General features: G+C 67.8%; 56 protein-coding genes (2 of these 56 only partly in view). 20 read left to right on the forward strand and 36 right to left on the reverse strand.

Annotated features, from left to right (window positions below; genetic code table 11):
- The 3 genes in view from A5753_RS12985 to A5753_RS12995 are tightly spaced (at most 8 nt apart) and all read left to right on the forward strand, a layout consistent with a single transcriptional unit that may run on beyond the window.
- Positions 1–167, forward strand: partial view of a thiolase family protein gene (locus A5753_RS12985; protein ID WP_067128212.1) — the 3' end only. It extends 1012 nt beyond the left edge of the window; the window shows 167 of its 1179 coding nt (coding positions 1013–1179); the start codon falls outside the window, past its left edge; the stop codon is at positions 165–167.
- 8 nt (positions 168–175) lie between these two features.
- The gene (locus A5753_RS12990; protein ID WP_067128215.1) at positions 176–1264 is read left to right on the forward strand and encodes an NmrA family NAD(P)-binding protein; all 1089 of its coding nucleotides are present in this window, start codon (positions 176–178) and stop codon (positions 1262–1264) included.
- 6 nt (positions 1265–1270) lie between these two features.
- Positions 1271–1789, forward strand: a complete 519-nt coding sequence (locus A5753_RS12995; RefSeq protein WP_067128488.1) for a DUF302 domain-containing protein — start codon at positions 1271–1273, stop codon at positions 1787–1789.
- On the opposite strand, the gene A5753_RS13000 is transcribed toward A5753_RS12995, so the two are convergent.
- The 3 genes from A5753_RS13000 to A5753_RS13010 form a co-directional block, all read right to left on the reverse strand.
- The gene (locus A5753_RS13000) at positions 1778–2317 is read right to left on the reverse strand and encodes a TetR family transcriptional regulator (RefSeq protein WP_369829314.1); all 540 of its coding nucleotides are present in this window, start codon (positions 2315–2317) and stop codon (positions 1778–1780) included. The two genes, A5753_RS12995 and A5753_RS13000, sit on opposite strands and share 12 nt — an antisense overlap.
- Positions 2318–2391: 74 nt before the next feature.
- Entirely contained in the window at positions 2392–2868 is a 477-nt protein-coding gene (locus A5753_RS13005) for a nitroreductase family deazaflavin-dependent oxidoreductase (RefSeq protein ID WP_231990070.1), read from the reverse strand.
- 26 nt (positions 2869–2894) lie between these two features.
- On the reverse strand, positions 2895–3287 hold the full coding sequence (locus A5753_RS13010; protein ID WP_067128221.1) for a PPOX class F420-dependent oxidoreductase: 393 nt from the start codon (positions 3285–3287) through the stop codon (positions 2895–2897).
- A 611-nt stretch (positions 3288–3898) separates the two neighbouring features.
- On the opposite strand from A5753_RS13010, the gene A5753_RS13015 reads away from it, so the two are divergent.
- The gene (locus A5753_RS13015; RefSeq protein ID WP_067128224.1) at positions 3899–4507 is read left to right on the forward strand and encodes a TetR/AcrR family transcriptional regulator; all 609 of its coding nucleotides are present in this window, start codon (positions 3899–3901) and stop codon (positions 4505–4507) included.
- A complete protein-coding gene (locus A5753_RS13020) occupies positions 4504–5328 on the forward strand; it encodes a hypothetical protein (protein ID WP_067128227.1) in 825 nt (274 codons plus the stop codon). Before A5753_RS13015 ends, A5753_RS13020 begins: the two co-directional genes overlap by 4 nt.
- A 74-nt stretch (positions 5329–5402) precedes the next feature.
- Here A5753_RS13020 and A5753_RS13025 read toward each other — a convergent pair whose 3' ends face one another.
- The 5 genes from A5753_RS13025 to A5753_RS13045 form a co-directional block, all read right to left on the reverse strand.
- A complete protein-coding gene (locus tag A5753_RS13025) occupies positions 5403–6686 on the reverse strand; it encodes a fatty acid desaturase (RefSeq protein WP_067128496.1) in 1284 nt (427 codons plus the stop codon).
- A gap of 94 nt (positions 6687–6780) precedes the next feature.
- A complete protein-coding gene (locus A5753_RS13030; protein ID WP_067128499.1) occupies positions 6781–7935 on the reverse strand; it encodes a ferredoxin reductase in 1155 nt (384 codons plus the stop codon).
- Positions 7936–8072: 137 nt separating this feature from the next.
- Positions 8073–8603, reverse strand: coding sequence for a hypothetical protein (locus A5753_RS13035; protein WP_067128230.1), 531 nt, complete (start codon positions 8601–8603; stop codon positions 8073–8075).
- Between the two features lie 8 nt (positions 8604–8611).
- Entirely contained in the window at positions 8612–9463 is an 852-nt protein-coding gene (ppk2, locus tag A5753_RS13040) for a polyphosphate kinase 2 (protein WP_067128233.1), read from the reverse strand.
- A gap of 41 nt (positions 9464–9504) precedes the next feature.
- Entirely contained in the window at positions 9505–10926 is a 1422-nt protein-coding gene (locus tag A5753_RS13045) for a wax ester/triacylglycerol synthase family O-acyltransferase (RefSeq protein ID WP_067128236.1), read from the reverse strand.
- A gap of 214 nt (positions 10927–11140) precedes the next feature.
- Between A5753_RS13045 and A5753_RS13050 the strand changes: the two genes are divergently transcribed.
- The gene (locus A5753_RS13050; protein WP_231990071.1) at positions 11141–11701 is read left to right on the forward strand and encodes an Rv3235 family protein; all 561 of its coding nucleotides are present in this window, start codon (positions 11141–11143) and stop codon (positions 11699–11701) included.
- 14 nt (positions 11702–11715) lie between these two features.
- Here A5753_RS13050 and A5753_RS13055 read toward each other — a convergent pair whose 3' ends face one another.
- The 18 genes from A5753_RS13055 to A5753_RS13135 form a co-directional block, all read right to left on the reverse strand.
- Positions 11716–12873, reverse strand: coding sequence for a cation:proton antiporter (locus A5753_RS13055; protein ID WP_067128239.1), 1158 nt, complete (start codon positions 12871–12873; stop codon positions 11716–11718).
- 4 nt (positions 12874–12877) lie between these two features.
- A complete protein-coding gene (locus tag A5753_RS13060; RefSeq protein WP_067128242.1) occupies positions 12878–13360 on the reverse strand; it encodes a cation:proton antiporter regulatory subunit in 483 nt (160 codons plus the stop codon).
- 66 nt (positions 13361–13426) lie between these two features.
- Positions 13427–14191: a methanethiol S-methyltransferase gene (gene mddA / locus A5753_RS13065; RefSeq protein WP_067128505.1), complete on the reverse strand. Its 765-nt coding sequence runs from the start codon at positions 14189–14191 to the stop codon at positions 13427–13429.
- Positions 14192–14239: 48 nt separating this feature from the next.
- Entirely contained in the window at positions 14240–15793 is a 1554-nt protein-coding gene (locus tag A5753_RS13070; protein WP_067128508.1) for an HD domain-containing phosphohydrolase, read from the reverse strand.
- A gap of 33 nt (positions 15794–15826) precedes the next feature.
- Entirely contained in the window at positions 15827–16573 is a 747-nt protein-coding gene (locus tag A5753_RS13075; RefSeq protein ID WP_067128511.1) for a hypothetical protein, read from the reverse strand.
- A gap of 151 nt (positions 16574–16724) precedes the next feature.
- Positions 16725–19553 carry a preprotein translocase subunit SecA gene (secA, locus tag A5753_RS13080; RefSeq protein WP_067128245.1) on the reverse strand — a complete coding sequence of 943 codons (2829 nt, stop codon included), beginning with the start codon at positions 19551–19553 and terminating at the stop codon, positions 16725–16727.
- Between the two features lie 135 nt (positions 19554–19688).
- Complete coding sequence (hpf, locus tag A5753_RS13085) at positions 19689–20354, reverse strand: ribosome hibernation-promoting factor, HPF/YfiA family (RefSeq protein ID WP_067128247.1); 666 nt, start codon at positions 20352–20354, stop codon at positions 19689–19691.
- Positions 20355–20688: 334 nt separating this feature from the next.
- Positions 20689–21321 carry a ComF family protein gene (locus A5753_RS13090; RefSeq protein ID WP_067128250.1) on the reverse strand — a complete coding sequence of 211 codons (633 nt, stop codon included), beginning with the start codon at positions 21319–21321 and terminating at the stop codon, positions 20689–20691.
- A 29-nt stretch (positions 21322–21350) separates the two neighbouring features.
- Positions 21351–23105: an MtrAB system accessory lipoprotein LpqB gene (gene lpqB / locus A5753_RS13095; RefSeq protein WP_156656084.1), complete on the reverse strand. Its 1755-nt coding sequence runs from the start codon at positions 23103–23105 to the stop codon at positions 21351–21353.
- The gene (mtrB, locus tag A5753_RS13100; RefSeq protein WP_082971296.1) at positions 23105–24787 is read right to left on the reverse strand and encodes an MtrAB system histidine kinase MtrB; all 1683 of its coding nucleotides are present in this window, start codon (positions 24785–24787) and stop codon (positions 23105–23107) included. Before mtrB ends, lpqB begins: the two co-directional genes overlap by 1 nt.
- Positions 24788–24824: 37 nt before the next feature.
- Complete coding sequence (gene mtrA / locus A5753_RS13105; RefSeq protein WP_007168097.1) at positions 24825–25511, reverse strand: two-component system response regulator MtrA; 687 nt, start codon at positions 25509–25511, stop codon at positions 24825–24827.
- Positions 25512–25591: 80 nt separating this feature from the next.
- The gene (locus A5753_RS13110) at positions 25592–26224 is read right to left on the reverse strand and encodes a dTMP kinase (RefSeq protein WP_067128261.1); all 633 of its coding nucleotides are present in this window, start codon (positions 26222–26224) and stop codon (positions 25592–25594) included.
- Positions 26225–26323: 99 nt separating this feature from the next.
- On the reverse strand, positions 26324–27811 hold the full coding sequence (gene ahcY / locus A5753_RS13115) for an adenosylhomocysteinase (RefSeq protein WP_067128264.1): 1488 nt from the start codon (positions 27809–27811) through the stop codon (positions 26324–26326).
- A gap of 100 nt (positions 27812–27911) precedes the next feature.
- Positions 27912–28508 (reverse strand): TetR family transcriptional regulator, encoded by a 597-nt coding sequence (locus A5753_RS13120; protein ID WP_082971297.1) that lies wholly within the window; start codon positions 28506–28508, stop codon positions 27912–27914.
- 148 nt (positions 28509–28656) lie between these two features.
- A complete protein-coding gene (locus A5753_RS13125; protein WP_067128271.1) occupies positions 28657–28842 on the reverse strand; it encodes a rubredoxin in 186 nt (61 codons plus the stop codon).
- The gene (locus tag A5753_RS23840; RefSeq protein WP_082971298.1) at positions 28839–29012 is read right to left on the reverse strand and encodes a rubredoxin; all 174 of its coding nucleotides are present in this window, start codon (positions 29010–29012) and stop codon (positions 28839–28841) included. Before A5753_RS23840 ends, A5753_RS13125 begins: the two co-directional genes overlap by 4 nt.
- A complete protein-coding gene (locus tag A5753_RS13130) occupies positions 29009–30247 on the reverse strand; it encodes an alkane 1-monooxygenase (protein ID WP_067128274.1) in 1239 nt (412 codons plus the stop codon). Before A5753_RS13130 ends, A5753_RS23840 begins: the two co-directional genes overlap by 4 nt.
- A gap of 102 nt (positions 30248–30349) precedes the next feature.
- Entirely contained in the window at positions 30350–31867 is a 1518-nt protein-coding gene (locus A5753_RS13135; RefSeq protein WP_067128277.1) for an APC family permease, read from the reverse strand.
- A 99-nt stretch (positions 31868–31966) separates the two neighbouring features.
- Between A5753_RS13135 and A5753_RS13140 the strand changes: the two genes are divergently transcribed.
- Complete coding sequence (locus A5753_RS13140) at positions 31967–33376, forward strand: NAD(P)/FAD-dependent oxidoreductase (protein ID WP_156656087.1); 1410 nt, start codon at positions 31967–31969, stop codon at positions 33374–33376.
- Between the two features lie 4 nt (positions 33377–33380).
- Here the strand turns inward: A5753_RS13140 and manA are convergent, their stop codons facing one another.
- The 4 genes from manA to A5753_RS13160 form a co-directional block, all read right to left on the reverse strand.
- Positions 33381–34607, reverse strand: coding sequence for a mannose-6-phosphate isomerase, class I (gene manA, locus A5753_RS13145; RefSeq protein WP_067128284.1), 1227 nt, complete (start codon positions 34605–34607; stop codon positions 33381–33383).
- An 8-nt stretch (positions 34608–34615) separates the two neighbouring features.
- Positions 34616–35716, reverse strand: coding sequence for a TobH protein (locus A5753_RS13150; protein WP_067128287.1), 1101 nt, complete (start codon positions 35714–35716; stop codon positions 34616–34618).
- Entirely contained in the window at positions 35713–37110 is a 1398-nt protein-coding gene (locus tag A5753_RS13155; RefSeq protein WP_067128289.1) for a phosphomannomutase/phosphoglucomutase, read from the reverse strand. Before A5753_RS13155 ends, A5753_RS13150 begins: the two co-directional genes overlap by 4 nt.
- Positions 37111–37182: 72 nt before the next feature.
- A complete protein-coding gene (locus A5753_RS13160) occupies positions 37183–37632 on the reverse strand; it encodes a DUF3499 domain-containing protein (protein WP_197694681.1) in 450 nt (149 codons plus the stop codon).
- Between the two features lie 188 nt (positions 37633–37820).
- Between A5753_RS13160 and A5753_RS13165 the strand changes: the two genes are divergently transcribed.
- Complete coding sequence (locus tag A5753_RS13165; RefSeq protein WP_067128295.1) at positions 37821–38243, forward strand: metallopeptidase family protein; 423 nt, start codon at positions 37821–37823, stop codon at positions 38241–38243.
- A 55-nt stretch (positions 38244–38298) separates the two neighbouring features.
- Here A5753_RS13165 and A5753_RS13170 read toward each other — a convergent pair whose 3' ends face one another.
- A complete protein-coding gene (locus A5753_RS13170; RefSeq protein WP_066868492.1) occupies positions 38299–38637 on the reverse strand; it encodes a WhiB family transcriptional regulator in 339 nt (112 codons plus the stop codon).
- 389 nt (positions 38638–39026) lie between these two features.
- Here A5753_RS13170 and cofD point away from each other — a divergent pair, with 389 nt between their 5' ends.
- From cofD to A5753_RS13185, 3 genes are all read left to right on the forward strand, one after another.
- Complete coding sequence (gene cofD / locus A5753_RS13175; protein ID WP_067128297.1) at positions 39027–40028, forward strand: 2-phospho-L-lactate transferase; 1002 nt, start codon at positions 39027–39029, stop codon at positions 40026–40028.
- Positions 40025–41377: a coenzyme F420-0:L-glutamate ligase gene (locus A5753_RS13180; protein WP_067128299.1), complete on the forward strand. Its 1353-nt coding sequence runs from the start codon at positions 40025–40027 to the stop codon at positions 41375–41377. The genes cofD and A5753_RS13180 overlap by 4 nt, the downstream gene beginning before the upstream one ends.
- 120 nt (positions 41378–41497) lie before the next feature.
- Positions 41498–42034, forward strand: coding sequence for an NUDIX hydrolase (locus tag A5753_RS13185; RefSeq protein ID WP_067128514.1), 537 nt, complete (start codon positions 41498–41500; stop codon positions 42032–42034).
- Positions 42035–42070: 36 nt separating this feature from the next.
- Here A5753_RS13185 and A5753_RS13190 read toward each other — a convergent pair whose 3' ends face one another.
- Genes A5753_RS13190 through rfbD form a run of 3 tightly spaced genes read right to left on the reverse strand, consistent with a single transcriptional unit; the run spans position 42071 to position 44937 of the window.
- Positions 42071–43147: a sugar phosphate nucleotidyltransferase gene (locus A5753_RS13190; RefSeq protein ID WP_067128302.1), complete on the reverse strand. Its 1077-nt coding sequence runs from the start codon at positions 43145–43147 to the stop codon at positions 42071–42073.
- A gap of 1 nt (position 43148) precedes the next feature.
- Positions 43149–44039 (reverse strand): glycosyltransferase family 2 protein, encoded by an 891-nt coding sequence (locus A5753_RS13195; protein WP_067128305.1) that lies wholly within the window; start codon positions 44037–44039, stop codon positions 43149–43151.
- Positions 44032–44937 carry a dTDP-4-dehydrorhamnose reductase gene (gene rfbD / locus A5753_RS13200; protein WP_067128308.1) on the reverse strand — a complete coding sequence of 302 codons (906 nt, stop codon included), beginning with the start codon at positions 44935–44937 and terminating at the stop codon, positions 44032–44034. The genes A5753_RS13195 and rfbD overlap by 8 nt, the downstream gene beginning before the upstream one ends.
- Before the next feature lie 98 nt (positions 44938–45035).
- Between rfbD and A5753_RS13205 the strand changes: the two genes are divergently transcribed.
- The 6 genes from A5753_RS13205 to A5753_RS13230 all read left to right on the forward strand — a co-directional run bounded on the left by A5753_RS13205 (position 45036) and on the right by A5753_RS13230 (position 52097).
- The gene (locus A5753_RS13205; protein ID WP_067128311.1) at positions 45036–46508 is read left to right on the forward strand and encodes an LCP family protein; all 1473 of its coding nucleotides are present in this window, start codon (positions 45036–45038) and stop codon (positions 46506–46508) included.
- A gap of 6 nt (positions 46509–46514) precedes the next feature.
- Positions 46515–47243: a TIGR03089 family protein gene (locus A5753_RS13210; protein WP_197694682.1), complete on the forward strand. Its 729-nt coding sequence runs from the start codon at positions 46515–46517 to the stop codon at positions 47241–47243.
- 101 nt (positions 47244–47344) lie between these two features.
- Positions 47345–47626, forward strand: coding sequence for a DUF1490 family protein (locus A5753_RS13215; RefSeq protein WP_067128315.1), 282 nt, complete (start codon positions 47345–47347; stop codon positions 47624–47626).
- 9 nt (positions 47627–47635) lie between these two features.
- Complete coding sequence (gene ctpC, locus A5753_RS13220) at positions 47636–49867, forward strand: manganese-exporting P-type ATPase CtpC (RefSeq protein WP_067128318.1); 2232 nt, start codon at positions 47636–47638, stop codon at positions 49865–49867.
- A gap of 109 nt (positions 49868–49976) precedes the next feature.
- Entirely contained in the window at positions 49977–50900 is a 924-nt protein-coding gene (locus tag A5753_RS13225; protein WP_067128321.1) for a class I SAM-dependent methyltransferase, read from the forward strand.
- Between the two features lie 15 nt (positions 50901–50915).
- Positions 50916–52097: a CoA transferase gene (locus A5753_RS13230; RefSeq protein ID WP_067128324.1), complete on the forward strand. Its 1182-nt coding sequence runs from the start codon at positions 50916–50918 to the stop codon at positions 52095–52097.
- A 5-nt stretch (positions 52098–52102) separates the two neighbouring features.
- Here the strand turns inward: A5753_RS13230 and A5753_RS13235 are convergent, their stop codons facing one another.
- Both A5753_RS13235 and pstS (A5753_RS13240) read right to left on the reverse strand, forming a co-directional pair.
- Positions 52103–54079 carry a serine/threonine-protein kinase PknD gene (locus A5753_RS13235; protein WP_067128326.1) on the reverse strand — a complete coding sequence of 659 codons (1977 nt, stop codon included), beginning with the start codon at positions 54077–54079 and terminating at the stop codon, positions 52103–52105.
- Between the two features lie 21 nt (positions 54080–54100).
- Positions 54101–55201 (reverse strand): phosphate ABC transporter substrate-binding protein PstS, encoded by a 1101-nt coding sequence (gene pstS, locus A5753_RS13240; RefSeq protein WP_067128329.1) that lies wholly within the window; start codon positions 55199–55201, stop codon positions 54101–54103.
- 187 nt (positions 55202–55388) lie between these two features.
- On the opposite strand from pstS (A5753_RS13240), the gene A5753_RS13245 reads away from it, so the two are divergent.
- The 3 genes in view from A5753_RS13245 to pstS (A5753_RS13255) are tightly spaced (at most 58 nt apart) and all read left to right on the forward strand, a layout consistent with a single transcriptional unit that may run on beyond the window.
- Positions 55389–56171 (forward strand): ATP-binding cassette domain-containing protein, encoded by a 783-nt coding sequence (locus A5753_RS13245; RefSeq protein WP_067128521.1) that lies wholly within the window; start codon positions 55389–55391, stop codon positions 56169–56171.
- A 30-nt stretch (positions 56172–56201) separates the two neighbouring features.
- Positions 56202–57326 (forward strand): phosphate ABC transporter substrate-binding protein PstS, encoded by a 1125-nt coding sequence (gene pstS / locus A5753_RS13250; protein ID WP_067128332.1) that lies wholly within the window; start codon positions 56202–56204, stop codon positions 57324–57326.
- Between the two features lie 58 nt (positions 57327–57384).
- Positions 57385–57671 carry the start of a phosphate ABC transporter substrate-binding protein PstS gene (gene pstS, locus A5753_RS13255; protein WP_082971300.1) on the forward strand. 829 nt of this gene lie beyond the right edge of the window, so the window shows 287 of its 1116 coding nt (coding positions 1–287); it begins with the start codon at positions 57385–57387; the stop codon falls past the right edge of the window.

Below are 57671 nucleotides of genomic sequence, written 5' to 3' on the forward strand. Positions count from 1 at the left end.
ACGTCAACGGCGGCGCGATCGCGATCGGCCACCCGTTGGGCGCCAGCGGCGCTCGGATCATGACGACGATGGTCAACGCTTTGGAACAACGCGGCGGACGGTACGCCTTGCAGACCATGTGCGAGGGCGGCGGCATGGCCAACGCCACCATCATCGAGCGGTTGTGAGCCGGCCAATGTCTCCTCACACCACCTCGAACATCTTCGTCGTCGGCGGCACCGGAGCCCAGGGCATGCCCATCATCCGCGCGCTCGTCGCCGACAAGAAATACTCGGTTCGGTTTCTCACCCGCGACGTCGGCAGCCGGCGAGCCAAGGAATTGTCCGAACTGGAAAACGTCTCCGCCGTGGAGGGGTCCTTCGCTGACGAAGCGACGCTGCGTGAGGGATTCCGCGGTTGCGATGGAGCCTTCATCAACATCGACGGGTTCAACACCGGCGAGAAGAGCGAGACCTACTGGGCAATCCGCAGTTACGAAATCGCCATCGAAGAAGGAGTCAGGTTTCTCGTATACGGAAACCTCGACTACGGGCTGAAGAAGGCGGGATACGACTCTCGGTTCCGCACCGGTCATTATGACGGCAAGGGCCGCATTGGCGAGTGGATCCTGTTCCAAAATCAGGTGAATCGCGATCGGATGGGCGCGGCGCTGTTCACCTCGGGTCCCTACATCGAGATGGTGATCTCGCCGGGTACGCCAATGACGCCCACCGTGGAGGACGGCGTCCTGACGTGGCGTGTTCCACTCGGCGACGGGGCGGTGCCGCACGTGTCGCTCGAGGACTGCGGTTACTACGTGCGCTGGCTTTTCGACCATCCCGAGCGTGCGAACGGCATGGACCTCGAGGTGGCTGTCGACGATATCGCCTACGGCGATCTTGCCGCGGCGTTCGAGAAGGTCACCGGGCATCCGGCGCGGTACGTCGACACCGACCTGGACACGTACTGGCGAAACGGTCCACTCAGCGTCATCGCCGACGCGCCCGCCGGGTACAACGCCGACCGCAAAGACAAGAGCACCATGAACGTACGCGACAACTTCACCGGTTTCTGGAATCTGTGGAAACACCGAGTAGTCAAACGGGATTATGCGCTGCTCGATGAGATCCACCCGAACCGGATCAGGAGTGCCGAGGAGTGGTTCAGGCGCCAAGATCAACTTGCGCGAGAGCTGGGTGGCGGCGGCCTTTGGGAGCGGATCCAGCCGGAGAATCGGACTCCGATACTCAAAATCGGCGAGGACCAGCGGCAAGGCAAGCTGTAGCCAATGATGACCGCCTCCGACCGACGCGAGACCCGCTTCGACGGCGTCAGAGTGCGCTACGACAGCGCCAAGAGCTACGACGAACTGCGTGCCGCATTGCTCGCCGACATCGGCGAGCAGCCGGTGCCGATCAACGACATCGCGACGGCCACCGGTGACTGGCAGTCGTATCGGGAGCGCATCGAATCTCACGTCGGGCCAAGCGGATTCATGCTGTTCGGTCTATTCGACCATGGCGCCTGGGTCATTAAGGCCGGCATCGACCGCAAGACGATACGCGTCATTCTCGGTAATCCGCTGATAGCGATCACCATGCTGCGCCACGACGTCAAGGCCGGCTTGTTCGCCCCGGTGGAGCTGCTACTCGCCGACGAGGGCGAGGGCCACAGCAGCCTGACCTACGTCAAGCCGTCGTCGCTGATGGTGGTGAATCCCAATCCCGAATTGCTCAGCGCCGCACAAAAACTCGACGAGAAGCTGGCGGCGCTGGCCCAAAAGGTGACCGGCGGCTCCTCATCTGACTAGTCGCGGGCAATCGGTTGGGTCGATTATCGCGCATAAAGCCGGGGTCACCAGCCGCAGCAGGTGCTCAGTGTCGACGTCAACTAGATCTGGCATTTGTAAGAGATAACGCTGGCTGGCCACTCCCATGAGCATCGCTCCGATCAACGCCGCGCGAAGGCGTGCGTCAGGCGCGTCGATTGTTTTGGCGATGGCGCTGACCGCGTGTGACGTTATGTGAGTCCGCAGAAGGTTGGCGGCTTCCTCGCTTGTCATGCTGGCACGCAGCAGCACAGCCATCGGACTGTTCGGGTCGGCGGCCCAGGCGGCGAGCATTCCGCGTGCCAGGTTCTCTGCTATTTGGAATGGCTCGCCAGAGACGACATCCTCGATCGGGATTGTCCAGGTGGCTGCTTCTTCGAAAAGCATTTGCTTGGTGCCGAAATACTTGATGACCGAAGACTTGTCGACGCCCGCAGCGGCCGCGATGCCGCGAATCGTGGCGCGTTCGTATCCAACGTCGCCGAACACTGCGCGCGCCGCCTCGAGTATCTGACGCCGAGTGCGCTGGCCTTTGCGCTCCGCCCCGGGCGCCCCCGCGGAATCCTGGGCCTGACCGGCGTCGCTCACTCGCTGTCCGTCGCCGAGCGTGCTCGCAGCCTAATGACCGGAAGTTCGCGATCTGTCTGCTGTTCGTACTTAGCGAAACGCGGCAACGTTTCCTTGATGCGCCGCCACGCGTCCTCGCGTGCTTCTCCGTGGAGCTGCTGAGCGCCGACAGTTACTTTGCGGCCGGACAATTCAACTCGTACTCGGTCAGGGTGCGCAGCAATGTTGTAGTACCAGGCGGGATTGTTGGCCGCCCCGTTGGCGGACGCCACCACCAGCCACGCATCATCACCATCCGGGAAGTACGCAACGGGTGTACTGCGCTGCGCCCCGCTCTTGCGACCGATGGTGGTCAAGACCAGCGCGTCCATTCCCATCACCTTGCCGCCTTTTTGACGGATGCGTTTCATGTTCCAACCGTTGAACCAACGCATCAACAGGCCGGCGCGAGGCTGACGGGCACCGTGGGTGCCGTTGGGGGTATTGAAGGTCATGGCATTTCCTAGGTCGAGCACACCGCCTAGTGGACGGTGCGTTTGGGTGGCACGAATGATTCGTCATGTCGTAGCGGTTGACCGCTGAGGTTCCAACTCCACGAAATCTTCGGCGTCACGCGCAAATACGGTTGGTCACCGTCCACCACTTCCGCCGTGCCGTACACGCGAAGAAAACGCGGACTCCACGGTTGCGTGGACACCAAGTCGTCGATGACCAGAGCGACCTTGTGGTTGCCGGCCAGAACGTTATTGTGCCGTCGGGTTTTCGACGGCTGATAACCGCCGATGTTGATGTAGGTGCCGTCGAACTCGAATCCGACTGGGACCACGTCGGGTTGGCCGTCATCACTGACGGTGGCAACCCGTGCCAGTCGCTGGCTGTTCATGAAGGCGATTTCGTCGTCGCTGAAGCTCACGGAAAGTCCTTTCGTAGCCACTCCAAGCATGTCGGGGCCGAGACAAAAGTATACGAACGTCTACTTTTGATTCACTATAGCTCGACCGCCGCTTCTTCACGGGCAGACGTGACGCGGTCACGACACCGCCCGATCTGGCCAACTTCGACGGCCGCGACGGTACGATCGCGATCGGTCACCGGTGGGCGAGCGACCGGGCCTACTTCACCCAGTTACGTTGTGGCGCTGGGTGCCTGCTCCCACGATGCAAACGTCGCAGGTTTCTATCGGTGGATGCTGGAACGCGGACATCGGACCACCTTTCCTTGCACCGGCAACAGGTCTGTGCCCGGCGCCGCGGCGGCCGATAGAGTAATCGACTACGCGAAACCGGCGTTTGGCTCGTCAAGCGGGCGGCTGCGCGAGCGCGGTGCGCTTCGATTTGCCCTCACGCAACCTGGCTGGAATTCACTTAATTGGGGCAAAGTCGGGGGCCTATCTACGCGCTGGCTGACTTCGATGATCAGGGACGGGGCGGGAAGGCTTGGCGGCCGGCGAACATCAGTTTGGCCACCTATTCCTCGCTGACGATCGTCATTGACGATTGTCAGCGAGGGGTGTACGGTGCCTGCATGGAGTCATCACGGGCGCCATCCCCGACCGGCTCGCCGGCCGGGGGCATCCGCGAAACGCGCCGGTTGGAAACCCGTGCGCGCTTGTTCGACGCGGCGCTGGCCGAGATCTCGCGGCGCGGCGTGGCCGCCGCCGATGTCAGCGCGATCGTCGCCGATGCGGGTGTAGCCCGGGGGACGTTCTATTTTCACTTCCCGACCAAGGAGCACGTGCTCATCGAGGTGGAGCGCGTCGAGGAGATGCGGATCATCAGCGAACTCGGCGACGCCACGGGCGATCTGGCATCGGTGCTCACCCAGCTGGTGCATCACGTGCTCAGCGCCGAAAGCCGCTTGGGCGAAGCGGTTTTTCGGGACATGCTCGGATTGCATTTCTCCTCAACCCGTCCGGTAGAAGACGAGTTCACGCAGCACCCGTTGGGGCAATTTCTGGTGGGAACTATCAGTCGGGCCCAAGATGCCGAGCAGGTCGGCTCCGGCGTCGACGCGGCCGAACTCGCGACGTTCTTCCTCACCGGACTCTTCGCGCTGCTGGCCACGGGGGCCCATGATGCCGCGCTGTTAAGCCGTTATGTGACAACGATTGTCAAAGGAATGGAGAAGCTATGAGCCGGACCGGAATCGAGGGCTACCGGGACTTCCTGGCCAAGCGTGACGGCGAAGCCGATCTGCTCAACCGACGGCTGGTCAATCGCGAGCAGTTTTTCAGCGACATACAATCCAATCCCGTCCAGTCGGCCCATCCCGCCGACCGAGCGACCTTCCTGCGCAACCTGCGCCGCCGGCGACCAGAAGCCGGCCTGGATGACAAGATGCTCTTCCTGTTGGCAACCGCGAAGCTGAATCAGGCGGAGCGATTCGGCGTGGGGCTAGGTGAAACCTACGGCCGCAACAGCGACGAGAGCGTGCCGCCCGAGCGCGTCTACCTCGAGCTGGAAGAGCACTACCACACCCGGTTGCTGGCCTACGCGCTAGACGTCTTCGATCTGACCTTCCAGGTCGTCCCACCGCCCTTCGTCATACGCCAGTTCGTCAAAGCGAACGTATTCCTGCCTGAACGGCTCGGTTTCATGTTCGTCGGAGCCGCGGAGATGGCGGGATGCATTTTGTTCGACGAACTACGCCGCGCCGGCGGCAGGCTTTTCGCCGACGAACCACAGGTCGCCGAACGAATCGCACTGCTCTACAGCGAAATCCTCACCGACGAAATCGGCCACGTCGGTTATTGCGCGTCGCGCTGCACATCCGTGGAGCGGGCGATCATGCGCCGAATCTATCCACTCATCGGACGACTCTTCGCCCGTCAAATCGCAGAAATAAGCTTGCTGATCGATCCGAAGGCGTTGCACGCACGGCTCGATCGCCCCTTCGATGTCGAGGGACTCACCGCCGACCTGAACAACGAGACCTATCTCGTCGCACACCCCTGACGACTGCGCCGACCCGCTCAGCTTCTTTTGCCGGCAGGACTTCCATACGACAGGCCCGAAAAGCCAACGGGCAGTTAGGCGGCCAGGTCGTCGTCGGCCCGGCGGGCCGCTGCCGCCTGCTTCCCACGCCGCCAACCGCGCACTGCGGCGATCGCGGACTTCAGACCGCGTCGGCGGCCGGTCGCCGGATCGGTGCCCAGGTAGCCGGGTTCGAGCTCGGCGAACATCCGCTCGCTGCGAGTCTCCGGTGCGTTGTCGGCGTCGTCGCGCAGGTACTTGTTCGGCAGCGAGAGCTTGGCCAGCGTGCGCCAGGTCTTGGCGTACTGAAGCAGGAAAGAGCCTGTGGTGTAAGGCAAGTCGTACTTGTCGCAGACCTGTCGCACCCGCACCGAGATCTCGTGCAGCCGGTTGCTCGGCAGGTCCGGGTACAGGTGGTGCTCGATCTGGTGGCACAGGTTGCCGCTCATGAAGCGCAGAGCGGGGCCCGCCTCGAAGTTGGCGCTACCTAGCATCTGACGCAAATACCACTGGCCCTTGGTCTCGCCGATCATGTCGGTCTTGGTGAATTTCTCTGCGCCGTCGGGGAAATGGCCGCAGAAGATCACCGCGTTGGCCCACACGTTGCGAATCACGTTGGCAAGGGCGTTGGCCTTCAACGTGGACATGTAGGTGGCGCCGGGCGACAACGACGTCAGCGCCGGGAAGGCGACATAGTCCTTGAGCACCTGGCGGCCGGCCTTGGCCAGGAACTCTTCTGTCCTTTGCCGGGCCTCGTCCTGCTCCATGCGCTTCTTCACCATCTTGCCGAGCTCCACATGCTGCAAGCCGACGCCCCATTCGAAGAGGAGCGCGAGCAGCGTGTTGTACACCAGGTTGAAGACGTTGAAGCGCTTCCAATTCTGGTCGCGGGTGACGCGCAGCAAGCCGTAGCCGACATCATCGTCCATGCCGAGAATGTTCGTGTACTTGTGGTGCACGAAGTTGTGCGTGTAGCGCCAGTGCTTGGACGATCCGCTCATGTCCCACTCCCACGTCGAGGAGTGAATCTCGGGGTCGTTCATCCAGTCCCACTGGCCGTGCATGACGTTGTGGCCGATCTCCATGTTCTCGACGATCTTGGCCACGCCCAGGGTCACCGTCCCCGCCCACCAGGCCGAACGCCGCGAGCTGGCGGCCAGCAGCAGCCGGCCGGTCACCTCAAGCGCGCGCTGGGCCGCGATGGTGCGGCGGATGTAGCGAGCGTCCCGCTCGCCGCGTGAGTCTTCCACGTCCTGCCGAATGGCGTCGAGCTCAACGGCCAGGCTTTCGATATCGGTGTCCGTCAGATGGGCGAATACGTCGACGTCTGTGATCGCCATCGTCGTCATCTCCCTGCGGTCGATTGTTTGGTCATAACTCTCTAGACCTACGCTATCGTAACCTACGACGTCGTAGGTTACCTGTGAGTAACCTTTAAATGTCGAGCACGCAATCGCCCGAAGCCGCGGACACACAGGTCTGCACCCGAGTCCCGGGGTCGTGCTGCTGGCCGGTGCGCAGATCACGCACGTGACCCTCCATCAGGCTCACCACGCACGACTGGCAGATCCCCATGCGGCAGCCGAAGGGCATCTGCACCCCTACGCCCTCGCCGGCGTCCATCAGCGACGTCGCCGCATCGGCGGCTACGCTGCGTCCGCTTTGGGCGAAGGTAACCGTTCCCCCGGCGCCGGCGGGTGCGGCCCTGGACACCGCGAACCGTTCGAGGTGCAGGCGCTCGCCGACGCCCGCTGCCGACCACACGCGCTCGGCCTCGGTGAGCATGCCTTCCGGCCCGCAGGCCCAGGTCTGGCGGTCGCGCCAGTCCGGCACCTCCCGATCCAGCACGGACAGGTCGAGTCGACCCTGGGTGCGCGTCTCGCGCAGCTGCATCCGATAACCGGGATGCTCGGCGGCCAGCGCGGCCAATTCGGTCCGGAACATCACGTCGGAGTGCGTGGGCGCCGAGTGCACGTGAGCGATGTCACCAATCTGGTTGCGGCGCACCAGTGTTCGCAGCATCGACATCACCGGGGTGATCCCGGATCCGGCGGTGAGGAACAGGATCGACCCGGGCGCCGGGTCGGGCAGCACGAAGTTGCCCTGTGGGGCGGCGAGCCGGACGATGGTGCCCGGCTCGACGCCGGCCACCAGGTGCGACGACAGGAACCCCTCCGGCATCGCCTTCACGGTGATGGTCACGGTGCGCGCCGAACCGGAGCCCGCGTCCCCGCCGGCCGGAGCCGAGGTGAGCGAATACGACCGCCAGCGCCAGCGCCCGTCCATCAGCAGCCCGATGCCGATGTACTGGCCCGGCTGGTAGTCGAAGTTGAAGCCCCAGCCCGGCTTGATGACCAGGGTCGCTGAATCTTCCGTCTCTCGGCGCACCTGCAGGATCCGTCCCCGCAGTTCGCGCGCCGACCAGAGCGGGTTGGCCAAATGCAGATAGTCATCCGGCAGCAGCGGCGTGGTGATGCGAGCGGCCAGCTTGCGCAGCGCGTGCCAGCCGGGGTGCCGGTCCGCGCCGGCGACAACAGGTCGCTTGGTGTCGACGACGTTGCCCGTGATCGATGGGTTACGTCTGCCCAGGGGAAGCTCCTGCTCACGATGTGTCGTCTGGTTTGCGCTCACATTGTGATCCATTCTCTGCGCTTCACGAAACCTACGGTACCGTAACCTACGGTGTCGTAGCTAGCGCTGGCGAGTGGAGCGCCTCACATTCGGCGTCACATCAGCTCCAGCAGGAATGGCAGCTCCTGGTTGGCGTACCAGGCCAGATCGTGGTCTTGCGCGTCGCCGACGATCAGGTCGGCGTCCTCATCGCCCAGGTCGGCAGCGTCGACGGCCTCGATGGCCTTCGCCACCGCCGGTTCGGCCCCGGCGTTGTCGACGTAGGCGGCGATCACGTCGTCGATCGGCACCGGCCCCGACAGCCGGACCACCGCGTCGTCGAGGTCGGGGCGGTACGTGACGTCGTCGACCTCGGCGGCCAGCACCGCGCGCCGCGGCCGCAGGGACTCCGATGACGCGCCGCTGCCCTCCGCCGCTTCCGTTTCCCGGGCGGCCAGCAGCCGCAGCGACGCCAGCGCCGCCTCGCGCAGCGCCACGTCGGCGAGCTCCTCGTCGTCGCCCTCGGCGTAGGCCTCGCGCAACCTCGGCGTCAGTGCGAACGCGGTGCCGTTGACCGGGCGCAGCGAGCCGTCGGCGACGAGCTGGGCCAACATGGGCAGCGTGGCGGGGATATAGACGACCGTCATGGCTGCGCCTAGACGAGCGTGGCCGCGTAGTCGTCGACGTAGGTCGACAACTCGCGCGGCGGGCGCTGGTAGTTACCGCTGACGACGGGACGCTCCGGCAGCTCGACCTTGGGAGTCTCGACGTCGTGGTAAGGGACGGTGGACAACAAATGGGCCATCATGTTCAATCGCGCGTGCTTCTTGATGTCGGATTCCACGACATACCACGGACTTTCCGGGGTGTCGGTGTGCACCATCATCTCGTCCTTGGCTCGTGAATAGTCCTCCCACCGGTATACCGATTCGAGGTCGATCGGGGACAACTTCCATCGCCGGACCGGGTCGTTCAGCCGAGACTTGAACCGGCGCAGCTGTTCGTCCTCGGAGACCGAGAACCAATACTTGCGCAGCAATATCCCGTCGTCGATCAGCATCTGCTCGAAGATCGGCGTCTGCCGCATGAACAGCGCATGCTCCTGCGGCGTACAGAATCCCATGACCTTCTCGATGCCCGCCCGGTTGTACCAGGACCGGTCGAAGAGCACGATCTCGCCCTTGCTGGGCAAGTGGGCGATGTAGCGCTGGTAATACCACTGCCCCCGTTCACGATCCGAGGGCGCCGGCAGTGCGGCGACGCGTGCGATTCGAGGGCTGAGGTATTCGGTAATCCGTTTGATGGCACCGCCCTTGCCCGCGGCGTCGCGGCCCTCGAACAACACCACCAGCCGCGCCCCGGATTGCCGCACCCACTCCTGCAGCTTCACCAATTCCGTTTGCAGCCGGAACAATTCGGCTTCGTAGACGTCGTCGGAGATCTTGGCGACGGCCCGGGAAGACGACTTCTTCTTGTTCGGCGCGCGGTCACTCTTCACGGTGCTCACAGCAACGAATGATAGCGCCACGCAGGGGTTTTCACCGCCGTCTAGGACCGGGACGCCTCGAGCAGTTCTTCCAGCGCTTGGTTCAGCAGCCCGGGCAGCAGGTCGACATCGCTCATGGCTTCGCGGTCGGCGTTGATTCCGTAGTACAGCTCGCCGTTGTACGACGTCACGCCGATGGCCAGTGCCTGGTTGTGCAGCAGGGGCGGAACCGCGTAGGTCTCCAGCAATTTGGTGCCGGCGATGTACATCTGCGACTGGGCACCGGGCACGTTGGTGATCAACAAGTTGAACGTGCGCTTGGAGAAGCTGGGGAAACTGGTCGCCACCCGAATGCCCATGCCGTGCAGGGTTGGCGGGGCGAAACCCGACAGGGTGACGATGGTCCTGGCGTCCACCAGCTGGGCGGCCGTCGGATTCGACTCGGTCGCGTGCGCGATCTGCGACAGCCGCACCACGGCGTTGGGCTCCCCCACCGGCAGGTCGACGAGGAACGGCATCACCTGGCTGATCGCCTGACCGGGACCGCTCGCGTCGAGGTCGCCGTCGTCGTAAACCGGCAGCGGCGCCATCGCGCGCACCGTCGCGGTCGACGACACCGCCACCCCCCTTGACATCAGCCAGTTCCCCAGCGCGCCGGCGATGACCGCGAGGACCACGTCGTTGACGTCGCAGTCGTAGCGCGCGCGCACGGCGCGGTAGTCCTCGAGCCTGCCCCGCGCGACCGTGAAGCGCCGGTGCCGCGACACGGTGGCGTTGAGCGGGCTGCTGGGCGCGGTCCCCCTGGCCATGGTGCGCACCAGGTCGACGGCCCGGCGGCCGGCGTCGAGAAGCTCCGTGTGGTTGGTCACCAGACCGCCGATCATCGACCCGACGGCCTGCAGCTGGGCGCCCGGACCCGTGACCCATTCACTGATCGCGCCCAACACCAGCCGGGTGTTGCCCGGGTCGCGCTCCGGTATCCAGATGTCCTCGGGAAACGGTGGCGGCCGCTTCTTCCGATCGCCGATCACGTGGTTGATCTCCAGCGCCGACATGCCGTTGATCAGCGCTTGATGCGACTTGGTGTAAAGGGCCAACCGGTTCTGGGACAAACCTTCGACCAAATACATCTCCCAGAGCGGGCGCGACTTGTCGAGCGGCCGCGCGGCCAGCCGCGCGATCAGCTCGTGCAGTTGCTCGTCACTGCCCGGAGAGGGCAACGCCGAGCGCCGCACGTGATAGGTGATGTCGAAGTCGTTGTCGTCCAGCCACACTGGCCGAGCCGTGCCGACCCGCACCTCCCGCACCTTCTGCCGGTAGCGCGGTATCTGCGGTAGCCGCTCCTCGACGGTGGCCAGGAGCGTCTCGTAGCTCAAGCCGGCACGGGGCCGGCGCAGGATCGACAGCGATCCGACGTACATGGGGGTCGCAGTGTTCTCCAACCGGTAGAACGACGCATCCGACGGGGACAAGCGAGTCACCATGCGGCGCTGTCCTCCTGGTCAGTTCGTCGCCCATGCGCGCGGGGCCCCTGGACCCCTGGGGCCCGATGTCCCGCCCACGGTAATCGTGTGGCCGTGCACCAAGTCAGCGTGGGTACGCGTGCGGCCGAGTTGTGCCATGATGACCACTGACTAACCGCTGTCTGCCCCTCTCCAGCAGGCTTGATGGTCCGGCCGAAGAGTTGGAGAGTGCGCGTTGAACAGTAGTCCCGTTGCGAATCCATCTGACGCTTTCACCGTCATACCAGTCGCCGATTACGAGCCACCGACGCAGGACGTGCCGCACACCGCCACGCCGTGCCGGCAGCCGTCGCGACCCACGCTGCGACGGCGCAGCAGCCACGCACCGCCGCGGCCCTATACCGGGCAGCCCAGCAGGGCACCGGCACCGGATCCGGGCGCGGTCATGTCCCCGCGGCTGCGTCAGGCGGCCGTCTTCGCCGACGCCGCGCTGCGCCGGGTGCTCGAGGTCATCGACCGCCGTCGTCCCGCCGCCCAGTTGAATCCGCTGCTGGCGCCGAGCCTGGTGGATTCGGTGGCCGCGGTTGGCCGTTCGGCCGCGAGCCGCAATCGCGACGCCGCCGTGTTGCGCCGCATGCGGCTGCAGCCGGCCGGTCACCGTGAGCCGGATTCGGCGGCCGAGGTCTTCGGTTCCTACAGCCGCGGTAACCGGATGCACGCGATCGCCTGCCGGGTCGAGCAGGTCGCCGCTGCGGGCGGAACCCGGTGGATGGTGGTGGCCCTGCACATCGGGTGACGGCAGCCACCCGGTCAGGTCGCCGGTGCGGCGCCGGCCGCCCGCGGGCCGCCGGTGTAACGGGCCAGGACTGGGCCCGCGATCGCCATGATGAAAACGTAGGACGTCGCCAGCGCGGCGACGGCGGGAAGCGACTTGCCCGCCAACCCGATGATGATCAACGAGAACTCACCGCGGGCGATCAGCGCGGTGCCCGCCCGCAGCTGCCCGCGCCGCGCCACCCCGTCGTGCCGGGCGGCGAGCATCCCGGTGGCCACCTTGGTCGCCGCCGTCACCGCCGCCAGGATCAGCGCCGCCGGCAGCATCGGAACCAATTCGTGCGGGTCCACCGAGTAGCCGATCGCCAGGAAGAAGATGGCGGCGAACAGGTCGCGCAGCGGCCCCAGCACCTGGCGCGCCCGCTCGGCGGTCTCGCCGGTCAGGGTGAGGCCGACCAGGAAAGCACCGACCGCGGCCGAGGCATGCAGTGACTCGGCCATGGCCGCCACGATCAGGGTGATGCCCAGCACCCGCAGCATGAGCTGTTCGGAGTCGGGGTGTTCCACCAGCCGGTCCATGTGGTGGCCCCATCGGTAGGACACGGCGAACGCCGCCATCAGAGCGCCCACCGCCACGACCATGCCGCCGATGGCGTGCAGCCATCCGCCACCCGAGGCCAGGACCGCGAACAGCGGCAGGTAGGCGGCCATCGCGAAATCTTCGAGCACCAGCACCGACAACACCGCCGGGGTCTCCCGGTTGCCGAGCCGGCGCAGGTCCTCCAGCAGCCGCGCGATGACGCCCGACGAGGAGATGTAGGTGACGCCGGCCAGGCATAGGACGGCCACGCCGTCCAGTCCCAGCAGCCAGCCGGCGATCGCGCCGGGCGCGGCGTTGAGCACGATGTCGACGCCCGCGGATGGCAGGTGGTGGCGCATGCTGCTGGAGAATTCCGCGGCGGAGAACTCGCAGCCCAGGGTGAGCAGCAGCAACACGACGCCGATGGGTGCGCTGGTGGTGATGAACTGCCCGCCGGCGGCCATGGGCAGGATGCCGCCGTTGCCCAGGGCGAGGCCCGCCAGCAGGTACACGGGTATGGGCGACAACGCGAATCGCCGTGCGGCGGCGCCCAATACGGCCAGGGTGGCCAGGAGGGCGCCGAGTTGCAACAGCAGCGTCCCCGAAATCTGCACCCGCTCAGCCTTTGTCGATTATTTTCTCGACGCCCGCGATGCCGTTTTCGGTGCCGATGACGATCAGAACGTCTTGGGCGTGCAGCATCTCGGCGGGCCCGGGCGAGGCGAGCACTTCCTCATTGCGCACGATCGCCACGATGGACGCGCCGGTGCGGGTGCGCGCCCGCGTGTCTCCCAGCGGGTGATCCACGAAGGGGCTGCCGGCCAGGATGTGCACCTGCCCCGTCTCGAGTCCGGGGATTTCGCGGGCCAGCTCGGTGAACCGCTCGGCGATCCGCGGCGCCCCCAGGATCTGGGCCACGGCCTCGGCCTCCTGATCGTTGAGGTGAAGCAGCGGCCGGGCCTCGTCCGGATCTTCGCGCGCATACACGACGACGTCGAAATCGCCGCTGCGCCGCGCGATGATGCCGATGCGGTCGCCCTTCTGATCGGTGAATTCGTAGCGAAGACCGACCCCGGGGAGCAACACCTCCTTGACATCCATACGTCAATCCTGACAGGTCGCCCGGCGCGGCGGTCGCCGGTCGCGAATCTTCTTGCCGCCCGAAAGCTAGTGCAGCTCGGCCGGTTGGGTGGGGCGACCGCGCGACCGTCGCCCCAGCGGCAGCAGCATCGGCACCTGTCGTCGGTAGTCGCGGTACTCATCGCCCAGCGCGGCCACCAGGTCGCGCTCTTCAAATCGCGTGGCGATCAGGATGTAGCCCGTCATCGCGACGGAGAAGAGCAGCTGTCCGGCCGTCATGGTGGGCACCGCCCAGAACGCGATGACGAAGCCGAGCATCAGCGGGTGCCGCACCAGGCGGTAAAGGAACCGAACGCGGAAATCGAGGTTGGTATAAGGCTTTGCGCGCCAGGCCAAATACACCTGCCGGAGCCCGAACAGGTCGAAATGGTTGATCATGAACGTCGACGCCAGCGCGACGGCCCAGCCGAGCCAGAACAACGTCCACAGCGCCAGGCGCCCGGCCGGCAGCTCGACTTCCCAAATGACGGCCGGCATCGTTCGCCATTGCCAATAAAGCAGCACCAGCACGACGTTGGACAGCATCACGTAGGTGCTGCGCTCGATCGACGGCGGCACCAGCCGCGTCCACCGCGCCTTGAATCCCGGCCGCGCCATGACGCTGTGCTGCAGGCCGAAGGCACCGAGCAGGATCATGTTGATCAACACCGCCTGACCGATGGGCGCCGAGAGCCCATGATCGACCGTTCGCGGCACCCAGAAGTTGCCCAGGAACGCGACGAGATAGAGGAATACGGCGAGAAAGAGCAGATAAGCGGCCGCGCCGTAGCCGACCGTCAGGTAACGCTTCATTAGCTGATTGTGCGCCTCATCGGCCCGGAAGAACATGGGGCGATTGCCTCATTGTCCGGTGTGCACCAGCCCGTGCTGCAGGGCGTACATGCTGGCGCCGATGCGGTTGGACACGCCGATCTTGGCGTACGTTCGCTCGACATGGTTGCGGGCGGTCTTCTCGCTGATCACCAGCGACGCCGCGATCTGCTTGTTCGACGCGCCACGAGCGACCAGACACAGGACTTCGATCTCGCGTGGGGTCAGCCCGTCCGGTCGCGCGGCCGTCCGCTGCGCGGGTTGTCCCGCCGCCTGCAGCACCACTTCGACGGCGACCGGGTCGAGCTCGCCGGCCCGTACCCGGCCCCGCAACCGGCGCGCGGCCGCGGCCGGTGACAGCTGTTCTCGATACGGCCTTGGCTCGCAGGCGGACTGGTAACAGACCGCGGCGGCCAGGATGCGGTCCGGCAGGCCGAGCGCGGTGGCGGTCACGCCGCGCGGGTAGCCCGACCCGTCGAGGCATTCGTGGTGATTGCCGGCGACCTCCGCCAGCCGAATAAGCCCGGGCACCTGGTTGAGGATGCGCACCGTGAGATACGGATGCAGCCGTACCCGCTCGAACTCCGATGCGCTCAACGGCCCCGGCCGCGACCAGATTCGATTCGACACCCCGATGCGGCCCAGATCGTGGACGTGGCCGGCGCGCCGGGTCAGCGCGACCGCGTCGCGCTCAAGACCGGCTGCCTGCGCGGCCTGTCCGGCAAGATCAGCCACGGCGCGCGAATGACCAAGAGTGAAAGGACATTTCAGGTCGACGAAGTCGCCCAGCGCGAGGAGCAAGGTGTCCAGCGACTGGTCGTCGAGCCGTCGATGGCGATCGGGCGCCTCGCGCAATGCGGCCGCCCACGCATCACCCGCGGGAGGGCCGGACAGGATCGCGTCGGCGTCGCGTAGGAAGGCGTCGGCCACCCGCGGATCGAACTGGCCGCCGCGTCGGCCGCTCACCATGGCCACCGCCCCCGCAACGCCGAAGGTGCGGTGATGCACCTCGACCGTGTCGGCGATCTGGGCGATGCGCATCTGGATCGGGATGTCGTCCCCCCGCGCCCCGGCGGGCAGCCCACCGCCGTCGTAGCGCTCGAAAGCGAATGCTAGTGCGGCTTGCACGTTGGGGCCCAAGCCAATTCGGTCCGCCAGCAGCGCCGCCGACGCGCAGTGCGAGTGGATCAGTCGTGAGATGTGACCGCGCGCGTTGGCGAACAACGTCGCCATCACGCTCAGCCGGTGTGCCAGGGGCTGGCCGCGCCCCACGTTGCTCGCCAGGAAGCGCAGGTACGGGATGCCGGACCAGTCGATCAGATACGAGTCGTGGCGCACGGCGATGTCGTCGCCGAACCATCGCGCATATTCGTGGGAGTCCGCGTGGCAGCCGATCCACATGATCAGGGTGGTGTAGTAGGCGCAGTCGCGCTGGTCGCCGTCCAGGCCGAGCCGGTCGGCCAGCCTGGTCGCGATAAGCGCCGCGCGCAGCATGTGCTCGGCGGGCTGGCCGAGGCCGAGGTCGATCGCCACCGACAACGCCGCCAGCAACTCCGCGCGGGTGGGTAATTCAGGCGCCGACATGAGGTTCATTGTGCCCAGCTAATCGCCGCGGGGTCATCCAATTGGAATAGTGCGCCGCACGATTTGATGGCGGGCCGCGTCGAACGTCTCGAAATGCCCGGAGCCCACCGCGAACACGCCGCGTTGCGGCGGCCGGAAGCCACCCAGGCTCGCCTGCCGCTGTAGCGGTCCCACCGGTCCCAGGTCGACGTCGCTCAGCACCGCGCGCGAGCTGGCTACCGCCCACACCCGCGTGGGCGCGATCATGAATCGCTGGCCATTGGGCGCGATTCCGGACAGCCGGACCCGGCCGGCGCGCAAGGTCGGGCCGGCGACTCGACCGAGCACAGCCAGGGCCGCCCGGTTGGTCCAGGCCCGCGCCGGCAACCGTCCGCCGACCGCGCTCATCACTCGCGTCGACGTGGTGGCGCGGATATCCACCTGCCAGGCAAGCAAATTCGGGATCTGCACGAACAGCGACCACGGGGTGACCCACGCGACGTCGATGTCGCATTGGACCGCGTCGTGCGGGGTGGCCGCGCTGAAGAACCGGGCGCAGCTCTGCGGCCCGGGCGTCGTCGCGTAAAACGTCCAGACACCGTCGGGGTCTCGATGCCACACCGATCGATAGCCGGGCGAGAACGACGTCGCCGGAAACTGCCGCAGCGCCAGGTAATGTCCGCTGGCGAACGGGAGGCCCATCACGCCAAAGCCGACGAAGCGTTCGTCGCTTCCGGCGGGCAGGACGGGGTGCTGCAGGACGGCGGTGGCGGCGTCGAGCGGGGTGCGTGAACTTCTCATGCACGAAGCCTGCGCGCGCTCACCGCCGCGGCGCATGGGGCGGATGCCCCAATTTGGCCACGAGTGTGCGGCCTGCCGCGCCTTCGGTGCCGAGTGTGCGGCGGGCCGCACACTCGCGCGGAAGGCGGGAGTGCGCGGAAGGCTTGCGGCGCTAGCGCCGCTTGACCGACTTGGGTGACTTGGTACCGCGGCCCTGTTGCCTCGCCGCGGCGCGGCGCTCACGCCGGCTGGCGCCGCCGGGCACCCCGGCCGGGGTCTTGCCATCGCCGCCGTTGCGCTGCACCGCCGCCGAGCCGTCCTCGGACGGACCCGAGTAGCTCATGGCCGGCGCCTCGTTGTCAATTCCCTTGGCGCGCAACTGGGTTGGCGCCTCCTCGCGCACAGCCGTCGCCGCGCCGCCCTGCTGCACAGCCGCCGCGGTGGCGAATTCTTCCAGCCCCTCGGGAGCTTCGACCGGTGCGACCTGCGGGCTGGGCACCGCCTCGACGGTGACATTGAACAGGAATCCGACCGACTCCTCCTTCATGCCGTCGAGCATCGCCATGAACATGTCGTAGCCCTCGCGCTGGTACTCCACCAACGGATCGCGCTGCGCCATCGCGCGCAGCCCGATGCCCTCCTTGAGGTAGTCCATCTCGTAGAGGTGCTCGCGCCATTTGCGGTCGATGACGTTGAGCAGCACGTTGCGTTCCAGCTGGCGCATCGCGCCCTCGCCGGCGATCCCCTCGAGCTCGGCTTCCCTTGTGGCGTAGGCATTTTCGGCGTCCTTCAACAGCGCCTCGAGCAATTCCTCGCGGGTGAGGTCGTCGCGCTCGGAGTCGGCGTCGTGTTGGGTCAGCGGCGCATGGTCGATGCCCACCGGGTACAGCGTCTTCAGCGCCGTCCACAGGGCCTCCAGGTCCCAATCCTCGGCATAGCCATCGGCGGTCGCGCCGTTGACATAGGCGGTGACCACGTCGCGGACCATGTCCAGCGCCTGCTCCTTGAGGTTTTCGCCCTCCAGGATGCGGCGGCGCTCGGCGTAGATCACCTTGCGCTGCTGGTTCATCACCTCGTCGTACTTCAGGACGTTCTTGCGGACCTCGAAGTTCTGCTGCTCCACCTGGGTCTGAGCGCTCTTGATCGCGCGGGTGACCATCTTGGCCTCGATGGGCACGTCGTCGGGCAGGTTCAGCCGGTTGAGCATCGCCTCGAGCGCGGCACCGTTGAAGCGGCGCATGAGTTCGTCGCCCAGCGACAGGTAGAACCGCGACTCTCCCGGGTCACCCTGCCGGCCGGACCGGCCGCGCAGCTGGTTGTCGATGCGGCGCGACTCGTGGCGTTCGGTGCCCAGCACGTACAGGCCGCCGGCCTCGATCACCTCGGCGGCCTCGGCGCTGACCTCGTCCTTGACCTTGGGCAATTCCTCGTGCCAGGCGGCGTCGTACTCCTCGGGCGTTTCGACCGGGTCGAGGCCGCGCTCGCGCAGCCGCTGGTCGGTGAGGAAGTCGGCGTTGCCGCCCAGCACGATGTCGGTGCCGCGGCCGGCCATGTTGGTGGCCACGGTGATGCCGCCGCGGCGGCCCGCGACGGCGACGATGGTCGCCTCCTGCTCGTGGAACTTCGCGTTGAGCACGTTGTGCGGCACGCGGCGCTTCTGGAACTGCCGCGAGAGGTACTCCGAGCGCTCGACGCTGGTGGTACCGATCAGCACCGGCTGGCCCTTCTCGTAGCGCTCGACGACGTCGTCGACCACAGCGATGTACTTGGCTTCCTCGGTCTTGTAGATCAGGTCGGACTGGTCGGCGCGGATCATCGGCTTGTTGGTCGGGATGGGCACCACGCCGAGCTTGTAGATTTCGTGCAGCTCGGCCGCCTCGGTCTGGGCGGTACCGGTCATGCCGGCGAGCTTGTCGTAGAGCCGGAAGTAGTTCTGCAGCGTGATGGTGGCCAGCGTCTGGTTCTCGGCCTTGATCTCGACGTGCTCCTTGGCCTCGATGGCCTGGTGCATGCCCTCGTTGTAGCGGCGGCCGTAGAGCACGCGGCCGGTGAACTCGTCGACGATCAGGACCTCGCCGTCGCGCACGATGTAGTCCTTGTCGCGGTTGAATAGCTCCTTGGCCTTCAGCGCGTTGTTGAGGTAGCTGACCAGCGGCGAGTTGGCCGCCTCGTAGAGGTTGTCGATGCCGAGCTGGTCCTCGACGAACTCCACGCCCAACTCGTGCACGCCGACGGTGCGCTTGCGCAGGTCCACCTCGTAGTGGGTGTCCTTCTCCATCAGCGGCGCCAACCGGGCGAACTCGCTGTACCAACTCGAGGCGCCGTCGGCGGGGCCGGAGATGATCAGCGGGGTGCGGGCCTCGTCGATCAGGATGGAGTCGACCTCGTCGACGATGGCGAAGTTGTGCCCGCGCTGCACCAGGTCGTCGAGCGAGTGCGCCATGTTGTCGCGCAGGTAGTCGAACCCGAACTCGTTGTTGGTGCCGTAGGTGATGTCGGCGCTGTAGGCGACCCGGCGCTCGTCGGGTGTCATCTGGGCGAGGATCACGCCGACGTCCAGGCCCAGGAAGCGGTGCACGCGGCCCATCCACTCGCTGTCACGTTTGGCCAGGTAGTCGTTGACGGTGACGACGTGCACGCCCTTGCCGCCGATGCCGTTCAGGTAGGCGGGCAGCACCGAGGTCAGCGTCTTGCCCTCACCGGTCTTCATCTCGGCGACGTTGCCGAAGTGCAGCGCCGCGGCGCCCATCACCTGCACGTCGAAGGGCCGCTGGTCGAGGACCCGCCAGGCCGCTTCGCGGGCCACCGCGAACGCTTCCGGCAGCAGGTCGTCGAGGCTTTCGCCGTCGGCGTGCCGCTTCTTGAACTCGTCGGTCTTGGCCCGCAATTCGGCGTCGGTGAGCTTCTCGATCTCGTCGGACAAGGTGTTGACGTAGTCAGACACCCGCTTGAGACGCTTGAGCATGCGACCTTCGCCGAGGCGCAGCAACTTCGACAGCACAGCTATGTCCCCTGTTGGTAGGAGTCTTGCATTGAGCGACTCCCATGGTAGGCGACGACGCCCGGATGGCCGCCGTAGCGGCGATCGCAAGCGCGGCAACGCCGGGCGTAGCGGGTCGCCGCCCGACCAACCCTCTCAGGAGAGCCTGATCAGCCCGTAGTCGTAGGCGTGGCGTCGGTACACCACACAGGGCCGTTCGGTCTGCTTGTCGTGGAACAAGAAGAAGTCGTGTCCGACGAGTTCCATCTCGTAGAGGGCGTCGTCGACCGTCATCGGCGTGGCCGGGTGCTCCTTGGTCCGCACGATTCGCCCGGGCTCGTGGTCGGCCTCCACGCCGTCGTGCTCGGCCGGCGCGGGTTGCGGCGCGCTGCGCGGCGGGACGGGTGGCACCGCCGTCGCGGCGGCCAGTGACACCGGGGTCTTGTCGCCGTAGTGCACCTTGCGGCGGTCCTTGACGCGGCGCAGCCGATTCTCCAGTTTGTCGACCGCGGACTCGAACGCGGCGTAGAAACTATTGGCGCAGGCTTCCGCCCTCGTCACCGGGCCGCGGCCACGGGCAGTGATCTCGACGCGCTGACAGGATTTTCGCTGACGCCGGTTGGGCGCGTGCTTGAGCTCGACATCGAAGAGATAAATGGAGCGATCGAACCGCTCGAGGCGGGCGAGCTTTTGCGAGACGTACAGACGGTAATGATCGGGGATTTCCACGTTGCGGCCCTTGAACACAACGTCGGCGGTGGTTGTCGGTGGGGCTTGCCCATCGGTGACGGGCGGTTGGTCCAGAATCTGACCGGAATCCACGGATAGCCTTGACATACGTGACAACTCGTTTCTCTTTTTCACGTCACACGCGCCCTGCGTGCCTGGCTGCTTAATGCGCCGACGAGGTGGGAGCGGTTCGAGACTGGCTACCGCCGCAGGCTGCCCGCCGGAGCAAGGTGTCGATTACTCACCCCTTCCCGCGGATGGGTCTCACCTGGAAATTCGCGACCAGTGAGTCAGACCGATGAGTCGTTCTTCGTTGTTTTCGACGTTAGCTCGTGTTCGCCTGCCGATGCCACTAATTTGGTCGAGCTGTTGCATGTTCTTCACAAGCTCTTGGCTGGTTCATGGGTTGCGCGCGGCCGCGGCCGATTCAGACCGCGGCGATCGTTAGCACCGCGGTGACCCGAACCCCGACGGCCTGAAGGATCCGCACCGATTCGCGCGCCGTCGCGCCGGTGGTGACGATGTCGTCGACGAGCATGACTTCGCCGCGCGGCGGCGAGCCGCGCAGCACCACCCGGCCGGCGATGTTGCGCTGGCGCGCGGTCGTGCCCAGACCCACCGAATCTCGCGTCAGCGCCTTGAGCCGCAAGGCCGGCACGACGGTGATGTCGGGATGCCGCGCCACCGCGGCGCGCGCCAGCCGGGCGACCGGGTCACCGCCGCGCCGGCGCGCGGCCGAACGCCGGGTCGGTGCTGGCACGACGGTCAGCGGGGTCGACACGATCCCCCACGACAGCAGCCTGTGCACCCCGATGGCCAGCGCGCGCGCCAGCGGTTCGACAAGATCGGCGCGGCCCTGCTCCTTGAGCGCCAGGATCGCGTGCCGGCGCGCGTTGGCGTAGCGGCCCAGCGCGAACACCGGAACCTCCGGGTCGATGCGCGGGTTCACCACATGCGGCTGATCGGCGCTCACCGACAGTTCGACGGCGCACGCGTCGCACCAGCGGGTCGTCGGCGCCCCGCAGCCGCCGCATTCGGCCGGCAGGAACAGGTCGAGCATGGCGTCAGTGTGCCGCCCGGGTGTGACAGCTAGCCCGGCAGGACCGGGGCCGCCCCGGGAACCGTCAGCCCGGGCACGTCCGACCAGCCCTGCTGGCCGTCGGCCGACGGCGAATACTGCAGCACCCCTTGCGGACCCGCGACGTAGGCCGTCGACGGGTTGGCGGCCACCGTCGTCACCGGCATCTGTAAACCGTGCGGCGGCGCGTCGGAGTTCACCCCGTCGATATTCACATACGACACCGGGTGGCTGGCGTCGGTGCGCGTCACCACGATGTCGTCACCGGTGCGCCACGACAGCGACACCACCGAATTGCCCAGCCCGAAACCGAGCCGGCGCGGGAAGGTCAAAGCGTACTGTCCGGCCTGGGTCTGCTCGACGCTGGCGAGAATCACCTGGCCACCGATCACCATCGCGGCGCGGGTGCTGTCGCGGGACAGCTGCAGGTCGGTGATCGGCCCCGGGAACCGGGTGGCCACCGCCACCGAATCCACCGGAAGGCGCGCGGGTTGCCCCGAGGCCGGCTCCTGGATCGCCCGCAACACGTTGTTGCCGTCGACCACCACCCAGACGACGTCGTCCAGCGACCAGGTCGGTCGCGACAGGGTGTGTCCGTCGGCGGACTGCACCGCCTCCTGGCCGAGATCACCGATCCACAAGGACGCGGCCATGTCCGGGGCACCGCGATGCAGCGTCACCACCGACGCCACCTGCCTGCCGCTGCGCGACAGCGCCGCGCCGGTCTGGTCGCCCATGCGACCGAACGCGCCGGCCACCATCGAGGTGTGCTGGCCGTCCAGCGACACCAGTGAGCCGTTCACCAGGGCATGCAGCCCCGCGCCCGCGCCGTCGGCCGCGCCGGGGTCGGTGGCCGCGACGTCGGAGGTGGTCCACCCGTCGCGGAACCGGTCGTCCAGCGGCGCGCCGTCGGCGTTGATCACATACGGTCCGCGGATGTCAGCCCTGGCCAGGGTCCAAATGATCTGCGCCGCAAGCAATTGCCGGCTGTGCGGATCGGTGGTGGACAGCTTCTCCAGATCGACGCGCGCACCGCCGTAACCGCGCCCGATGCCGTTCTTGCCGCCGTCGGCCCGGGTCACCGGCCCGCGCAGCCGCAGGGGCGGTGCGAGCAGGTTGCGGACCGTATGCGCCATCTCGGGCCGCGGACCGGCGATCATCTTGGAGATCAGCTCGGTGGCCAACTGGTCGTGGTCAGGCACCGCGACGTAGCGCGGGTCGGGAACCACCGTCTTGCCGGTCGGGTCGTCGAAGTACAGCGTGTTGCGTTTGTAGGTGGACTGAAACTGCTGCCAGTCCAGGAACACTCCGTTGGGCAGCCGGTCGATGCGCCAGCCGCCGGAGGTCTTGACCAATTCGATCGGCCCGGGGTCGGGCAGCACACCCTCGGCGGTCTCGAACACCCCCACGTCGGACAGCGAACCCAGGATGTCCGCTCGCATGGTCGCCGAAACACGTTCGGCCGCACGTGTTTCGACGAACACCACATGGTCGATCAGCAGCGCGCTACCGGCATCGTCCCAGGCGTTGGACGCCGACTGGGTGAGGAACTGCCGCGCAGCGAGATGCCGGTTCGCGGGATCGGCTGTGGCCTTGAAGAATTCGCGCAGCAGGACGTCGGGGTCCATGCCCGGGGTCGGTTTGGGCAAGTTCGACGGCTCGGGCCGCTCGACGGTGCCGATGGCTTGCGGCGCCGACGAGCTGGGCACCCCGGCGCAGCCGGCGAGCAGCATGGCCGGCATCAGCAGGGCAACCAACCGCCGCATCACAGGGTCCTCTCGGCGTGCTCACGCTGGCGCTGCTGGCGTTCCTTGTGCTCGGGCCCATCGGCCTGGGCGGCGGGCTGCGGAATCGGCTTCATGGGCAGCGGGCTGGTGGTCACCTTGTGGCCGCGAACCAGCGGCAACGTCAGCCGGAAGCACGAGCCGTCACCCGGTTCACCCCACGCCTCCAGCCTGCCCTGGTGCAGGCGCGCGTCCTCGATGCTGATCGCCAGGCCGAGTCCGGTGCCGCCGGAGCGGCGCACCCGCGACGGGTCGGCCCGCCAGAACCGGCTGAACACCAGCTTCTCCTCGCCCGGCCGCAGCCCGACGCCGTAGTCGCGGACGGTGACGGCCACCGTGTCCTCGTCGGCGGCCATCCGGATCTTGACCGGCTTGTGCTCGGCGTGGTCGATGGCGTTGGCGATCAGGTTGCGCAGGATGCGCTCCACCCGGCGGGTGTCGACCTCGGCGATCACCTCTTCGGCGGGCAGATTCACCTTCAGTTCGATGCCGGCGTCTTCGGCCAGATGCCCCACGTTGCTCAGCGCGCTCTGCACGGTGGTGCGCAGGTCGACGGCCTCGACGGACAGCTCGGCGACACCGGCGTCGTGCCGGGAGATTTCGAGCAGGTCGTTGAGCAGCGACTCGAACCGGTCCAGCTCGTTGACCATCAGCTCGGTGGAGCGCGCCAGCGTCGGGTCCAGATCGGCGCTGTGGTCATAGATCAGGTCGGCGGCCATCCGCACGGTGGTCAACGGGGTGCGCAGCTCGTGGCTGACGTCGGAAGTGAAGCGCCGCTGCAGATTACCGAACTCCTCCAGCTGGGTGATCTGGCGCGACAGGCTCTCGGCCATGTCGTTGAACGACATGGCCAGCCGCGCCATGTCGTCCTCGCCGCGCACCGGCATGCGTTCGGACAGGTGCCCCTCGGCGAACCGTTCGGCGATCCGCGACGCCGATCGCACCGGCACCACCACCTGCCGCGACACCAGCAGAGCGATCCCGGCCAGCAGCACCAGCAGCACCGCGCCGCCGGTGATCATGGTGCCGCGCACCAGCTGGATGGTGGCCTGCTCGTTTTTCAGCGGAAAGATCAGGTACAGCTCCAGGTTGGCGACCTGAGACGACGCCGGCGTGCCGACGATCAGCGCCGGTCCGGAGAACCCGTCGGTGTGCACGGCCGCGTACTGGTAGGACGCCTGCCCCGCCTTGACGAAGCCGCGCAGGGAACCGGGCACCTGGTCTACGGGGCCGGCCGTGGTCGCCGCGCGCGGGCCATCGCCGGGCACCATCAGCACCGCGTCGAAGGCACCGGCCAGCCCCGCGCCCGAGGCCGAATCGGTCTTGGAGGTCAGCGTGTTGCGCGCCAACTGCAGGCTGCTGTCCAACGACCGCGTTTCTTCGCCGTTGACGATCCCGCCCACGGTGGTGCGCGCCCGCTCGATCTGCTCGATGGCGGCCTTGACCTTGACGTCGAGCACCCGATTGGTGACCTGACTGGTCAATACGAATCCGAGCGCCAAAATGACCGCGAGGGACAGCCCCAGCGTCAGCGCCACCACCCGCAGCTGCAGCGAGCGGCGCCAGGCAATGGCCACGGCCCGGCTGACGGTACCCATGCCACGAGTCATGGGGCCGGAGCGCCCCCAGCGGCTCCGAGTGCGTCGCCGGGAGCCCCAAATCACCGCCGGCGCCCCCTACGGCGCTCTAGACGTGCGCGGGTCACGGAGGTCCGGCCTTGTAACCCACTCCTCGAACGGTCAACACAACGGTCGGGTTCTCAGGGTCTTTCTCGACCTTGGCACGCAGACGCTGGACGTGCACGTTCACCAAGCGGGTATCCGCCGGATGACGATAGCCCCACACCTGTTCGAGCAGCACATCACGAGTAAACACCTGCCGCGGTTTGCGCGCCAACGCCACCAGCAAGTCGAATTCCAGCGGTGTCAGGGAGATCTGCTCGCCGTTGCGCGTGACCTTGTGCGCCGGCACGTCGATCTCGACGTCGGCGATGGACAGCATCTCGGCCGGCTCGTCGTCGTTGCGCCGCAGCCGCGCCCGCACCCGGGCCACCAGCTCCTTCGGCTTGAACGGCTTCATGATGTAGTCGTCGGCACCCGACTCGAGGCCCAGGACCACGTCGACGGTGTCCGTCTTGGCGGTGAGCATCACGATCGGCACGCCGGAATCGGCGCGCAACACCCGGCACACGTCGATGCCGTTCATGCCGGGCAGCATCAAGTCCAACAACACCAGGTCGGGGCGCAGTTCGCGCACCGCAGTCAGGGCCTGGGTGCCGTCACCGATGACCGCAGTGTCGAAACCCTCCCCACGAAGCACGATGGTGAGCATCTCGGCTAGCGAAGCGTCGTCGTCGACGACCAAAATCCTTTGCCTCATGGAGTCCATGGTGTCACCAGATCGGGACAAAACTCGGGCACCACACGGGCGTTTCTCCTTCGAAACGGCCGAATCGTGACAAAGCTGTGCTAGTTGGCGGCCAAATCGGCGGCCAACCGGCCCGGATCGATGTCCGCGTCGACGCTCAGCCAGCGGCCACCCCAGCCCGCGGCGGCCAGTTCGGCGTAGACCGCGCCGGTGCGCTGCTGAAGCCCGTCGTCGCGTTCGTAGCTGTCGCGCGCCCGGCCCGGATCGGACTCGGCCCGGCTGCGGGCGCGCCGCCCGGCCAGTTCGGCGGGCACCGCGAGCAGCACCTGCCAGTCGGGCGCGGGCAGCCCGAGGCGCCGATACTCCAGCGCGTGTATCCATTCCACGGCCGGCCCGGCGGCGTCCTGGTGCAGGCGGGCCGCGGTGTATGCCGCGTTGGAGGCGACGTAGCGATCCATGATCACCACGTCGTGCTCGCGGCGCAGCGCATCGATTTCGTCGACAGCCCCGGCACGGTCCAGCGCGAAGAGCATCGCCATCGCATAGGCCGACGACGCGAGGTCGCCATGCTCGCCATGCAGGGCCTCGGACGCGATGTCGGCGGTCACCGATCGCCCATAACGCGGGAAGGCCAGCATGGCGACCGACTTGCCGTCCGCCTGAAACAGGTTGCGGAGCTTGTCGGTCAGCGTGCGCTTGCCGGCGCCGTCGATGCCTTCGATCGCGATCAGCACGGCGCGAGCCTATCGCCGCCGAGTGCTGCGCGAGTGTGCGGCCAGCCGCACGTCGAACACCGAATATGCGCCTGCCCGCACACTCGGCGGCCGGGCTGCTCAGTAGCGGTAGTGGTCGGCCTTGTAGGGGCCGTCGACGTCGACGCCGATGTACTCGGCCTGCTCCTTGGTGAGCTTGGTCAGCTCGCCGCCGAGCGCCTCCACGTGGATGCGCGCCACCTTCTCGTCCAGGTGCTTGGGCAGCCGGTAAACCTCGTTGTCGTACTCGTCGTTCTTGGTCCACAGCTCAATCTGCGCGATGACCTGGTTGGAGAAGCTGTTGCTCATCACGAACGACGGGTGGCCGGTGGCGTTACCCAGATTCAGCAGCCGGCCCTCGGACAGCAGGATGATCGACTTGCCGGTGTCCGGGAACGTCCACAGGTCGACCTGCGGGCGGATGTTGGTCTTGGTGGCGCCGGACTTCTCCAGCCGGGCCACCTGGATCTCGTTGTCGAAGTGGCCGATGTTGCCCAGGATCGCCTTGTCCTTCATCGCCTTCATGTGCTCGAGGGTGATGATGTCCTTGTTGCCGGTAGTGGTGATGATGATGTCGGCCTCGCCGATCACGTCCTCCACCCGCTTGACGTCGAAGCCCTCCATCAGCGCCTGCAGGGCGTTGATCGGGTCGATCTCGGTGACGGTCACCCGCGCGCCCTGCCCAGCGACCGACTCGGCGGACCCCTTGCCGACGTCGCCGTAGCCGCAGATCAGCACCTTCTTGCCGCCGATCAGCACGTCGGTGCCGCGGTTGATGCCGTCGATCAGCGAGTGCCGGCAGCCGTACTTGTTGTCGAACTTGCTCTTGGTGACCGAGTCGTTGACGTTGATCGCCGGGAACGCCAGGTCGCCGGCGGCGGCGAACTGGTAGAGCCGCAGCACGCCGGTGGTGGTCTCCTCGGAGACGCCCTTGATCGACGCGGCGATCTTGGTCCACTTGTCCTTGTCGGTCTCGAAACGCTTGCGCAGCAGGTTCAAAAAGACCCGGTGCTCGGTCGAGTCGTCTTCCTCGTCCGGCGGCACGACGCCGGCCTTCTCGTACTGCGCCCCGCGCAGCACCAGCATGGTGGCGTCACCGCCGTCGTCCAGGATCATGTTCGCGGGCGCGGCGGCGCCGTCTTTATCAGGCCACGTCAGCACCTGCTCGGCCGCCCACCAGTATTCCTCGAGCGTCTCGCCCTTCCATGCGTATACCGGAACGCCCTTGGGCTCCTCCGGGGTGCCATGCGGGCCGACGACCACCGCGGCGGCGGCGTGGTCCTGGGTGGAGAAGATGTTGCAGGACGCCCAGCGCACCTCGGCACCGAGCGCGACGAGGGTCTCGATCAGCACCGCGGTCTGCACGGTCATGTGCAGCGAACCCGAGATCCGCGCGCCCTTGAGCGGCTGCACGTCGTGGTACTCGCGGCGCAGCGACATCAGACCGGGCATCTCCTGCTCCGAGAGCTCGATGTCCCGGCGACCGTAATCCGCCAACGACAGATCGGCGACCTTGAAATCGATGCCGTTCCGAACCTCGGGGGTGAGTGCGTTTTCGGTCGTCGTCATAACGTGTGTTCTTCCTTTTTCGGCTCGCTCGGGTCCAAGCGGTAATTAGCTTAGGTATGTTCTTGGGCCACTGTAGTCGCGGGTCCGCGCGCCTTGCGGGTCAGGGAACGTTGACGACGCCGTGACGCTCCGCGAACGGCGTCATCAACCTGGCCAGATCGGCGGCCACGTCGTGGTCCGACTCGGGCGGCATCGACACGTAGCTCAGCGCCAGGCGCACGATGGCACGCGCCAGCACCCCGGCGTCCTCGTCGCTGGCCGCGACCCAGCTGTGGGTGAGCGCCGTGGCCAGCCGTTCGGAGGCGCGGTTGATGATGGGGGCGCTGCCGATCGTGATGATCTGCAGCAGGTCCGGCTTGGCCACCCCGGTGAGCAGCGAGATCACCAGGGGGTCCGCCGACAACTCGGTGAACAGGTCGCGGAATCCCTGCAGAAACGCCTCATAGATGTTGCCGACGTTGGCCTGCAGCGCGGCATTGACGGCGTCGACCAGCCGATCGGCCAGGCGCAGGCCGTACCCCTGCGCCAGACCCTGCCGGGAGCCGAACTCGTTGTAGATCGTCTGCCGGCTGATGCCCGCGGCGCGGGCCACATCGGACAGGGTGACGGCCGACCAGTCGCGGGTCAGCAGCAGATCCCGCATCGCATCGAGCACCGAGTCGCGTAGCAGGGCGCGCGACGCCTCGGCGTACGGCATCCGCTTCACAGGCGTGACAATAGCGGCTTTCGCCGTCGCGTTGGCGCCGATCACTGGCGCAGCTCTCCTCCGCCAGCGGGTGGGGGTGCCTCCCACTTGTGGGGGCGTGCCCCCACCTCATCGCTACGTTCTGCATCGTCGCTGGCGGTCACGGACGGGCGATCTCCACCATCTCGAAGTCGATCTTCGCCGCACCGCAATCCGGGCAGCTCCAGTCATCGGGGATGTCGTCCCACCGGGTGCCGGGCCCGATGCCGTCTTCCGGCCAGCCCTTGGCCTCGTCGTACTCGAATCCGCATTGCACGCAGATGAAAAGCCTGTAGTCGTCGCTCACCGGTTCACTCCTATTACTTCGAAATCGACCTTCTCGCGCACCGCACAATCGGGGCAGCACCAGTCTTCGGGGATGTCACTGAAGGGCGTTCCCGCAGGAAACCCTTCCCGCGGTGCGCCTTTCGCTTCGTCGTAGGTGTAATCGCAGCCGGGGCAACGGTAGGCGGTCATGCCGCCACCCCGTGGCGGGCCAGCAGCTTCTCGCGCAGGCGCGGCTGCACGTTGATCCGGGTGATGTCGCCGTCGTAGTGCGCCAGGACCCGGTGGTCCATCACCTTGCGCCACAGCGGCGGGAAGTAGGTGAGCGAGATCAGCGACGCGTACCCGCTCGGCAGGTTGGGCGCGCCCTCCATGCTGCGCAGCGTCTGGTACCGCCGGGTCGGGTTGGCGTGGTGGTCGCTGTGCCGCTGCAGGTGGTACAGGAACAGATTGGTCACCACGTGGTCGGAGTTCCAGCTGTGCGCGGGAGTGCAGCGCTCGTAGCGCCCGCTCGAATTCTTCTGCCGCAGTAGGCCGTAGTGCTCCAGGTAGTTGACCGATTCCAGCAGGCTGAAGCCGAAGACCGCCTGGATGAGCACGAAAGGGATCAGCGCGGGGCCGAAGATCGCGATCAGCACGCCCCACAGCACCACCGACATCAGCCAGGCGTTGAGGACGTCGTTGGACAGATACGTCTTGGGGTGCCACGGGCTGGAGCCCTGCCGGCGGATACGTTGCGCCTCCAGCCGCAGCGACGAACGCAGGCTCCCGAAGACGCTGCGCGGCAAGAACTCCCAGAACGTCTCGCCGAAGCGCGCCGACGCGGGGTCCTCCGGGGTGGCGACGCGCACGTGGTGGCCGCGGTTGTGCTCGATGTAGAAGTGCCCGTACCAGGTCTGCGCGAGAGTGATCTTGGACAGCCAACGCTCCAGCGAGTCCTTCTTGTGGCCCATCTCGTGGGCGGTGTTGATGCCGACGCCGCCCAGCACGCCGACCGACAGCGCCAGTCCCAGCTTGCCGGCCCAGCCGAGGGCGCCGTCGAAGCCCAGCCAGCTCAGGTTCGATGCGGTGAACAGGTAGGCGCCGAAGACCACGCTCAGGTATTGGAACGGGACGTAGATGTAGGTGCAGTAGCGGTAGTACCTGTCGTTCTCCAGCTGCTCGATGACCTCGTCGGGTGGGTTCTGACCGTCGGGCCCGAAGCGCAGGTCGAGGATCGGCAGCAGGACCCAGAGCAGGATCGGCCCGATCCACAGCGGGACCTGCGCGGCCGCGTGCCAGCCCAGCCGGTTCAGGCCCCAGATGAGCGGCAGCATCACGAACAACGCCGTCGGGGCGATCAGCCCCATCAGCCACAGACGGCGCTTCTTGTCGCGCCAGGCCGGCGGCTCGGAATCCCTGCTCAGTTGCGGTTCGAATGTGGTCATATGCCAAACCTCCTTGTGAGTCACACCACGTTGAGATTGGACAATACCGCTGTGTGCGTCTTCTGTCTAGACAAAAGACGTTGATTTGTAAAGGGGCGTTGCCTAGGGGACTGGGCTATTGGGGTCGGCCTCGAGCGCGTCGCTGCGCACCGTCTCCCTGTCCTCACGCCGGCCCAGCACCGAGTGCCGGTAGCCGTAGCCGGCGTAGATGGCCGTGCCGACCACCAACCAGACCGCGAACCGGACCCAGGTGAGCGCGGTGAGGTTGAGCATCAGCCACGCACACGCGGCGATCGAGGCGATCGGGAGCAACGGCACCCACGGCGCCTTGAAACCGCGCTCCAGATCCGGCCGCGTCCGGCGCAGCACCATCACGCCGGCCGAGACCAGGACGAAGGCGAACAGCGTTCCGACGTTCACCATCTCTTCGAGCTTGGTGATGGGAAACACCGAGGCCGTCACGGCCACCACCACGGCAACCAGCACCGTGATCCGCACCGGGGTGCCGTGCGAGCCGGTCTTGGCCAGGGAACGTGGCAGCAGCCCGTCGCGCGCCATGGCGAACAGGACCCGGCACTGGCCGAGCATCAGCACCATCACCACGGTGGTCAGTCCCGCCAGCGCGCCGATGGAGATGATCTTGCTCGCCCAATGGATGCCGTTCGCGGTGAAGGCGGTGGCCAGGTTCGCCTGGCCACGGCCCTGGACCGTCTTGAGCTGGGTGTAGGAGACCATGCCGGACAGGACGATGGCGACGGCGACGTAGAGCAGGGTGACGATGCCCAGCGACGCCAGGATTCCCCGCGGCACATCGCGCTGCGGATTCTTGGTCTCCTCGGCCATGGTGGCGACGATGTCGAACCCGATGAACGCGAAGAACACGATCGACGCCCCCGCCAGCACGCCATACCAGCCGTAGTGGCTGCCGTGCGCGCCGGTCAGCAACGACAGGACGGACTGGTCGATGCCCTTGGCATCGCGGCCGGCCTCCGCCTTCGGGATGAACGGCGAGTAGTTGGCGCGCTTGATGTAGAAGGCGCCGACCACGACGACGAAGATCACCACCGACACCTTGATCGCGGTGATCACCGCGGAGAACCGCGATGACAACTTGGTGCCCAAGGCGATCAGGGTCGCCACCCCCGCGACGATCACCAACGCCCCCCAGTCCAGCTGGGCTGAGCCGAATTTCGCGGTGCCGCCGGCGAATCCGAACACGGTACCCAGATAGCTCGACCAGCCCTTGGCCACCACCGCGGCACCGATCGCCAGTTCCAGCACCAGGTTCCAGCCGATGATCCAGGCCAGGAACTCCCCGAAGGTGGCGTAAGAGAAGGTGTAGGCGCTACCGGCCACCGGCAGCATCGAGGCGAACTCCGCGTAGCACAGCGCGGCCAGCGCGCACGTGCCCGCCGCGATCACGAACGACACCCAGATGGCCGGTCCGGTGATGTCGCCGGTCGTCGACGCGGTGACGGTGAAGATGCCGGCGCCGATCACCACCGCGACGCCGAACACCACCAGGTCCCGCCAGGTGAGGTCCTTGCGCAGCTTGGTGTCGGGCTCGTCGGTATCGGCGATGGATTGCTCGATCGATTTGGTCCGCCATCGATTGGCCATGCATTCGCCCTTTCCCGGCGCTGGGAGCCGTTGGTCCGTCACAGTACTGGGTACTCTCGGCAAATGCCGGATAGCGGAGCAACGGCCAGGGATCATGCCGTGGTCATCGGGGGGAGCATCGCCGGTCTTTGCGCCGCTCGGGTGCTTTCGGATTCGTATTCGCAGGTGACGGTGTTCGAGCGCGACGAGTTGCCGGCCGAGCCGGCGAACCGGGCGACGGTTCCCCAGGACCGGCACCTGCACATGCTGATGGCCCGCGGGGCGATCGAATTCGAGGGTCTTTTCCCGGGCCTGCTGGACGACATGGTGAGCGCGGGGGTGCCCAAGCTGGAGAACCGGCCCGACTGCATCCACCTCGGGGCCGCGGGCCACGTGCTGGGTACCGGGCAAACCCTGCGCGACGAGTTCACCGCCTACGTGCCCAGCCGCCCGCATCTGGAATGGCAGTTGCGACAACGGGTCCGCGGCATCGACAACGTCACCGTCGCGCGGCGCTCGGTGGCCGAGCCGCGGTTCGACCGGGCGCGACAGCGGGTGACCGGCGTGCTGCTCGATCCGGCCGACCCCGAAAGCAAGGAGCCCGAATTCGTCGCCGCGGACCTGGTCGTCGACGCGGCGGGCCGGGGCACCCGGCTGCCGGTGTGGCTGGCGGAATGGGGATTCGAGCGCCCGGTCGAACAGGAGCTGGACATCGGCATTCATTACGCGACCCAGCGGTTCCGCATCCCCGACGGGCTGATCGCGGAGAAGGTGGTGGTCGCCGGCGCGTCGCATGACCTGTCGCTGGGTCTCGGCATGCTCTGCTACGAGGACGGCACCTGGGTCCTCACCACCTTCGGTGTGGCCAACGCGAAACCGCCGCGGACCTTTCCCGAGATGCTCGGGCTGGCGCAGCGGCTACTGCCGGACCACTTCAACGCCGCGCTGACCCGGGCCGAGGCGCTGGGCGAGCCGGCGTTTCACGCCTTCCCGGCCAGCAAATGGCGCCGCTACGACAAACTGGAGCGCCTGCCGGCGGGCATCGTCGCCTTCGGCGACGCGGTGGCCAGCTTCAATCCCACCTTCGGGCAGGGCATGACGATGACCTCGCTGCAGGCCGGCCATCTGCGCCGCGCGCTGCAATTCCCGGACGATCAAGTCGCCGCGGAGCTGAATCGGGCCACCGCCAAGAGCACTTTCCCGGTGTGGACGATGAACGCGATCGGCGACGTGACGTTCCACCATGCCGGCGCCAAGCAGCCGGTCCCCTGGTGGTGGCGGCCCTCAGGGGCGCTGTTCGACCAGTTCCTGGGCGCCGCCGAGACCGAACCCGTTCTGGCGGAATGGTTCTTGCGGCGGTTCTCGCTGCTCGACAGCCTCTACATGGTCCCGCCGCCGCGAATCATCGGCCGCGCGATGGCGCACAACCTGCGGCTCTGGTTCGGCGAGCGGCGCGAAGCCGCCAAACGTCGCGTGGAGACCGCGAGCGCGGCAGGACCGGGCCAAGCCGGTCGCCACGATCGGGCCTAGACCCTCACAGCCCGACCGTCGCCCTGAACAGCCTGGTGGGTTCGTGCGCCTCCAGCCGGATCGGGGCGTCGTCGGCGGCCAACCAGGCGGCCATCCCCCGCTTCAACGTCAGCGAGCCGGATTTGCCATGCACCGTCGTCGAACCCTGGCTGCACAGCAGGATCTGCGGGCCCTCGTGGCTACACGTCGCGTCCACCTCGTGGCCGACGTACTCGTCGTCGAGCTCCAACAGCGCGACCGCGAACTCGTCGGTCGGCGTCTCATAGATCAGTCCGAAGCCCTCGCGGCGGATCCGCGGCCGCAGCTGCTCCTCGGTGGTGGGCGCGAAGTCCAGCACCCGCAGCAGCTCGGGCACGTCGACGTGCTTCGGGGTCAGGCCGCCGCGTAACACGTTGTCCGAGTTGGCCATCACCTCCACCGCGAAACCGCGCAGATAGGTGTGCAGATTTCCGGCGGACACGAAGATGGCCTCGCCCGGGGCCAGGCTGATGCGGTTGAGCAGCAGCGCCGCCAGCACGCCGGCGTCGCCTGGGTAGCGCTCGCCGAGCTCCAGCACCGTCTTGGCCTCGGGCGCGAATTCTGTTGCGCCCGAGCTGAGGTACGAGATGGCGCCGTCCAGGACGGCGGTCACCAGCACGTCGATGTCCGGCTGCGGCGCGGTGATCCAGGTGGTGAACAGCGCGCGCAGTCCGTCGGCGTCGGACTGGTCGTTCAGCAGGTCGATGAACGGGTCCAGGTCCGAAACGGCCAGCGCCCGCAACAGCTCGACGGTGCGCGACGCCTGCCGGAATCCGGCCAGCGCCTCGAACGGGTGCAGCGCCACCAGCAGCTCGGGCTTGTGGGAGGTGTCGCGGTAGTTGCGCACCGGCGAGGTCAGCGGAATGCCGACTCGCTCCTCGCGGAGGTATCCCTCCGCCGCCTGCGCGGCGCTGGGGTGCGCCTGCAGGGACAGCGGCTCGTCGGCGGCCAGCACCTTGACCAGAAACGGCAGCACGTCGCCGAAACGGGCCCGCGACGCCGGGCCGAGCTGGCCCTCCGGGTCGTCGACCAGCGCCTCGAGCAGTGTGATTTCGCCGTTGTCCGTTTCCAGCCACGCCGGATCGCCCGGGTGCGCCCCAAACCACAGCTCCGCCTCCGGGTGCGCCGCCGGCACCGGACGCTCGGTGAATTCGGCGATAGCGGTACGCGAACCCCAGGCGTAGGTTCTCAAGGCCCCGCGAAGCAGTTCCACTGTTGTATCTATCCCCGCACCAGTCGCATATAAACCGCGGCCATTTCCAGCCGGACGGCCAATACTGCCAGCTGCTGTTCGGGGCTGCCGGGTCCCCCCAGCGCCGGCGAAACGCCGTAACCGGCCGAGCCGCCGGGCCCGTCGGGCACGTCCTCGGCGGCGAGCAGGTACACGTTGTCCAGTCCGGCAGTCCGGGCGGCCACGCCCGCCTGCTCGGCGGCCAGGACGACGGTCAGCACCCGCAACCGCGCGGGCGGCGGTCCGTCGATCTCGTCGTCGTGAAACAGCGCGGCGTCGGGATCTTCGAAGCCGTCCGACGCCGCGGCGCGCAGGGCGACCAACGCGTCCGCCAGCCCGGTAGCCGGAGTCACCTGGTTCGCGACCCGCAGCAGCACCGAGCTGCCGTGCCGGGCCAGCGCGAGCGTCGCGGCACCGTCGCCGGCCAGCGCCACCTGCCGCTCGGCGATCCGCGCGGCCAGCAGCTTGGCCGGGTTGGTGAACAGCTCGCGGGCGGCACTGTTGCGCAGCGCCTCGGCGTCCAGCTCGTCGGCGAGCAACGCCAGGTCAACATTGGGCCGGGGGTCCACGGCGTGCAGCAGGGCGAGCCCGGCGGCCAGGTACCGGCACAGGCCGAACTCGTCGGGAACCCACAGCCGCGGCGCCAACACCGCCGCGCCCCCGGCGGTGGCGTCCCGCAACGGACCCTCGTAGGGCGCCGCCACGACCACCCGGGCGCCCCGGCGCAACCCGGTGGCGGCCGCGGCGGCCAGCGCGGGATCACCCGGGTCGCCGCCCGCGACGACCAGCACATCGAGCGGACCCAACCACGGCGGTGCCTCGTCGGCGAGAGTGAAGGGCTGGGAAGCGGTTCCACCCATGGTCGCGGCCAGCATCGTCCCGGCGGTTTCGGCGGTGCCACGCCCGGCGACCCAGACGACGCTGCGCGGACGGTCGTCGGCGACCAGCGAGGCCAACCCACCCTCATCGACCGCGGCGGCGACCGCACGCACCTGGGCACCGGCCGACGAAGCGGCGCGCAGCAGACCGTCGCGGTCGGCCGCCAGCAGGCCCTCGGTGTCCGCGAGATCGATTGCCCGGGTGGCGTTCACGGCGCGGCCTTCACGCCCGCCGAGGCCGCCGTTATTTCGGAACTGATCTGGGCGACCACCGCGGCCACGTCCTCTACCGTGCGCGCCTCCACGTTCAGCCGCAGCAACGGCTCGGTGTTGGAGCTGCGCAGGTTGAACCAGCTGCCGTCGCCCAGGTCGGCCGTCACCCCGTCCACATGATCGAGGGAATGGATCCGGGCGCCGAACGACTTCAGCACCGCTTCGGTGCATCGCGCGGCGTCGGCGACGGTGAAGTTGATTTCGCCGGACGATTCGTAGCGCTGGTAATCCGCCGTCACCTCCGACAGCGGGCGGTCCTGCTCGCCGAGGGCGGCCAGCACGTACAGCGCCGCAAGCATCCCCGAGTCGGCACCCCAGAAGTCGCGGAAGTAATAGTGCGCCGAGTGTTCGCCGCCGAAGATCGCGCCGGTGTCGGCCATCAGCGCCTTGATATAGGAGTGCCCCACCCGGGACCGCAGCGGGGTGCCGCCGCGCTCGGCGACGAGTTCGGGTACCGCGCGCGAGGTGATCACGTTGTGGATGATCGTCGCGCCGATCTCCCGGCTCAACTCACGGGCGGCCACCAGGCTGGTCACCGTCGACGGCGACACGGGGTGGCCGCGTTCGTCGACCACGAAGCAGCGATCGGCGTCGCCGTCGAAGGCCAGCCCGATGTCGGCGCCGGTCTCGCGCACGAAAGCCTGCAGGTCTTCCAGATTGGCCGGGTCCAGCGGGTTGGCCTCGTGATTGGGAAATGAGCCGTCGAGCTCGAAGTACAACGGCTCCAACGTGATCGAGCCGATCGGCCCGAGCACGGCGGGCGTGGTGAGACCGGCCATGCCATTGCCGGCGTCCACGGCCACCCGCAGCGGGCGCAGCCCCGAGGTGTCCACCAGCGACCGCAGGAAATGTCCGTAGTCGGCCAGCACGTCGCGATCGCTCACTTCTCCGGGTGCCCCGTCGTAGTCGTCGACCCCGGCGATCACGTCGTCGGCGACCAGCCGCAGCCCGGTCTCGGCGCCGACCGGTTTGGCCCCCGCCCGGCACAGCTTGATGCCGTTGTAGGCCGCCGGGTTGTGGCTCGCAGTGAACATGGCGCCGGGGCACTCCAGCAGTCCGGAGGCGAAGTAGAGCTGATCGGTTGAGGCCAGGCCGATGCGCACAACGTCCAGTCCCTGGCTCGTCACCCCGGCGGCGAACGCGGCGGCCAGCGCGGGCGAACTGTCCCGCATGTCATGGCCGATCACGACCTGGCGGGCGCCCTCGCCGCGCATCAGTTTGGCGAAGGCTGCGCCGAGATCGGTGACCAGCGGCTGGTCGAGCTCTTCGCCGACTAGCCCACGTACGTCGTAAGCCTTGACGACACGGTGGACAGTCGCGGCGGGCCGAGGCATGCGGGACTCCTGACGACGTGAACTCTTGGCGTCAGCCTATCGGGCTACGGAGAACTGGGGCCTAGTCGCTGGCTAGTCGCTGGGATCGGGCAACACACGCAGATGTCCGCGGCGGCGTCCGGAGCGATGCTCGGGCGGCGCCAGCAGGCTACTACTGGGCGCGGTGGCCTGAGCTCCGCCGTGATGGATGTGCGCATCGGAGAACCCGTTCACCGGCGTCGCGGCCGCGGCGTACGGCACGCCGCGATCGCCGCCCTCGCGAACCGCGTCGGCCAGGGCGACCAAGTCGTCCTCGTCGGGATGGGCGGGTTCGGCAAGGAGGGGCCCGGAATGGCGCACGAGCTCCCACCCGCGGGGCGCGGTGATCCGGCCGGCATGGTTGACGCACAAATCCCAGGAATGCGGTTCCCGCGCGGTCGCCAACGGACCGACGACTGCCGTCGAGTCCGAATAGACGAACGTCAGGGTCGCCACGGCGTAGTGCGGGCACCCGGGCCGGCAACAGCGACGGGGAACGTTCACGATCGAAAGGCTATCGTGCGCAAACGTCGCCGAAGCGCCGGACACGCGCAACTGGCCGGCCCTCGATGTGCAACCGTTACCATCGGCGCGTGGGTGATTCGCGCAGTTCCCCGCGAAGCGATCGGTTCGCCGACGGATCGGCTCCGCGCCGGACCGGGACCCACCGACTCTTCCGCCGGGGCCGCGATATGCGCGGCCCGCTGTTGCCCCCCACCGTGCCGGGGTGGCGCACCCGCGCCGAGCGATTCGACATGGCGGTGCTGGAGGCCTACGAACCCATCGAGCGAAGCTGGCAGGATCGGCTGGCCGAACTCGACGTCGCGGTCGACGAGATTCCGCGCATCTCGGCCAAGGATCCCGACAGTGTGCAGTGGCCACCCGAGGTGATCGCCGATGGGCCGATCCCGCTGGCGCGGTTGATCCCGGCCGGCGTTGACATCCGCGGCAACTCCACGCGGGCACGAATTGTGTTGTTCCGCAAGCCGATTGAGCGACGGGCCAAGGACACCGTCGAGCTCGGCGACCTGCTGCACGAAATCCTGGTGGCCCAGGTCGCGATCTACCTAGACGTTGAGCCGTCGGTCATCGATCCGACGATCGACGACGAATAACTTCTGCTTGCGCGTCGGGCGTCGAACGCTCAACGCGCGTTGCGATCAGCGTGCGTCAGATTATGCCGCGCTTGAGGCGGCGGCGCTCGCGTTCGGACAAACCGCCCCAGATTCCGAAGCGCTCGTCGTGCTCGAGGGCGTACTCGAGGCACTCATGACGCACCTCGCAACCCAGGCAGATCTTCTTGGCCTCGCGGGTGGAGCCACCCTTTTCCGGGAAGAAGGCCTCGGGGTCGGTCTGGGCGCACAGCGCGCGGTCCTGCCATTGGTCGGCGGCCGGCTCCGGCATGGGCTCGGGCTCGAATGCGATTGGCGCATCAGGGACCACGGTCAAATGCGGCCGAGCGGGGCGGTCCAGTGCCGGGTCGATGTCGGTGTGCGGCGTGCTCGCGATGGCGCTTCGAAAAGTGTCGTAAGACATACGGTCGTCCGCCTCCTCAGCTTGATTGAGAGAGTGTGTTTGGTTTCCCACTGTTCTGATGTACAGACAATTCGAACAAGTGATCGAATCTCGGTCTGCGACACCGGAGTCGGCCGGCCAACCGGGAAATGACACTGTTGTGATTAGACACGGGTTGACCTGCCGGGTCAAGCACTTCGGCGCATTTCCATACCATCTCGTGATCGAATTTCGGCGTTTCTGTTGTTTTGGGCCTTCGGCGTGTCGATCACACGGCCCTCAACTTTCCCAGCAGTCGCCCATAACCCGTGGGGAACCGCAACTTTGAGGCACCCCCGACGGGCCCACCACGGAGCTGCCGCCGGGCAGTACTGTCGTGCAATGTGAAGGTCACCGTTCTGGTCGGTGGGGTTGGCGGCGCCCGCTTCCTGCTGGGGGTTCAACAGCTGTTCGGGCTCGGTCAATTTGAGACGCAACGGCACCCGGACACGGAGGCCAGCAGTCACGAACTGACGGCGATCGTCAACATTGGCGATGACGCCTGGATTCACGGACTGCGAATCTGCCCCGATTTGGACACCTGTATGTACACCTTAGGTGGAGGTGTAGATCCGGAGCGAGGGTGGGGGCACCGAAACGAAACCTGGCACGCCAAAGAGGAATTGGCGCGCTACGGGGTGCAGCCCGACTGGTTCGGACTCGGTGACCGTGACCTGGGCACGCACCTGGTGCGCACCCAAATGCTCAACGCCGGCTACCCCCTGTCGCAGATCACCACCGCGCTGTGCGACCGCTGGCAACCCGGCGCGCGGTTGTTGCCCGCGAGCGACGACCGGTGCGAGACCCACGTGGTGATAACCGATCCCGACGACGGCAGCCGGCGGGCCATTCACTTCCAGGAATGGTGGGTGCGCTACCGGGCCCAGGTGCCCACGCACAGCTTCGCCTTCGTCGGAGCCGAAAAGGCGGCTGCCACAATTGATGCCACCGCGGCCATCGCCGACGCCGACGTCATCCTGCTGGCGCCCTCGAACCCGGTGGTGAGCGTCGGCGCCATCCTGGCCGTCCCCGGCATTCGCGGCGCGTTGCGCGCCGCACGCGCACCGATCGTCGGCTACTCGCCGATCATCGGTGGAAAGCCTTTGCGCGGCATGGCCGATGCCTGCCTGTCCGTGATCGGGGTCGAATCCACCGCCGAGGCGGTCGCCCGGCACTACGGCGCGCGCCGCGACACCGGCATCCTGGACGGCTGGCTGGTGAGCGAAGACGATCGCGCCGACATCGACGGCGTCGCGGTGCGCTCGGTGCCGCTGGTGATGACCGACCCGAAGGCGACGGCCGAGATGGTCAAGGCCGGGCTCGACCTGGCGGGGGTGACGCCATGACCTCTCCACCCGGCGAGCACGGCACCGCCGCAGCCATCGAAATCCTGCCCGTCGCCGGGCTGCCCGAATTCCGGCCCGGCGACGACCTGGGCGCGGCCGTCGCCGCGGCGGCCCCGTGGCTGCGCGACGGCGACGTCGTCGTGGTCACCAGCAAGGCGGTGTCCAAATGCGAGGGCCGGCTGGTGCCGGCGCCGCAGGACCCCGAGGAGCGCGACCGACTGAGGCGCAAGCTGGTCGACGACGAAGCCGTCCGGGTGCTGGCCCGCAAGGGCCGAACCCTGATCACCGAGAACCGGATCGGCCTGGTGCAGGCCGCCGCGGGCGTCGACGGATCCAACGTCGGGCGCGACGAACTGGCGCTGCTGCCGGTCGACCCCGACGGCAGCGCCGCGGCGCTGCGGGCCGCGCTGCGCGAGCGGCTCGGTGTCGCGGTCGCCGTGGTCATCACGGACACAATGGGCCGCGCCTGGCGCAACGGCCAGACCGACGCGGCCGTCGGCGCGGCGGGTCTTGCTGTGCTGCACGGCTATTCGGGGGCGGTCGATCAGCACGGCAACGAGCTGCTGGTCACCGAGGTGGCGGTGGCCGACGAGGTCGCCGCGGCCGCCGATCTGGTCAAGGGCAAACTGACCGCGATGCCGGTGGCGGTGGTGCGCGGCCTGTCCGTGACCGACGACGGCTCGGCGGCGCGGCAGTTGGTGCGGTCGGGCACCGAAGACCTGTTCTGGCTGGGCACCGCCGAAGCCCTCGAGGCGGGGCGTCGGGAGGCGCAGCTGCTGCGCCGATCGGTGCGCCGGTTCAGCGCCGAGCCGGTGCCGGCGGATCTGCTGGAAGCCGCCGTCGCCGAGGCGCTGACCGCGCCGGCCCCGCACCACACCCGCCCGGTGCGGTTCGTCTGGCTGCAGACCGCGGCCACCCGTACCCGGCTACTGGATCGCATGAAGGACAAGTGGCGCGCCGACCTCGCCGGCGACGGCCGGCCCGCCGACTCGATCGACCGCCGGGTGGCGCGCGGCCAGATCCTCTATGACGCGCCGGAAGTCGTCATCCCGATCATGGTGCCCGACGGCGCCCACTTTTATCCCGACGCCGCCCGCACCGACGCCGAGCACACCATGTTCACCGTGGCGGTCGGCGCGGCCGTGCAAGCCCTGCTGGTCGCCCTGGCGGTGCGCGGGCTGGGCAGCTGTTGGATCGGCTCGACGATCTTCGCCGCCGACCTGGTGCGCGCCGAGCTCGGGCTGCCCGCCGACTGGGAGCCGTTGGGCGCCATCGCCATCGGCTATGCCGCCGAACCGGCCGGGCCGCGCGATCCGGCAGGACCCGGTGATCTGCTGATCCGCAAGTAATACTGAGCCCATGAAGTTCGCCGGCCGCCGCGTGCTCATCGAGGGCCGAAGATTGCCGGCCGAGGCGGCGGCGCAGTGCCGCGCGGCGCGGGTGTCGTCGCGGGATCGGCGGGGGCCACGATGAGCGTTCGGGAGTCCGCGATCGCGATGCTGTCGGATTGGCAGCCGCCCGACCCGGCCCAGGATTCGTTGCGCCACGCGGTGTTGGCGTTCGTGCAGGCCCGCAGCGATGCGTGCCGGCGCGAGTGCGTGCCGGGCCACGTGACCGCGTCGACGCTGGTCCTCGACCACTCCGGCAGCCAGGTGCTGCTGACCTTGCATCCCCGCCTCGGCCGGTGGGTGCAGCTGGGCGGCCATTGCGACGATGACGACGCCGACGTCCTCGCCGCCGCACTGCGCGAGGCCACCGAGGAGTCCGGGATCGACGCGCTGGCGATCGAGCCCCGTCTGGCCGCGCTGCACGTGCACCCGGTGACCTGCTCGTTGGGCGTGCCGACCCGCCATCTGGATCTGCAGTTCGTAGCGCACGCCGCGGCCGGCGCGCAGATCGCGATCAGCGACGAGTCCGACGATTTGCGGTGGTGGCCCGCCGACGCCCTGCCCGAGGGGACGGATTACGCGCTGGCGTATCTGGTCGCCCAGGCCGTGCGAGCGTGACAGTAGCGTCACGCTCGACGAACGAAGCCCGAGCGCCTAGACGTCGGACGAGTAGCGGATCCCGCCGTCGGGAATCGACACGCCGGGCCACACCCGGGCGCCGCGCAACAACTCGCAGCGCGCCCCGATGTCGGCGCCGTCGCCGATCACGCCGTCGCGGATCAGCGCCCGCGGTCCGATGCGCGCGCCGAAGCCGATGATCGAACGCTCGATCACGCTGCCCGCCTCGACCTTGACGCCGTCGAAGATCACCGCGCCGTCCAGCCGGACGCCGGGGCCGATCTCCGCTCCCCGCCCGACGACCGTGCCGCCGACCAGCACCGCGCCCGGCGACACCGCCGCGCCGTCGTGCACCAATTGCTCGCCGCGGTGGCCGTGCAGCGCCGGCGACGGGGCGATGCCGCGCACCAGATCCGCTGAGCCGCGGACGAAGTCCTCCGGGGTGCCCATATCGCGCCAGTAGCTGGTGTCGACGTAGCCACAGACCTTCACGCCGGAATCAGACAGCAGCGCGGGGAACACCTCACGTTCCACCGAGACCTCCCGGCCGCGCGGGATGCGGTCGATCACCTCGCGCGAGAAGACGTAGCACCCGGCGTTGATCTGGTCGGTCGGCGGGTCCTGGGTCTTCTCCAGGAAGCCGGTGACGCGCCCCTCCTCGGTGGTCACGCAGCCGAACGCCCGGGGGTCGCCCACCCGGACCAGGTGCAGCGTGAGGTCTGATTCCTGAGCCGAGTGAAAGTCGAGCATCTGGCCCAGGTCGGCTCCGGAGAGCACGTCGCCGTTGAACACCATCGCCGTGTCGTGCCGCAAATGGCCGGCGACGTTGGCTATCCCGCCGCCGGTGCCCAGGGGCCGCTCCTCGGTGACGTACTCGATCTGCAAACCCAGCTTCGAGCCGTCGCCGAACTCGGCCTCGAACACCGCGGCCTGATACGAGGTGCTCAGGATGACGTGGTCGATGCCGGCCGCGGCGACCCGCGAGAGCAGGTGTGTGAGGAACGGCAGCCCCGCGGTGGGCAGCATCGGCTTGGGCGCGGACAGCGTCAGCGGCCGCAGCCGGGTGCCCTTGCCGCCGACCAGGATCACCACATCGACTTCTGCAGTCCCCACCTCAGTGTCGCCCTTCTAAAAGTTTCCGCCGCCCGGACGCGCGCAGCGCACTGCGCACCATCAGGCGCGAACGCACCATCAGCGAGGCGCGCAGTGTCCAGCGCAGCGGAGCGCGCAACCAACCGGAATGCCGGTCGGCCAGAAACATATACGTGCTCTCGTGGTGCGCGGCCAGGTGGCTGGCCGGGTCCGAGCCGGTGGAGTGGCCCTTGTGATGCAGCACCTCCGCCGACGGCACGTAGACGGACAGCCAGCCGGCCTTGCCGAGGCGGTCGCCCAGGTCGACGTCTTCCATATACATGAAGTAGCGCTCGTCGAACCCGCCGATCTGGCCGAACGCCGAACGCCGCACCAGCAGGCACGACCCCGACAACCAGCCCACCGGCCGCTCGCTGGGCTCCAGCCGCTCCTGGCGGTACGCCGCCGACCACGGGTTGCTCTTCCACAACGGCCCGACGACCGCGTGCATGCCACCGCGGATCAGGCTCGGCAGATGCCGCGCCGACGGATACACCGACCCGTCCGGATCGCGGACCAGCGGGCCCAGCGCGCCGGCGCGCGGCCAGCGCGACGCGGCGTCGAGCAGTTCGTCGATGCTGCCCGGGCCCCACTGCACGTCCGGGTTGGCGACGATCACCCAGTCGTCGTCGGGGTCCAGTTGCGCGACGGCGCGATTCACCGCGGTCCCGTAGCCGAGGTTGGCTCCGGTGTGGAACAGCCGCACGTTGGGGTAGCGGTCGACGGCCGCCTCCGGGGTGCCGTCGGTGGAGCCGTTGTCGGCCAGCAGCACGCACACCTCGCGCTCCGTGGCCAGCGACAGGGAAGCTAAGAAGCGTTCCAGGTGCGGACCCGGTGAATAGGTCACCGTTACGACCGGCAGGACGTCAGTCACGCGTAGAGGGTAACGGTCGATCGGCCGCTGCACCGTTATCGGCGGCGGCCAGCGCCGCGGCAAGCGCAGCGCGCCACGGCCGCAGGGGCCGCATCCCCGCCACTACGGACTGGCCGCTGGACAACGCGGAGTAGACCGGTCGGGGTGCGGGGCGGGGAAAGCGGTCGGTGGTGACGGGCCGCACCCGCTCCGGGTCGGCGCCGCATTCCTCGAAGACGGCGCGGGCCTGATCGAACCGCGAGCAGGCGCCCTCGTTGGCCGCATGCAGGATCGGACCGCGCGTGCGGTCGTCGACGATCTGCAGCAGCGCGGCGGCCAGGTCGCCGACGTAGGTCGGGGAGCCGGTCTGGTCGTCGACCACGTCCACCGGACCGTCGCCCGCGGCCAGCCGGCGCATGACGGCGACGAAGTCCTTGCCCGTGCCGCCGGTGTAGACCCAGGCGGTGCGGACCACGACCGCCTCGGGCAGCGCCGCCAGCACGGCCCGCTCCCCCGCTGCCTTGCTGCGGGCGTACACACTCTGCGGCGCGGTCTGATCGGTGGGCTCATAGGGCCGCGGCGGTGCGCCGCCGAAGTCGCCGTCGAACACGTAGTCGGTGGAGACGTGGACCAGGTGCGCGCCGGCCCGCGCGCAGGCGCGGGCGATGTGCCCGGGCCCGGTTTCGTTGACCGCGAACGCGCCCGCCTCGTCGGTTTCCGCGCCGTCGACGTCGGTGTACGCCGCGCAGTTGATCACCACATCCCCGCGCCGCACGATCCGCTCGGCCGCCGTGGGATCGGTGATGTCCCACTGCGCCGACGTCAGCGCCAGCGCGTCACGGCCCTGACTCGTCGCCAGCGAGGTCAAATAGCCGCCCAGCTGCCCGCCGGCACCGGAGATCACGATCCTGCCTGACATGGTTCGAGTCTGGCACGGCCCGGAAAGCGGCAACCAAGCCCGGGGCGCGCGGGCGCTGGCTACCGGTGAAGCCTCTGTGTCGCAAGTAATGTAGTGGGATGCCTGTGCAACGTGTGGTTCGTGTGATTGCCACCGCGCTGACGCTCGCGGTCGTCGTCGGCACCGGGATCGCGTGGAGCAATGTCCGGTCCTTCGAAGACGGCATCTTCCACATGTCCGCACCCTCGCTGGGCAAGGGCGGCGACGACGGCGCGATCGACATCCTGCTGGTCGGCATGGACAGCCGCACCGACGCGCACGGCAACCCGTTGTCGCAGGAGGAACTGGAAGCACTGAAGGCCGGCGACGAGGAAGCCACCAACACCGACACGATCATTTTGATCCGCATCCCCAACAACGGGAAGTCGGCCACCGCGATCTCGATCCCGCGCGACTCCTACGTCGCCGCCCCGGGGCTGGGCAAGACCAAGATCAACGGTGTCTACGGTCAGACCCGGGAAGCTAAGCGCACCGCCCTGGTCAAGGCCGGCGCCTCTCCCACCGAGGCCGCCGCGCAGGGCACCGAGGCCGGTCGCGAGGCGCTGATCAAGACCGTCGCCGACCTCACCGGCGTCACCGTCGACCACTACGCCGAGATCGGCCTGCTCGGCTTTTCGCTGATCACCGACGCTCTGGGGGGCGTCGACGTGTGCCTCAAAGAGCCGGTGTTCGAACCGCTTTCGGGTGCCGACTTCCCGGCCGGCCCGCAACGACTCAGCGGCCCCGAGGCGCTCAGCTTCGTGCGGCAGCGCCACGAGCTGCCACGCGGTGACCTGGACCGGGTGGTCCGCCAGCAGGTGGTGATGGCCTCGCTGGCCCACCGGGTCATCTCCGGCCAGACGCTGTCGAGCCCCACCACGGTCAGGCGGCTCGAGGCCGCCGTCCAGCGCTCGGTGGTGATCTCGGCCGGTTGGGACGTGATGGATTTCGTGCAGCAGATGCAGAAGCTGGCCGGCGGTAACGTCGCCTTCGCCACCATTCCGGTGCTCGACGGCGCCGGCTGGAGCGACGACGGCATGCAAAGCGTGGTGCGGCTGGACCCACATCAGGTCGCCGAGTGGGTGGGGGGCCTGCTGCACGATCAGGAACAGGGCAAGACCGAGGAGATCGCGTACACGCCCGCGAAGACCACCGCCAGCGTCGTCAATGACACCGACATCAACGGGCTGGCCGCGGCCGTATCGGATGTTTTGAGCGCCAAGGGATTTGCCGCGGGCACGGTGGGCAACAACGACGGCGGACACGTGAAGGCCAGCCAGGTGCGCGCCGCCAAGAGCGACGACCTGGGAGCCAAGGAGATCTCCAAGGAATTGGGTGGGTTGCCGGTGATCGCCGACACGTCGCTGGCGCCGGGTGCGGTCCGGGTGGTGCTGGCCAACGACTACAGCGGTCCGGGCTCGGGCCTGTCCGGCGGTGAGTCGGTCACGTCCGCCAAAGTGTCCACCGCCGGTGCGGTGGCGACCGACCCCAGGGTTCCCGCCCCGTCGCCGATCCTGACCGCCGGCTCCGACAAGCCGGAGTGCATAAACTAACGACCAGTGCCTCAACTGATCACGCTGAGCGAAGCCATCCTCGATCCGATGCTGCGGGCCGATCCGGTCGGCCCGCGCATCACCTACTACGACGACGCCACCGGAGAGCGCATCGAACTGTCCGGTGTGACACTGGCCAACTGGGCGGCCAAGACGGGCAACCTGTTGCGCGACGAGCTGGGCGCCGGACCGGCCAGCCGGGTGGCGATCCTGTTGCCCGCCCACTGGCAGACGGCGGCGGTGCTGTTCGGGGTGTGGTGGATCGGCGCCGAGGCGGTGCTGGCCGGCCCGGATGACGCGCCTTCGAACATAGCGCTGTGCACGGCCGAGCGACTCGACGAGGCCGACGACGCGGTCGCCGGCGGCGAGGTCGCGGTGCTGTCGCTGGACCCGTTCGGCCGCCCGGCACCCGAGCTGCCGATCGGCGTGACGGACTACGCCACCGCGGTCCGGGTGCACGGCGACCAGATCGTTGCCGAACCGCGGCCCGGTCCGGCGCTGGGCGGGCGATCGGTCGAGCAGGTACTGGCCGATTGCCAAACCTCGGCCGCGACAAGGGGTTTGACGTCGAGCGATCGGGTGCTGTCCGGCGCGTCATGGTCGCGGCCCGCCGAACTGGTGGACGGCCTGCTGGCGATCATGGCCGTCGGCGGCTCGCTGGTGCAGGTGGCCAACGCCGACCCGGCCGGGCAAGAGCGCCGAATCGAGACCGAGAAGGTCACCAGGGTGCTGTAAAGCCCTGCCGCCCCACCCGATACATATTGATATCGCTATATTGCGATGTTAACGTCGTGCAAGCATGAGCTGAACGCGCAGACGATGGGAAGGGTGCGGCAATGGCGGTGTACGGGCTCCTGGCGAAGGCGGCAGGCACGGTGGTCACCGGGTTGGTCGGCGTGACGGCCTACGAGGTGGTGCGCAAAGCCGTGGCCAAGGCGCCGCTGCACGAGACCGCGGTCAAAAGCGCCGAGCTCGGACTGCGTGGCACCCGCAAGGCCGAGGAGGCCGCCGAGTCGGCGCGCCTCAAGCTCGCCGACGTGATGGCCGAGGCCCGCGAGCGTATCGGCGAGGAGGCGCCCACGCCCTCGATCGCCGACACCCACGACCACGAGCACTGATCGGGCGATATGGACCTCGCCCTAGTCCCCGACATCACAGACGAGGCGCGAACCGAAGACCCTGCGCTGCAAGTCATTTCGGATGCCGCCGGGCGCATGCGGGTAGCCGTAGAGTGGGTGCGCGCCAACTCCCGGCGCGCCGTGGCGGTCGAAGAGGCCGTCGCCAAGTGTGATGGCGTGCGCGTGGTGCACGCCTACCCGCGCACCGGCTCGGTCGTCGTCTGGTACTCGCCCCGGCGCTGCGACCGCTCCGCGGTGCTCGCCGCAATCGGCGAGGCGCTGCACGTCGCCGCCGAGCTGATCCCGGTCCGCGCGCCGCATTCGGAGGAGATCCGCAACGCCGACGTGCTGCGCATGGTCATCGGCGGCGCCGCGCTGGCCCTGCTCGGGGTGCGCCGCTACGTCTTCGCGCGGCCGCCGCTGCTGGGACCCGGCGGCCGACTGTTTGCCACCGGCGTCACCGTGTTCACCGGCTATCCCTTCCTGCGCGGGGCGCTGCGCTCGTTGCGCTCCGGCAAGGCCGGCACCGACGCGCTGGTCTCGGCGGCGACGGTGGCGAGCCTGGTGCTGCGCGAGAACGTCGTGGCCCTCACCGTGCTGTGGTTGCTCAATATCGGTGAGTACCTTCAGGATCTGACGCTGCGCCGGACCCGCCGCGCCATCTCCGAATTGCTGCGCGGCAGCCAGGACACGGCCTGGGTCCGGCTACCCGACGGCCCCGAGGCGGGCACCGAAGTTCAGGTGCCGATCGACATCGTGCAGATCGGCGACGAGGTGGTGGTCCACGATCACGTCGCCATCCCGGTCGACGGCGAAGTGGTCGACGGCGAGGCGATCGTCAACCAGTCCGCGATCACCGGGGAGAACCTGCCGGTCAGCGTGGTGGTCGGCGCGCACGTGCACGCCGGTTCGGTGGTGGTGCGCGGACGCCTGGTGGTGCGCGCCCGCGCCGTCGGCAATCAGACCACCATCGGCCGCATCATCAGCCGGGTCGAGGAGGCCCAGCACGACCGGGCGCCGATCCAGACCGTCGGCGAAAACTTCTCGCGCCGATTCGTTCCCACCTCCTTCATCGTCTCGGCCATCACGCTGGCGATCACCGGCGACGTCCGCCGGGCGATGACCATGCTGCTGATCGCCTGCCCGTGCGCGGTGGGGCTGGCCACGCCCACCGCGATCAGCGCGGCGATCGGCAACGGCGCCCGCCGCGGCATCCTGATCAAGGGCGGCTCGCACCTCGAGCAGGCCGGCCGGGTGGACGCGATCGTGTTCGACAAGACCGGCACGCTGACCGTCGGCCGCCCGGTGGTCACCAATATCATTGCGCTGCATAAGGATTGGCAGCCCGAGCAGGTGCTGGCGTATGCGGCCAGCTCGGAGATCCACTCCCGCCACCCGCTGGCGGAGGCGGTGATCCGGTCCACCGAGGAACGCCACATCACCATCCCTCCGCACGAGGAGTGCGAGGTCCTGGTGGGCCTGGGCATGCGGACCTGGGCCGACGGCCGGACCCTGCTGTTGGGCAGTCCCGGGCTGCTGCGCGCGGAAAAGGTGCGGGTGTCCAAGAAGGCGTCCGAGTGGGTGGAACGGCTGCGCCGCCAGGCCGAGACCCCCCTCCTGCTCGCCGTTGACGGCAAGCTGGTGGGGCTGATCAGCCTGCGTGACGAGGTGCGCCCCGAGGCCTCCACTGTTCTGAAGAAGTTGCGCGCCAACGGTATTCGCCGGATCGTCATGCTCACCGGCGATCACCCGGACATCGCCGAAGTGGTGGCCGGCGAGCTCGGGATCGACGAGTGGCGCGCCGAGGTGATGCCGGAGGACAAGCTCGCGGCGGTGCGTGACCTGCAGGGCGAGGGCTACACCGTGGGCATGGTCGGCGACGGCATCAACGACGCCCCCGCGCTGGCCGCCGCCGACATCGGGATCGCGATGGGGCTGGCCGGAACCGACGTCGCCGTCGAGACCGCCGACGTGGCGCTGGCCAACGACGACCTGCATCGTCTGCTCGACGTGGGCGACCTGGGCGCTCGCGCGGTAGACGTGATCCGGGAGAACTACGGCATGTCCATCGCCGTCAACGCCGCCGGACTGATCATCGGCGCGGGCGGCGCACTGTCCCCGGTGCTGGCTGCGATCCTGCACAACGCGTCGTCGGTTGCCGTGGTGGCCAACAGTTCTCGGCTGATTCGCTACCGCCTGGACTCGCCACGCACCGCCCCGAACGGCGAGCGCGCCGGCTGAAGACTCAGCAGCCGCGATCGTCGCGAACGAACTGTGTCGCACCTCGCGCCGGGGGCCCCGGCGCTGGTCGTTATTGTGGCTAACCAGTAGATCGGAAGGGATTTGCTCGATGGCGCGCAGCGACGACGACACCTGGGACCTGGCGACCAGCGTGGGAGCGACCGCCACGATGGTGGCCGCCGGACGGGCCCGGGCCACCCTGGACGGGCTGATCGACGATCGGTTCGCCGAGCCCCTGGTGCGCGCCGTCGGCGTCGACTTCATGACGCGGTGGGCCGCCGGCGAAGTGGACTCCGCCGACGTTGACGAGCCGGACGCCGCGTGGGGCATGCAACGCATGACCGACATGCTGGCCGCCCGCACTCGGTACATCGACGCGTTCTTCGCCGAGGCGGGCGCCCAACAAGACCCAGCCATCGATCAGGTGGTCATCCTGGCCTCCGGCCTGGACGCGCGCGCCTACCGGTTGCCGTGGGCACCGGGCACCATCGTGTTCGAGATCGACCAGCCGCAGGTGCTGGAGTTCAAGGCCGCCACCATCGCCGAGCTTGACGCGCAGCCCACCGCCGAGGTGCGAAACGTTCCGATCGACCTGCGCCACGACTGGCCGTCGGCGCTGCGGGACGCCGGCTTCGACACCGGGCGCCCCGCCGCCTGGGCGGCCGAGGGACTGGTCGGCTTCCTGCCACCCGAGGCTCAGGATCGGTTGCTGGACAACATCACCGCCCTATCCGCCGACGGCAGCCAGTTGGTGGCCGAGGTGTTCGCGAACACGGGGGTCAGCGGCGACGCGCTGAACGCCGCGAGCGAGAAGTGGCGGCGCAACGGCCTCGACATCGCCCTGGGCGAACTGGGTTTCCCCGGCGAGCGCAACGACGTGGCCACCTACTTGCAGCAGCGGGGCTGGCAGCCGGTCCGCACCCCGCTGAACCAGATGCTGGCCAACAACGGCCTGCCGCTGCAGTCGACGGAGCCCGACGCGCCCTTCGCGCAGAACTATTACTGCACCGCGGTGTTGCACAGGGCAGGTTAAAGGAAGGCAAACGCGATGCCAAACAGCAAGCCCGCCATGCCACTTGACGGATTCAGGGTGCTCGACTTCACCCAGAACATCGCCGGGCCGATGGCCGGACAGGTGCTGGCCGATCTGGGTGCCGAAGTCATCAAGATCGAGGCGCCCATCGGCGAGGCGGCCCGGCACATCACCGCGGTACTGCCCGGGCGCCCGCCGCTGGCCACCCTGTTCCTCCCCCACAACCGGGGCAAGAAGTCGGTGATGGCCGACCTGCGCAGCGACGAGGCCAAGCAGCAGATCCTGGGGCTGGTCGATACGGCCGACGTTGTGCTGGAAGGGTTTCGGCCCGGGGTGATGGAACGCATGGGCCTGGGTCCCGACGAGCTGCAATCACGCAATCCCAAGCTCATCTACGCGCGTCTTTCCGCGTACGGCGGCAACGGCCCGCAGGGCAGCCGGCCGGGGGTCGACCTGATGGTCGCCGCCGAGTCGGGCATGACCACCGGGATGCCCACGCCGACCGGCAAACCCCAGATCATCCCGTTCCAACTCGTCGACGCCGCCAGCGGTCACGTGCTGGCCCAGGCGGTGCTGGCCGCGCTGCTCAACCGTGAACGCCACGGGGTCGCCGACGTCGTGCGGGTCGCCATGTATGACGTCGCGGTCAGCCTGCAGGCCAGTCAGCTGACCATTCACCTGAACAAACCGAGCGACGTCGTTAAGCCCGACGCCGCACCAAAGCCTAAGCGGCGCAAGGGTGTTGGGTTCGCCACTCAGCCGTCGGACGCCTTCAAGGCCGCTGACGGCTACCTGGTGATCAGCGCCTATGTGCCCAAGCACTGGGACAAGCTGTGCGAGATCATCGGCCGGCCCGACATGCGCGACGACGAGCGGTTCGTCGACCAGCGCGCGCGGGCGCTCAACTATCCCGAACTGACCGAGGAACTCGAGAAGGCCCTGGCCGCAAAGACCGCGGACGAATGGGTCCGGCTGCTACAGGAGGGCGGCCTGATGGCCTGCCACGCCTACACCTGGAAGCAAGTGGTCGGCACCGCGCTGTTCGCCGAGAACGAACTGGCCCTGCCGGTCGGCGAGGGCGCGGATGAGGTCACGGTAATCCGCACTCCGGCACGCTATTCCAGCTTCGACGCGGCGGCCGCCGAACCCCCGCCCGCCCTCGGCCAGCACACCGAGGAGTACCTGGGCGCGTTGTAGCCCCCTCACGGCGTCAGCTTGACCACCCGGTCGTTGCCGCGGTCGGCGACGTAGACGTTCTGGTCCTTATCGACAGTCACCGCCAAGGGGGTGTTGAGTCCGGTGAACGGCACGACCGTCCCGGTGGTTGCGCCCTGAGGGTATTTGACGACGTCGTTCTTGTCGTGCTCGGTGACGTACACGGTGCCGCTGTTGTCCACGGCGATCCCCCACGGCACGGACAGGTCGTGAAATGGCAACTCCGACGCGGTATTCGACGCAGCGTCGAGTTTGACCACCCTGTTGTTGTCGGTGTCCGCGACGTAGACGTTGCCCGCGGGATCGACGGCCACCCCGTCCGGGTTCTTGAGTCCGTTGAAAGGCAGCACGGTCTGGGTCTTGGATCCCGCCGCCAGCTTCACCACCCTGCTGTTGCCGCGGTCGGCGACATACACGGCGCCCTGGCTGTCGACCGCGACGCCCTCCGGATAGCTCAGGCCGCTGAACGGCAGCTCCTTCTGGCTGTTGGAACCGGCGGCCATGCTGACCACCCGGTTGTTGAAATCGGCGACGTACACGGTGCCCGCGCCGTCGACGGCCAAGCCCTGCGGCTCGTAGAGCCCGTTGAACGGCAGCACCGTCGTGGCGTCCGAACCGGTCGTCAGCTTCACCGCACGGCCATACATGCCTTCGCTGGTCACGTAGACGTTGCCGGCGCTGTCCAGCGCCACCCCGCCCGGAGACAAGCGGAAGTCAATGCCCTTGAACGGCAACAGATTTTGACCGCTCGCCTGTTTCGACGGCCCAGAGGATTCGGTGGACAGGTAGCCGACGACCGCCACGACGAAAGCGACCAGCGCGACCAGAGCGATGGCGCCGACGATGATCCACTGTCTACGTTTGTTGTCGTTCGCGGGACGCCCGAAGTCCGTGCCCGGTCCATAAATGCGACCGGAACTCGTTGGGGCGGCACGGATCAGCGAGGGTCTAGAGCCGGAGCGGTCGATCCTGTTCACACCCCCGGATGGCCACGGACCCGCCACGGTGTCGGCACCCGGCGACGGGGCGAACGAATGCGGCCCGCGCGCCGGAGCGTTTGCGGCGGCGCCCAGGGCCGCGCTCTGTCCCTCGCGCAGAATGTTGGTGGCCTTCCGCTGCTCGGATGTGGTCAGCGCGTCATGGGCGGCGGCGGCGAATTCGCCTGCGGTGCGATAGCGATCCTCGGGACGTTTGGCCATGCCCTTGGCGATCACGTCATCGAGGGCGGGCGGACACACGCCGGGGCGCAACTGGCTGGGCGAGGGGGCCGTCTTCGTCAAATGCGCGGCGACCAGCCGTTCGATGGTATCGGCCCGGTACGGCGGTGAGCCGGTCAGGCACTCGCTCAAAACACATGCGAGCGAATAGATGTCGACGCTGTGGGTGACTTTGTCGTCGGTGAAGCGTTCCGGGGCCATGTAGTAATACGTTCCGATCGCGGTCCCAACCTGGGTCAGGCCCGGATCCGTCGCGGCCTGCGCGATGCCGAAGTCCGCCAGGTAAGCGAAGTCGCTGGGGGTGACCAGGATGTTCCCCGGGGTGACGTCGCGGTGCATCACCCCGGCGGCGTGCGCCGCGTCGAGTGCGGAGGCGACCTGACGGATGATGGCGATCGCCCGCGGTGGGGCCAACGGCCCGTCCCGGTGCAACAGCGTGCCGAGATCGACGCCGTCGACAAGACGCATGTCCACGTAGAAGCGCCCGTCGAACTCGCCGTAGTCGTGGATCGGCACCACATGCGGTTCGGTCAGCCGTCCCGCGATGTCGGCCTCGCGCTGCAGGCGCGCGCGGAACTCCGAGTTGCCGGTGAACTGCTGCGAGATCAGTTTCAGGGCCACCATGCGGCGCTTGCGGGTGTCCTCGGCCTCGTATACCTCGCCCATGCCGCCCTGACGCAGAAGTCGCACCAGCCGGTAGGGGCCGAACCAGGACCCGACCAGTGAGGCCGGCGCGCTATCGCTCACCCTCGAGCCTCCTTCGTATCGTCAGGAAATCGCATTGACCGCGCTCGACAGCTTCGTCGTGAACGAGCTGGGCAGCGGGATGGAACCGTACTGCTCCAAACCGTCCTGGCCCGGACCGATCGCCGCCTGCATGAACGCCTTCACCGCCTTGCCCGTGGCCGCGTCGGGGTATTTCGAGCACACGATTTCATAGGTCGCGAGCACGATCGGGTACGCGCCGGACTGGGTCGGCTTGTAGAACGACGAGGTGTCCAGCACCAGGTCGTTGCCCTGCCCGCTGAAGGTGGCCCCGGCGATCGTCTTCTCGACGGAGTCCTTGGTGATGGCCACCGCGTCCGGGCCCGCCGACGTGATGATCGACGCCATGCTCAGCTGCTTGCCCACGGCGAAGGACCACTCGTTGTAGGTGATCGATCCCTCGGTGTTCTGCAGCAGCGCGGACGTGCCATTGTTCCCGCTGGCACCCTGCCCGACGCCACCGTTGAACGTCTCGCTGCCGCCCTTGCCCCAGGCGCCGTCGGACGCACCATCGAGGTACTTCTGAAAATTCGCAGTGGTACCGGATTTGTCGCTGCGGAAGATGACCGTGATGGGCGTCGAGGGCAGGTTGAGGCCCGAGTTGACCGCCTTTAGCGCCGGGTCGTCCCACTTGGTGATGGCCCCGTTGAAGATCTTCGCGACGGTCGGCCCATCCAATTTCAGCCCGTTCACCCCACTGAGGTGGTAGGTGACCGCGATCGGTCCGAACACGGTGGGCAGGTCCCAGGCCGGCGAACCGCACCGCTGCGCCGCCCGGTCGTTCTGGCCCGTGGAGGGGTCCAGCGGGACATCGGAACCGGCGAGGTCGGTCTGGTTGTTGACGAATTCCGTCACGCCGGCGCCGGACCCGTTCGCGTTGTAATCCAGCGTGTAGCCGGGGCACGCGCGAACGTAGGCGTAGACGAATTGTTCGATCGCGTTCTGCTGCGCTGTCGAGCCGCTGTCCTTCAACACCTTCTTGCCACCGCAGTCCACCGACGGCGCCTTGGCGCCGGACGAGTTCGACTCGCCGCCACACCCTGCCAGCGCCAGGGCGGTGACGGCCACCAGGCCCAGTGCGACACCAGATCGAGCGAACCTCACGAAACTCCTTCGATCGTCAACAAAATTTAACCAATCGCGAATATACAAACCCTTGACAAACAATAAGAGGTTAATGAGCGGTGAACGCGTGCCGCGCGCAAACACGTAGCATCGGTTGTCAATGCGTCGCAAAGAACGAATACCTGCCGCAGTTGCGGCTCCTGCCGCCGACGATGGCGGCCAACCGCTGCGCGCGGTCGACCTGACCCTGGGATTCGGCCCCAAGACAGTCCTCGAGCAGGTCAGCCTCGACTTCCCGGCCCGTTCCGTCACCACCCTGCTGGGCCCGACCGGCTCGGGCAAAACCACCTTCCTGCGCACCCTGAACCGGATGAACGACAAGGTCTCCGGATTCCGGCACAGCGGTGATGTGCTGTTGGGCGGACGCACCATCTTCGCCGACCGCGACCTGATGGAGTTTCGCCGCAGCGTCGGCATGCTGTTCCAGCGTCCCAATCCGTTCCCGATGTCGATCATGGACAACGTGGTGGCCGGCGTGCGCGCTCACAAAATGGTGCCGCGCAGGGAGTTCAAAAACGTCGCCGAGGCCCGGCTCACCGAGGTCGGCCTCTGGGATGCGGTCAGGGATCGGCTCGGTGATTCACCATTCCGGCTCTCCGGTGGCCAGCAGCAGCTGTTGTGCCTGGCCCGCGCCCTTGCCGTCAACCCGGAGGTGCTGTTGCTCGACGAGCCCACCTCCTCGCTGGACCCGACCACAACCGAAAAGATCGAGGGGCTCATCCGATCACTCGCCGACCGGCTGACCGTGATCATGGTCACGCACGACCTCGCGCAGGCCGCCCGCACCGGCGACCGGACAGCCTTCTTTTTCGAGGGAAGGCTGGTCGAGGAGGGGCCGACCAAGCAGTTGTTCCTATCGCCGAAGCACGAGGAGACCGTCCGCTACTTCGCGCCGTTCCGGCCGGCCGAGGGCTCCTCGCACCCGGCCGGGGTCGCGGACAGTCACTAGAGGGACCGCCGGACAAGAGGAAGCGAGGACGTGAAGATTCGTCTGGGTACGCTGCTTGGCCTGGTGGCCATTGGGCCGCCGGCCCTGGGGATCGCAGCCTGCGGTTCGCAGGCCACAGGTGGTGCGGCGAGTACCGGGCCGACCGCCCGCAGCGTCGCGACGGCACCGGCCACATCCACGATGGAGCTCTCGGAGACCGGCAGCACGCTGCTCTACCCGCTGTTCAGTGAGTGGGGCGCCGCCTATCGGGCGAAGTACCCGAACGTCACCGTCACCACCCAGGGCAGCGGCTCTGGCGCCGGGATCTCCCAGGTCGCGGCCGGGGCGGTCATCATCGGCGCTTCCGACGCCTACCTGTCCGAGGGCGACATGACCGCGCACAAGGGATTGATGAACATCGCGCTGACGATTTCGGCGCAGCAGGTCAACTACAACCTGCCCGGTGTCCATCAGCACCTCAAGCTCAACGGCAAGGTACTGGCCGCCATGTATCGGGGCGCCATCAAAACCTGGAACGACCCGCAGGTCGCCGGCATCAACCCCGGCCTGCAGCTCCCGGACACCCCGGTGGTTCCGCTGCACCGCTCCGACGGGTCCGGTAGCACGTTTCAGTTCACCCAGTACCTGTCCAAGCAGGACCCCGATGGTTGGGGCCGCTCGCCCGGTTTCGGCACTACCGTCGCCTTCCCGGCGGTGCCCGGCGCGCTGGGCGAAAACGGCGACGGTGCCATGGTGACCGGCTGCGCCGCGAACCCCGGCTGTGTGGCCTACACCAGCATCGGGTCGCTCGACGAGGCCGACCAGCACGGGCTGGGCGAGGCCAAGCTGGGCAACGCCTCCGGCAAATACCTGCTGCCCAAGGCCAAGAGCATTGCGGCCGCCGCCGCCGGCTCCGCCTCGAAAACCCCGGCGAACCAGGCGATCTCGCTGATCAACGGCCCGGCCGCGGACGGCTACCCGATCGTCAACTACGAGTACGCCATCGTCAACAGCGGGCAGAAGGACGCCGCCACCGCCCAGACCCTGCAGGCGTTCCTGCACTGGGCGATCACCGACGGCAACAACGCCTCGTTCCTGGACAAGGTCCACTTCCAACCGCTGCCGGCCGAGGTGGCGAAGTCCTCGGACGCCCAGATCGCCAAGATCAGCGGATGAGCACAGAAATACAAGGGACACAAAGGAAAAGGAAAAGGAGAAGACCGTGAAAGTTCGTATGAGCAGGTTGCTGGCTGCGGCGGCGACCGCACCCCTGGTGTTGGCCGCGGCTGCGTGTGGTTCGAACTCGCAGAACGGCGCGCCGAGTCAGGGTGGCGGCGGCGGCCCGGTCGCGACGACACCGGCGTCATCGCCGGTGACGCTGTCAGAGACCGGCAGCACGCTGCTGTACCCGTTGTTCAACCTGTGGGGCCCCGCCTACCACGACAAGTACAACAACGTCACGATCACCACCCAGGGCACCGGCTCGGGGACCGGGATCTCCCAGGCGGGGGCCGGGGCGGT

It is taken from the genome of Mycobacterium sp. 852002-51971_SCH5477799-a (assembly GCF_001667145.1).
GTDB lineage: Bacteria > Actinomycetota > Actinomycetes > Mycobacteriales > Mycobacteriaceae > Mycobacterium.

Excerpts from the sequence above, each read along its gene's own strand:
- A5753_RS13180 (WP_067128299.1), top strand. The coding sequence starts at position 40,025 with ATGACCTCTCCACCCGGCGAGCACGGCACCGCCGCAGCCATCGAAATC.
- mtrA (WP_007168097.1), bottom strand. The coding sequence starts at position 25,511 with ATGGACTCCATGAGGCAAAGGATTTTGGTCGTCGACGACGACGCTTCG.
- A5753_RS13035 (WP_067128230.1), bottom strand. The coding sequence starts at position 8,603 with ATGACGGTCGTCTATATCCCCGCCACGCTGCCCATGTTGGCCCAGCTC.
- rfbD (WP_067128308.1), bottom strand. The coding sequence starts at position 44,937 with ATGTCAGGCAGGATCGTGATCTCCGGTGCCGGCGGGCAGCTGGGCGGC.
- A5753_RS13020 (WP_067128227.1), top strand. The coding sequence starts at position 4,504 with ATGAGCCGGACCGGAATCGAGGGCTACCGGGACTTCCTGGCCAAGCGT.
- A5753_RS13075 (WP_067128511.1), bottom strand. The coding sequence starts at position 16,573 with ATGAGAAGTTCACGCACCCCGCTCGACGCCGCCACCGCCGTCCTGCAG.
- A5753_RS13120 (WP_082971297.1), bottom strand. The coding sequence starts at position 28,508 with ATGCCGTACGCCGAGGCGTCGCGCGCCCTGCTACGCGACTCGGTGCTC.
- A5753_RS12990 (WP_067128215.1), top strand. The coding sequence starts at position 176 with ATGTCTCCTCACACCACCTCGAACATCTTCGTCGTCGGCGGCACCGGA.
- A5753_RS13225 (WP_067128321.1), top strand. The coding sequence starts at position 49,977 with ATGGCGCGCAGCGACGACGACACCTGGGACCTGGCGACCAGCGTGGGA.
- A5753_RS23840 (WP_082971298.1), bottom strand. The coding sequence starts at position 29,012 with ATGACCGCCTACCGTTGCCCCGGCTGCGATTACACCTACGACGAAGCG.
- A5753_RS13135 (WP_067128277.1), bottom strand. The coding sequence starts at position 31,867 with ATGGCCAATCGATGGCGGACCAAATCGATCGAGCAATCCATCGCCGAT.
- A5753_RS13205 (WP_067128311.1), top strand. The coding sequence starts at position 45,036 with ATGCCTGTGCAACGTGTGGTTCGTGTGATTGCCACCGCGCTGACGCTC.
- A5753_RS13005 (WP_231990070.1), bottom strand. The coding sequence starts at position 2,868 with ATGACCTTCAATACCCCCAACGGCACCCACGGTGCCCGTCAGCCTCGC.
- A5753_RS13060 (WP_067128242.1), bottom strand. The coding sequence starts at position 13,360 with ATGGATGTCAAGGAGGTGTTGCTCCCCGGGGTCGGTCTTCGCTACGAA.
- A5753_RS13025 (WP_067128496.1), bottom strand. The coding sequence starts at position 6,686 with ATGGCGATCACAGACGTCGACGTATTCGCCCATCTGACGGACACCGAT.
- A5753_RS13155 (WP_067128289.1), bottom strand. The coding sequence starts at position 37,110 with ATGCCTCGGCCCGCCGCGACTGTCCACCGTGTCGTCAAGGCTTACGAC.
- A5753_RS12995 (WP_067128488.1), top strand. The coding sequence starts at position 1,271 with ATGACCGCCTCCGACCGACGCGAGACCCGCTTCGACGGCGTCAGAGTG.
- ctpC (WP_067128318.1), top strand. The coding sequence starts at position 47,636 with ATGGACCTCGCCCTAGTCCCCGACATCACAGACGAGGCGCGAACCGAA.
- mddA (WP_067128505.1), bottom strand. The coding sequence starts at position 14,191 with ATGAAGCGTTACCTGACGGTCGGCTACGGCGCGGCCGCTTATCTGCTC.
- A5753_RS13130 (WP_067128274.1), bottom strand. The coding sequence starts at position 30,247 with ATGACCACATTCGAACCGCAACTGAGCAGGGATTCCGAGCCGCCGGCC.
- lpqB (WP_156656084.1), bottom strand. The coding sequence starts at position 23,105 with ATGCGGCGGTTGGTTGCCCTGCTGATGCCGGCCATGCTGCTCGCCGGC.
- A5753_RS13230 (WP_067128324.1), top strand. The coding sequence starts at position 50,916 with ATGCCAAACAGCAAGCCCGCCATGCCACTTGACGGATTCAGGGTGCTC.
- A5753_RS13090 (WP_067128250.1), bottom strand. The coding sequence starts at position 21,321 with ATGCTCGACCTGTTCCTGCCGGCCGAATGCGGCGGCTGCGGGGCGCCG.
- A5753_RS13070 (WP_067128508.1), bottom strand. The coding sequence starts at position 15,793 with ATGTCGGCGCCTGAATTACCCACCCGCGCGGAGTTGCTGGCGGCGTTG.
- A5753_RS13185 (WP_067128514.1), top strand. The coding sequence starts at position 41,498 with ATGAGCGTTCGGGAGTCCGCGATCGCGATGCTGTCGGATTGGCAGCCG.
- A5753_RS13045 (WP_067128236.1), bottom strand. The coding sequence starts at position 10,926 with ATGGTGACTCGCTTGTCCCCGTCGGATGCGTCGTTCTACCGGTTGGAG.
- ahcY (WP_067128264.1), bottom strand. The coding sequence starts at position 27,811 with ATGACGACGACCGAAAACGCACTCACCCCCGAGGTTCGGAACGGCATC.
- A5753_RS13165 (WP_067128295.1), top strand. The coding sequence starts at position 37,821 with ATGCGCGGCCCGCTGTTGCCCCCCACCGTGCCGGGGTGGCGCACCCGC.
- A5753_RS13015 (WP_067128224.1), top strand. The coding sequence starts at position 3,899 with ATGGAGTCATCACGGGCGCCATCCCCGACCGGCTCGCCGGCCGGGGGC.
- A5753_RS13215 (WP_067128315.1), top strand. The coding sequence starts at position 47,345 with ATGGCGGTGTACGGGCTCCTGGCGAAGGCGGCAGGCACGGTGGTCACC.